Genomic DNA, 50433 nt, shown 5'->3' on the forward strand with positions numbered 1-50433 from the left:
GAGGACGCCCTCGCGTTCGCGATCCTCGTGCAGGCCGTGTGGTACGTCCCGACGACCGTCGTCGGCGGCGCGTTCGTCGTGATGCGGTTCTTCGGACGGACGCGGGTCGTGGGCGCCGCCCGCGCCCGCAGTCAGTCGTCGTCCGCGTAGAGCGGGCTCTCGACGAAGCCGAGCTGGAACGCCTTCCGCAATGCCTCGGCGCGGTTCCTCACGCCGAGCTTCCGGTAGACGTTCGTGAGGTGGAACTTCACGGTCTGCTGCGTGACCCAGAGCTCCTTCGCGATCTGGTCGTTGGAGAGCCCCCGGGAGAGCGCGCCGAGGATCTCGACCTCGCGGTCGGTGAGCCCGGCGGCCTTCGCGCCGGGCGCGGCCGTCTCGGTGGTGCCGACCGCGCTGATCACCGTGCCGGCCGCCGCCTGCCGGAGCGTCGCCGGCAGGTCGGTGGGGTCGATCGACTTGATCACGTAGGCGCTCGCGCCGCGGCGGAGCGCCGTGTCCACGAGGTCCTGGCTCGTCGACGCCGACAGCATCACGACCTTCACGTCCGGGAAGCGGCCCTTGATCTCGTCGAGGCAGGCGAGGCCGTCCATCTGCGGCATCCGCACGTCGAGGACGACGAGATCGGGCTTCGTCTCGGAGACGAGCGAGATCACCTCGGTCCCCGTCTGCGTCTGGCCGACGACCTCGAAGCCCCCGTCGTCCTCCAGGGCGCGGCGGAGGCCGTCGAGGATCAGCTTGTGGTCGTCTGCGATCACAACGCGCATTGCCTCTGAGTCTTCCACGGGAGCCGCCCCTGCTCCTTCCCCCGGACGGGTCAGGCGGGCCGCCGGGGCGCTACGATCGTGCGCGATGGCGCGAACCGAGGACCGTGGGCTCGCGGCCGCGCTCGACCGCTGGCGTGAGCGGTACGCGGCCTCGCCGGAGCGTGAGGGGGAGCTCTTCTCGACGATCTCCGGGATCGACGTCGAGCCGCTCTACACGGCGGAGTCGGTCGAGATCGAGTCGGAGCGCGACCTCGGTGTCCCCGGGTCGTTCCCGTTCACGCGGGGCGTCTACCCGTCGATGTACCGGGGCCGGCTGTGGACGATGCGCCAGTTCGCGGGGTTCGGGACGGCGGAGGAGACGAACGCGCGGTTCCGCTACCTGCTGGAGCACGGGCAGACGGGGCTCTCCACCGCGTTCGACATGCCGACGCTGATGGGCTACGACTCCGACCATCCACGCTCGCTCGGCGAGGTGGGGCGGGAGGGCGTGGCGATCGACTCGCTCGCCGACATGGAGACGCTGTTCGCGGGGATCCCCCTCGGCGACGTGTCGACGTCGATGACGATCAACGCCCCGGCCGCGATCCTGCTCGCGTACTACGTCGTCGTGGGCGAGCAGCAGGGTGTCGGGCGCGACCTCCTGCGGGGGACGATCCAGACCGACATCCTCAAGGAGTACATCGCGCAGAAGGAGTACATCTTCCCGCCGGCGCCGTCGATGCGGCTCGTGACGGACATGATCGAGTTCTGTGCGAACGAGATGCCGCTCTGGCATCCGATCTCGATCTCCGGGTACCACATCCGCGAGGCCGGCTCGACCGCGGCCCAGGAGCTCGCCTTCACCCTCCAGGACGGCTTCACCTACGTCGAGTGGGCGCTCGAGCGCGGCCTGGACGTCGACGCGTTCGCGCCCCGGCTCAGCTTCTTCTTCAACGCCCACCTCGACTTCTTCGAGGAGATCGCCAAGTACCGGGCAGCGCGCCGCATCTGGGCGCGCGAGCTGCGCGACCGGTACGGCGCCCGGGACGAGCGGAGCCTCCTGATGCGGTTCCACGCCCAGACGGCCGGGGTGTCGCTGACCGCGCAGCAGCCGGAGGTGAACATCGTGCGGACGGCGATCGAGGCGCTCGCGGCGGTGCTCGGGGGGACGCAGTCGCTGCACACGAACTCGTTCGACGAGGCACTCGCGCTCCCGACGGAGGACGCCGTGCGGCTCGCGCTGCGCACGCAGCAGGTGATCGCCCACGAGACCGGCGTCGTCAACACGATCGACCCGCTCGGCGGCGCCTACTACGTCGAGCACCTCACGAACGAGCTCGAGCGCCAGGCGTACGCCTACTTCGACCGCATCGCGGCGCTCGGGGGGATGGTCGCCGCGATCGAGCAGAACTTCCCGCAGCGCGAGATCGCCGAGGCGAGCTTCCGCTACCAGCAGGAGGTGGAGGCGGCCCAGCGCGTCGTCGTCGGGGTCAACCGCTACCAGGTCGCCGACGAGCAGCCGCCGCCGATCCTCCGGATCGACCCGTCGCTCGAGCGCAAGCAGGTGGAGCGCGTCCAGGCGCTGCGCGCGCGCCGGGACGCCGCGTCCGTGGAGCGGCGCCTGGGGGCGATCCGGGACGGGGCCGCCAGACCCGACGTGAACCTGATGCCGCTCCTCGTCGACGCCGCACGCGACTACGTGACGATGGGCGAGATCTGCGACGCGCTCCGCGATGCCTGGGGCACGTGGCGCGAGCAGCCGGTCTTCTGAGGCCGCTCCGCCTCAGACGATGTCGAAGGTGTCGCCGTCCGTGACCTGCTGGAGGCCGGGCGGCAGCGTGAGCTCCACCGGCCGGTGCGTCAGCAGCAGCCGGCGGGCGCCGGACGCCCGGAATGCCTCCACCGCCTCCTCCGCGGAGAGGTGGCCGCGGATCGTGCCGTCGGCGGACGGGGCGACGAGCGTTGCCTCGCAGAGGAACACGTCCGCATTCCGGGCGAGCTCGACGAGCTCGTCGGAGGGCCCGGAGTCGCCCGAGTAGGCGAGCGTCGCACCGTTCCCGGTGACGCGGAAGCCGTACGTCTCGAGCGTGTAGTGCGGCAGTCGATGCGGCTCGATGGTGAAGCCGGCGGCCTCGAACGGGCCGTCGTACTCGTGGACCGTGAACACCCGGTCGAACATGTCCGCGAATCCGAAGCGCTCGCCGAAGTCCTCGAGGATCTCGCGGCCTCCCTTGTGCACCCACAGGTACGGCAGTCGCTGGGCGGAGCCGAACAGGTACATGCTCCCCCACACCCACGGCACGAGGTCGCCCCAGTGGTCGAGGTGGAAGTGCGTGATCGCGATCGCGTCCACGGTCGGCCAGGGCTCGCGCTCGCGTAGCCTGCCGAGCACCCCGGGCCCGCAGTCGAGGAGCAGCCGCCCTTCGCTGTGCTCGAGCAGGTAACCGGACTGGGCGCTGCCGGGGTCGGGCCACGCCGGGGAGGAGCCGATGACGTTGAGACGCACCTTCCTATACTGCCCAGGTGGTGCGGAAGTTGCGTGTCGTCATCGCCAAGCCCGGCCTCGACGGGCACGATCGGGGCGCGAAGATCATCGCGCGGGCGCTCCGTGACGCGGGCATGGAGGTGATCTATACCGGACTGCACCAGACGCCGGAGCAGATCGTCGAGACGGCGATCCAGGAGGACGCCGATGCGATCGGCATCTCCATCCTCTCGGGCGCGCACATGACGCTCGTCCCGCGCATCGTCGCCCTGCTGCGCGAGGCGGACGCCGACGACGTGCTCGTCGTCGTCGGCGGCACGATCCCCGACGAGGACGCCGACGAGCTCAAGCGGGACGGCGTCGCCGAGGTCTTCGGCCCCGGTGCCTCGACCGGGGACATCGTGGAGTTCCTGCGGGGCTCGCTCGCCACGGCGTAGGGCAGCGCGGGACGGTCGCCGGCGCCCGGGGGCTCAGAACGGGCGCCCGCCCTCGGGGAGCCAGTCGGGCGGCTCCCACGCGGCCCCGTCGTCGTCCTGCGACTCGTCGAGGCTCTCGTCCGGTGGCGGGAGGTCGTCGGGGTCGAGCGAGACGAGCGCGCCGTCCGCCGTCCTGAGGCGCGCCGCGGTCAGCGCCCCTGCATCGCCGCGGAGCGCGTCGTCGGTCACCTTCGCCACCGACGTGAAGACGGTCACGCCTTCCTTCGCCTTCCTGCTCTGTGCGGCCCGTGCCCCTGCTGCGACGAGCTCGGTGAGCCGGCTCGCCGCGGCGGCCTCGGGGTCGACGGCGAGCGTGACCGTCCGCTCGAGCGGCGTCCAGCGGCCCCCGGGCCACCAGCGCACGGCCGTCGTGTCGATCGTGAGCCGCTTCGCGGTCGCCGCGACGAGCGCGCCGCGCAGGCCGAGCGAGAAGCGGGTGCCGAGGCGCCCGGGGAAGAGGAGGCGGACGCCCTTCTTCAGGTAGGGGAGCGGGTTCACGTCGCCGCCGCCGTTCGGATGCACCTCGAAGTGCAGGTGCGGGTTCCCGTCCGCATCGCCCGAGTCGCCGTTGAACCCGATCATCTGGCCGGCGGTGACCTTCGCGCCGTCCTGCACCGTGTAGGCGGTGCCGAGGCTGCAGGTGCCGCGGTTGTCGTTCTTCGCGGTGCGGTCGTTGTTGAGGTGGATGTAGAGGTACGTGGTTCCCGAGGCGCCGTCGAGGTAGAGCATGCAGCCCGCCCGCCACGACGTCGTGTGCCAGCGCACGCGTCCGGCCTCGGCGGCGAGCACGGGCGTCCGTCGGGTCGCGCCCTCGATGTCGATCCCCGCATGGCTGCCGTTCGCACGGGCGTCGCCGTAGTTGTCGAACACGGGGACGTCGGAGAGGAGCGGGAACACGATGCGCGGCACCTTGCCCGCCCGCGCGCCGGTCGCGGCGACGGCACACGCCAGGAGGGCGGCGGCGAGGGAGAAGAGGAGGAGTGCTCCTCGGGCTGTCGTCCGGTGGCCGATCACTGCTCCGGTTCGCGCTCGAAGGACCCGACCCTACCAGAGCGAGGGGCGCCGGCCGGGCGCCTCCCGCCGGCACCGGGAGGGAAGTGCGCCGTGGTGCAGCGGGTGGTCGTTAGAGTCCAGCCCGTGAAGATCGCCGTGTGTGTGAAGCAGGTGCCGGACGCCACCGCCGCGAAGCGGATCGACCCCGCGACGCACCGGCTCGACCGCAGCGGCGAGGGTGCGCTGAACGCCACCGACGTCAACGCGATCGAGGAGGCGCTCCGCGTGAAGGAGGCCCAGGGCGGCGAGGTCGTCGTCGTCTCGCTCGGCCCCGAGAAGGCGATGGAGTCGCTGCGCAAGGCGCTCGCGATGGGCGCCGACCGTGCGGTGCTCGTGTCCGACGCCGCCGCCGCGGGATCCGATCTCGTCGCCACGTCGAGCGTGCTCGCGACGGCCCTCGAGCGCGAGGAGGCCGACCTCGTCTTCTTCGGCCAGCAGTCGGGCGACGCCGACGGTGCGGTGCTCTGGTCGGCGGTCGCGGAGCGGCTCCGCCGTCCGGTGATGTCGCAGGTCGCCGAGCTGACCGTCGACGGCGGCTCCGTGACGGGCAAGCGCCAGACGGAGTTCGGGTACGACGTGATCCGGGCGCCCCTGCCGGCCGTGGTCGCCGTCTCCGACGCGATCAACGAGCCGCGCTACCCGAGCCTCAAGGGGATCATGGGGGCGAAGTCGAAGCCGCAGGAGACGGTGAGCCTCGCCGACCTCGGCGTCGATCCCTCGACCGCGGGCGAGGCCGGCTCGCGGACGACCGTGCGCGCGCTCGCCCCGCCGCCGGGGAAGAGCGACCAGGTGAAGATCGAGGACGACGGGAGCGCAGCCGAGAAGATCGTCGAGTACCTCGTCGAGAAGAGGCTGATCTGATGAAGAGCCTCGTCTTCCTCGAGCACGCCGGCGACGAGATCACGAAGGGCTCGCTCGGCGTCCTCGGCAAGGCCGCATCGCTCGGCGAGGCCGCGGGCGTGGTGCTCGGCTCGGGTGTCGCCGACGTCGCGGCGACGGCGGGTCGCTACGGGGCGTCGACGGTGTACGTCGTCGACGACGCCGCCCTGGCCGCGGCGCTCCCGCAGCCACGCGTCGACGCGCTCGAGGCGGTCGTGCGCCACGCGGGAGCCGACAACGTCCTCTTCGCGTCGTCCGTGCTCGCCGCCGACGTCGCCGCCGGTCTCGCGGCGCGGCTCGACGCGGGCCTGAACTGGGACGTCACCGACCTCGCGGTCGACGGCGCCGAGCTCGTCGCCAAGCGCGCGGCGCTCGGCGACACCGTGCTGGTCGACACGGGGTGGACGACCACTCCGCGGCTCGCCCTCGTGCGCTCGGGGACGTTCGACCCGGTCGAGGGCGGCGGCAGCGCCGCGGTCGAGCAGGTCGCGGTCGAGTTCCAGGACTTCTCGACCCGGGCGGAGCTCGTCGAGCAGCTCCAGGAGGAGGCGACCGGGCCGTCGATCGAGGACGCCGAGACGATCGTCGCCGGCGGACGCGGCCTCGGCGCGCCCGAGGGCTTCGGCCTCTGCGAGGAGCTCGCCGAGGCGCTCGGCGGGGCGGTCGCCGCGACGCGCGCGGTCGTCGACGCCGGGTGGTACCCGTACTCGACCCAGGTCGGACAGACCGGGAAGACCGTCGCCCCGAAGCTCTACGTCGCCCTCGGCATCTCCGGCGCGATCCAGCACAAGGTCGGGATGCAGGGCTCGGGCGTGATCGTGGCGGTCAACAAGGACCCGAACGCGCCGATCTTCGACTTCGCGGACCTCGGCGTCGTCGGCGACCTGCACGCGATCGTGCCGAAGCTCACCGAGCTCGTCCGCGCCCGCAAGGGGTGACGGTGGCTCCGGTCCGGCCGGCCGACTACCCGCCGCCGTTCTCGACCGCCGAGGCGATCGCCGCTCCGACCGATCCGGTCGACGAGCGCATCGAGGTCGGCATCCTCGTCGTCGGCGCCGGGCCGGGCGGGCTCGCGTGCGCCGTCCGCCTCGGCCAGCTCCTCGAGGAGCACCCGGAGATGCGGGAACGACTCGGCGAGGTCCCCGTCGCGGTGCTCGAGAAGGGCAAGCAGGCGGGCTCGCACCTCCTGTCGGGCGCCGTCGTGAACCCGCGGGCGCTCCGGCGGCTCTTCCAGGGCCGGCCGGAGCTCGAGGCGATCCCCACCTTCGGCACCGTCGAGGGCGAGGCGGTCTACGTCCTCACCGAGGGGCACGCCGCGCGCATCCCGCCCCCGCCGACGATGCGGAACCACGGGAACTGGATCCTCTCCGTGGCGCAGCTCGGCCGCTTCCTCGCCGAGCAGGCCGAGGCGGGCGGGGCGATGCTCCTTCCGGAGACGGTCGGCGATGCGCTCCTCGTCGACCACGGGCGCGTGGTCGGCGTCCGCACCGGCGACAAGGGCCGGGGCCGCGAGGGGGAGCCGCTCGGGAACTTCGAGCCCGGGGTCGACATCGCCGCCAAGGTGACGGTGCTCGCGGAGGGGACGGCCGGCCACCTGACGGGTGCGGCGATCGACCGGTTCGGGCTGCACGGGCGCAACCCCCAGATCTGGGCCCTCGGCGTCAAGGAGGTGTGGAAGGTCGCTCGCCCGCTCCGCCGGATCGTGCACACGATGGGCTGGCCGCTCCGCAAGCGCGCCCGGTACGGGGAGTTCGGCGGCTCCTGGATCTACCCGATGGGGGACGACCACGTCTCGATCGGCTTCGTCGTCGGCCTCGAGTACCGCGACGTCGAGCTGTCGGCGCACGACCTGCTGCAGCAGTTCAAGACGCATCCGCTGGTGCGGAAGATTCTCGAGGGCGGCGAGCGGGTCGCCTGGGGGGCGAAGACGATCACCGAGGGCGGGCAGCTGTCGATGCCGTCGCGGCTCAACGCGCCGGGCCTGCTCCTCGTCGGGGAGAGCGCCGGGCTCGTCAACGTGCCGCGGCTCAAGGGCGTCCACTACGCGATCGAGTCCGGGAAGCTCGCGGCGGAGGCGGCGTTCCGTGCGCTGCAGGGCGGCGAGTCGCACGGGCGCGTGGGGGCGCTCGACGCGTACGACCAGTCGATCCGGGACAGCTACCTGTGGCCCGACCTGACCGAGGTGCGGAACATGCGGCAGGCCTTCGACAAGGGCTTCTTCGTGGGCGGCGCGCTCGCCAGCGCGATGACGGTGTCGAAGGGGAAGATCCCGCCGAAGGACTACGCGACGGAGCCCAACGCCGCCCACGAGTTGATCCGCACGGGCCGGTCGGAGGAGTATCCGGCGCCGGACGGGCAGCTGACGTTCGACAAGCTCTCGTCGGTCTTCGCCTCCGGGAACCGCACGCGGGACGACCAGCCGAACCACGTCCGTGTGGAGCGCCGGGTGCCGCGCGACGTCGCCGAGATGTGGGCCTGGATGTGCCCGGCGCAGGTGTACGAGGTCGGCGAGGAGGACGGCGACGGCACGGTGACCGTCATGCTCACCCCGTCCAACTGCGTGCAGTGCGGCGCGATCACCGCGAAGGGCGGGCGGCTGACGCCGCCCGAGGGCGGCTCGGGGCCGGAGTACACGCTCACCTGACGGCCCCCCCGCGGGCCCGCGGCGCGCGACGATCCGCGGCGACCGGGGGTGCGTCGTCGACACGGCGCCGCATGCTCTACTCGCCCCATGCGCATCGTCGTCGTCGGCGGAGGGATCCTCGGGCTCGCAACCGCGCGCGAGCTCGGTGCACGCCGTCCTGCGGCGTCGGTCACCGTGCTCGAGAAGGAGCCCGCGGTCGGCCTCCACCAGACGGGGCGCTCGAGCGGCGTCGTCCACCGCGGCGTCTACTACGCGCCCGGCTCGCTGAAGGCCCGCCTCTGCGTCGAGGGCGCCGCGGAGCTCCTGCGCTACTGCGACGAGCGGGAGATCGCCGTCCTCCGCTGCGGGAAGCTCGTGGTCGCGACGACGCCCGCGGAGATCTCCCGGCTCGACGAGCTCCACGCCCGGAGCGTGGCCAACGGCGTCCCCGGCGTCGAGCGCGTCGGGCCGGAGCGGATCCGCGAGCTCGAGCCGCACGCCGCCGGGATCGCAGCCCTCCACTCGCCCGAGACGTCGGTCGTCGACTTCCGCCTCGTCGCCGAGGCGCTCGCGGCCGACGTGATGGCTGCCGGCGGCGAGGTGCTGACCGGCCGCGAGGTGACGGCGTTCGAGCGGCGGCCGCGCTCGCTCGCCGTGCACACGACCGGGGGGCCGGTCGAGGCGGCGCACGTCGTCGTCTGCGGGGGCGTGCAGGCCGATCGGCTCGCCGCGCTGTCCGGCGGGCCCCGCGAGCCGCGGATCGTCCCGTTCCGCGGCGACTACCTCGTCCTGCGCCCGGAGGCCCGCCACCTCGTCCGCGGCCTCGTCTACCCGGTGCCGGATCCCGCGTTCCCGTTCCTCGGCGTGCACACGACGGTGCGCCCGGACGGCGCGGTCTGGCTCGGGCCGAACGCGGTGCTCGCACTCGCCCGCGAGCGCTACGGCCGCTGGAGCGTCCGCCCGCGCGACGCGTGGGACGCCCTCGCGGCGCCGGGGCTCCGCCGACTCGCGCGGAGCCACTGGCGCACCGGGCTGGCCGAGGTCGCACGAGACCACAGCGTGCGGCTGCTGGTCGCGGAGGCGCGGAAGCTCCTGCCCGGGCTGGAGGCCGCCCACGTCGAGCGCGGCCCGTCGGGGATCCGGGCGCAGGCGCTCGGGCCCGACGGCGGCCTCGTCGACGACTTCGTGTTCGACGGCGACGACCGCCTGCTCCACGTGCGGAACGCCCCGTCCCCGGGCGCGACGTCGGCGCTCGCGATCGCGCGTGAGATCGTCGACCGCGCCGAGCAGGCCTGGCGCTGACAGCCGCGGCGCGCCCGGGCGCCCGTCCCGCCGCGGCTACCGCGACCGCGCCCGGGCGAAGGCGTCGGCCATCGCGACGCGCTGGGCGAGCGTCGGATGGGACTCGAGCACGATGTACGCCCAGGTCGGCGGGTCGGGGTCGCCGAGGCCCGTCTCGGCGAACCCGACGAACAGGTCGCGCGCCCCGATCGGGCTCGACGTCGACTGCAGCGCCTTCCAGTCGGCCTCGGCCTCCATCCGTCGGCTCACCCAGGCCTGCGCCGGCGCCAGCGCGAGCTGGTAGACGGCGACGACCAGCAGCGCCAGGGGCACCGCCTCGGGGCGCCCGATGCCGCCACGGGCGCGGGTCGTGCGCATCACGAGCCAGGCTCCCGGGACCGCGAAGAGCGCGAACCAGCCGAGCGCCTTGGGCAGGTGGTCGCTCGAGTGATGGGCGAGCTCGTGCGCGACGACGACCCGCTCGGCGGCGTCGGAGAACCGCCCGTCGAGGAGCGTGTCCCACAGCACGACGACCCGTGTCGGCCCGAGACCCGCCGCGTAGGCGTTCGCCTGGCTCGTCGACCCGCTGACCGCCTCGACGCGGAGCGGGATCTCGGGGAGCCCCTGCTCGCGCTCGTAGTCGCGTGCGGCCGCGGCCAGTGGCGGGTCGTCGAGGGCCTCGGTCGAGCTCAGGTGCGGGCTGACGAGCATGAAGAGGACGGCGATGCCGACGAACACCGCCGCGCCCGGTAGCCACCAGTGCTCGCCGAGCCATCCGGCGAGCGCCATCACGACGAGCAGCGCCAGGCAGACGGAGAGGAACGTCGCCCCGAGCTCGAGCCAGTCCCCGACCGCCCAGTCGAGGTAGCCGACCTCCGTCGTCCCGTAGCGCCGACCCCACCAGACCGCGGCGAGCCCGAACGGGAGCTGGACGAGCCACACGATCCCGAGGCCGAGCATGCCGAGCAGCATCCCCGTGCCGATGCGGCCCGCGGCCGACTCCCGTGCGAAGGCCGCCCCGCGGCGCGCGTAGAGGACGAGCGCCACGAGCAGCGCGACCTGGGCGAGCGCCCAGTCGGCGAGCAGGAACCGCTCGTAGCGCTCGGCCCGGTCGACGAGGTCGGCGCCGAAGACGGCGTCGACGTCCACGGGCGGGAGCCGGAGGCCGTCGGGGACGGCGTCGTCGACGAGCCATGCGGCACAGCCGAGCCAGGCGGCGACTCCGACTGCCCAGGCGGCCGCGCGCAGCGTGCTCAGGTCGCGGCCTCGTCGGCGGTCGGCCCGGACAGCGCCGGTGCCGAGTAGGGGTAGCGGTCGGTGACGAGCACGAGGTACGCGGACACCTGCGCGGAGTAGCGGACGGCGGCGGCGCCGAGGTTGCGGAGCCCCTCGGGCATGCGGCCCGTGACGAGCGCCGCGAACCAGCCGAGAACGGCGACGGCGAGGAGCACGGCCGCGTAGCCGGCCCCGACGACCAGCGCCGGGACCGCGAGCACGGCGCGGAAGGCGATCGGCAGCCGTCGCTGCCGTCCGGCGGGCTCGATCGTGACGTCGACGGGGTACGACGCCCCGCTGAACCCCGGGAACGGCCCTCCGACGAGGTAGAGGAAGGCGGTCACGTGGGCGGCGTACCGCACGTACGCGGCGAAGAACCGACCCAGGGCGCCGGGGAGCCGACCGATGACGAGCGCGGCGAGCCAGGCGGGGGGGAGGACGATCACGACGACGAGCGACCAGAGCGTGACCCAGACGACGTGGGGGAGCGCGAGCAGGAGCCGGAAGAAGACCGTCAGCCGCGATCGTCCGAGCGGGTCGTTCACAGCGAGGCGCACGGGATGGGGCGGGAGCGCGGTCCGCGGCGCGACGAGCGCGGGGTCCGCGCTCGGGTAGCGCCCGGTGACGAGCAGCAGGTAGCCGGCGGTGTGGGCCGCGTACCCGACCGCGTACGCGGCGAGGTCGCGGAGCCCACGCGGCATGCGCCCGGTCACGAGCGCGGCGAACCAGGCGAGGATCGCGACGGACGCGGCGACCCCCGCGTACGTCCATCCGCCGCCGCCGATCAGGGCGCTCGTGAGGAGCAGCGCGGGGAGGGCGAGGACGAGGCGGAACGCGACGCTCCACCGCCCCTGCGCGGCGGGCGGGTCGATCTCGACGTCGACGTCGTACCCCGGACGGCCCGTGAACCCGGGGAACGGGTTGGCGGCGAGGAAGACGTACGCCGCGACGTGGACGCCGTAGCGGACGTACGCGGCGAGGAAGTCGTGGAACACGCGCGGGAGGCGGCCGTCGAACAGCGCGACCAGCCAGGCCGGGAAGGCCACGAGCCAGACCGCCATCGTCCACAGCGTCAGCCACACGGCGTGCGGGAGCGCGAGGAGGAAACGGAAGAAGACCGTCAGCCGCGAGCGCCCGAGGTCGTCGCCGACGACGAGCCTGATCGGTCGCCGGGACGGCGCTCCCGCATCCGTGGTCGCACCGGTCTCGTCCACGTCGCCATTGTGCCCGGGGCCGGACGGGCGACGGCCGCCCGTGTCCCGACCGACCGTCTAGGCTCCCGCCGTGGCCGAGCTGCCCGTCACCCCGGACGACGTCGAGCGTGCGGCGGCGCTCGTTCGCGGCCGCCTCCACCGCACGCCCGTCTTCTCGGCACGGTCGCTCCGCGACGGCCTCAGCCTGAAGGCCGAGCTCTTCCAGCGCACGGGCTCGTTCAAGCCGCGCGGGGTGCTCACGAACCTCGCCGCGCTCTCGGCTGCGGAGCGGCGCCGCGGCGTGATCTCGGTCTCGGCCGGGAACCACGCGCAGGCACTCGCGTGGGGCGCGCGGGAGGAGGGCATCGACGCCCTCCTCGTGATGTGGCAGAGCGCGAGCGCCGCGAAGGTCGCCGCGACCCGGGCGTACGGCGCCGTCGTCGACCTCGAGGCGGCCGACCCGACGGAGGCGTTCGCGCGGCTCGACGAGCTGATCGACGCGACGGGCCGCGTCTTCGTCCACCCGTTCGACGCGCCGGGGACGATCGCAGGCCAGGGGACCGTCGGGCTCGAGATCCTCGACGACGTCGACGGCGTGGACACGATCGTCGTCCCGTGCGGGGGCGGCGGGCTCGTCTCCGGGATCGCCGTCGCCTGCGTCCCCGCGGGCGTGCGCGTGATCGCCGTCGAGCCCGAGGGGTCGGCGGCGCTCGCCGAGGGGCTGGCCGCGGGCGCGCCGGTCCCGGTGACGCCACGGTCGGTGGCGGACGCGCTCGCCGCGCCGTTCGCCGGGCGGCTCGCCGTAGAGCTCTGCGGGGCGCTCGGCGTCCCGGTGGTGACGGTGTCCGACGACGAGATCCGGGAGGCGTTCCGTGTCCTCTACGCGCGGGCGAAGCTCGCCGTCGAGCCCGGCGCTGCGGCGTCGCTCGCCGCCGTCGCGCGTGGGAAGGTCGACGGTGAGCGGATCGTGGTCGTCGTCTCCGGGGGCAACGTCGCCGCCGAGACCGCCTCTGATATCCTGGCCGGTCGATGAAGGCAGAGATCCATCCCGAGTACGTCGCCGCGCACGTCACCTGCTCGTGCGGCAACGAGTTCTGGACCCGCTCGACGAAGCCGGAGCTCCGCGTCGAGATCTGCTCGGCCTGCCATCCGTTCTACACCGGCAAGCAAAAGCTCGTCGACTCGGGCGGACGGGTCGAGCGCTTCCAGCGGCGGCTCGAGAAGGCCGCTCCTCGCCGCGGCTAGCCGCACAGGTCACCGCGTGACGAGGCAGCGCCCATCCCGCCCCTCTGCTGCGCGGGGCCACGGAGCAGCGGCATGAGCACGACGTACGGAGGCCAGGCGGTGCTCGAGGGCGTGATGATGCGCGGGCCCTCGTGCTGGGCCGTCGCCATCCGCACCCAGTCGGGCGAGATCGAGGAGGTCGTGCGCACCGTGCGGTCGCCGATGGAGCGACACCGGATCTGGCGCCTTCCCGTGATCCGCGGCGTGATCGCGCTCGGTGAGTCGCTCGCGATCGGGTTCCGGGCGCTCGCGATCTCGGCGAACTACGCCGCCCAGACGGAGGACGAGCACGGCGAGGTCAAGACGGAGATCACGCGCGGCCAGATCATCTTCTCGTTCGCGATCGCGATCGGCTTCGCGCTCATGCTCTTCAAGGTCGGGCCGGCGCTGCTCACGACCTGGCTCCCCGTGGAGGACACCGCCTGGTTCGTCGTCGTCGAGGGGCTGATCCGCGTCGCCGTCTTCATCGCCTACATCGCCCTGATCGGCCTGATCCCCGACCTCAAGCGCGTCTTCCAGTACCACGCGGCCGAGCACAAGGCGATCAACGCCCTCGAGGCGGACGCCGAGCTCACGCCTGTGAACGTGCAGAGATTCAGTTTGATCCATCCCCGTTGCGGAACAGCTTTTTTGCTATGGGTTATGGTGATCGGCATCTTCGTGTTCGCGTTCGTCGGCCGCCCGTCCTGGCCGTGGCTGATCGCGAGCCGTGTGCTGCTCCTCCCGGTGATCGCCGGGCTCGCCTACGAGCTGATCCGGTTCGCCGGCAAGCACCAGTCGAACCGCATCCTGATGGTGCTGCTCGCCCCCGGCCTGTGGCTCCAGCGGCTGACGACGCGTCAGCCGTCGCTCGACCAGATCGAGGTCTCGATTCGCGCACTCACCGAGGTCCGCCGCCTCGAAGCGGAGGAGTCCGCCGAGCGCAAGCGGCTCGAGCGCCGCGTCGAGGTGATGGCGTGACGGCGGCGGGGGAGGGCGCCTGAGATGCCCAGGATCACGCGTGAGGCGGAAGCGACGTGGGAAGGGTCGGTCGCCCGCGGGGCCGGGACGCTCACCGCCGAGAGCTCGGGGGCGTTCGGGCGGCTGCCGGTGACGCTGGCGTCGCGGATCGCCGAGCCCGAGGGGAAGACGAGCCCCGAGGAGCTGCTCGCCGCAGCGCACGCGGGGTGCTTCATCACCTCGCTCGGCAGCGAGCTGGCACGGGTCGGCGCCCCGCCGGGGCGCATGACGGTGCGATGCGTGATCACGATGGACGAGGTCGAGGGACAGGGGCACCAGATCGTCGGCTCCGCGATCGAGGCGGCCGTGCTCGTCGAGGAGGCCGATCCGGCCGCGTTCGACGGGGCCGTCGTCGCCGCCGACGAGGGATGCCCCTTCTCGAGCCTGCTCAAGCGGGCGGGCGCCGAGGTGACCGTGAACGTACGACGCGAGGGAGGGTGAACCGGTGGCAACCGATCGGTCAGCACAGGTGACGTGGCAGGGCGACCTACTGAACGGCGTGGGGACGGTGCACGTGGTCGGCAGCGGGGCGTTCGGCCCGCTCGACGTGACGTGGCCCTCCCGCGCGGAGGAGCCCGACGGGCGGACGAGCCCGGAGGAGCTGATCGCGGCTGCCTGGGCGTCCTGCTTCTCGATGGCGCTCTCCCACGGGCTCTCGCAGGCCGGCACGCCGCCCGTGCGGCTCGACACGTCGGTGACCGTCACGTTCCAGCCCGGCGAGGGGATCATCCGCGGGGCGATCTCGGTCCGCGGCGAGGTGCCGGGCATCGACGCGGCGGCGTTCGCCGAGGCGGCAATCGCGGCGAAGGACGGGTGCCCCGTGTCGAAGGCGCTCGCGGGGGTGCCCGACGTGAGCGTGGAGGCGGCGCTCGCCGAGTAGCCCGCCCCGGGAGGCGCGGCCGGCGCCGGGCGCCGTCGCCGCGTGGCCCCGCCCTACAATCGACGCGTGACCACGATCGACATCCTCGTCGACGAGCTCGAGCGCTCGTACGGCGAGCTCCAGGAGCGCATGGCCGACCCGGCCGTGTACGCCGACCACCGGGAGGCGGCCGAGCTCGGGCGGCGCCTGAAGGAGCTCGAGCAGGCGCACCGGCTCGCCCAGGAGTGGCGCATGGTCTCCGAGGACGTGGACGCGGCGCGAGCCGACCCCGACCTGCGGGAGCTCCTCCCCGAGGCCGAGGAGCGGCTCGAGCACCTGGAGGACGAGCTGCGGCTCGCGCTCGTCGAGCGCGACCCCGCCGACGCCAAGGACGTGATCGTCGAGGTCCGTCAGGGCGTGGGGGGCGACGAGGCCGCGCTGTGGGCCGCCGACGTCGCGCGCATGCTGACGCGCTACGCGGAGCGCCGCGGCTTCCGGACGGAGACGCTCTCGGCGAGCGAGAGCGACGGCGGCGGGGTGAAGGAGCTCGTGTTCGCGGTCAAGGGCGACGGCGCGTACTCCGTCTTCAAGTGGGAGGGCGGCACGCACCGCGTGCAGCGCGTGCCGGAGACCGAGTCCCAAGGGCGCATCCACACCTCGACCGCAACGGTCGCCGTGATGCCCGAGGTCGAGGACGTCGAGATCGAGATCGAGGAGAAGGACCTCAAGGTCGACGTGTACCGCTCGACGGGCCCGGGCGGGCAGAGCGTCAACACGACCGACTCGGCGGTCCGGATCACGCACCTGCCGACGGGCATCGTCGTGTCGATGCAGGACGAGAAGTCACAGCTGCAGAACCGCCAGAAGGCGATGCGCGTGCTGCGCGCGCGCCTCTACGAGGCCGAGCGGGAGCGGCAGCAGGCGGAGGTGGCGGCGGCGCGTCGCGCGCAGGTCGGCACCGGCGAGCGGGCGGAGAAGATCCGCACCTACAACTTCCCCGAGAACCGCCTCACCGACCACCGCATCAAGCTCACGGCGCACCGGCTCGACCAGATCCTCGAGGGCGACCTCGACGACTTCACCGCGGCGCTCCAGGCCGAGGAGCGCCGGCGTGCCCTCGAGGCAGCCGCGCTCTCGTGACGGTCGGCGAGGTGCTCCGCCGCTCGACCGCGTTCCTCGCCGGGCGGGGGAGCGAGACGCCGCGTCTCGATGCCGAGCTGCTCCTCGGAAAGGCGCTCGAGGTGGAACGCATCGACCTCTACCTCGACCACGACCGCCCCTTGACCCCGGGCGAGCTCGACGCGGCCCGCGCGCTCGTCGTCCGCCGCGGGCGCCGCGAGCCCGTCCAGCACGTGCTCGGGGAGTGGCAGTTCCGACGGCTCGTGCTCACGGTCGACCGACGCGCCCTGATCCCTCGGCCGGAGACCGAGATCCTGGTCGAGCGCTGCCTCGCGCTGATCGCGAAGAGGGATGCGCCCCGTGTGCTCGACGTCGGCGTCGGATCGGGGGCGATCGCGCTCGCGATCGCCGACGAGCACGCGGGTGCCCACGTGACCGGCGTCGATGTCTCCCCGGACGCTCTCGCCCTCGCCCGCGAGAACGCCGCGCGCACGGGCATCGACCTCGAGGTGCTCGAGCATGACCTGTTCAACGGGCTCCCGGCCGGCCCGTGGGACCTCGTCGTGTCGAACCCGCCGTACGTCCACGCCGCCGAGCTGCCGGGACTGGCGCCCGAGGTGGCCGACTGGGAGCCGCGTCTCGCGCTCGTGGCCGACGGGCACACGGAGTCGATCGCGAGGAGCGCGGTGTCGGTCCTCCAGCCCGGCGGGGCCCTCGTGCTCGAGGCGCACGGCGAGGGGGCGGGCGACGTCGCGGAGCTCCTCGTGGCGCACGGCTTCGTCGACGTCCACGTCACCCCCGACCTGGCCGGGCGCGACCGGGTCGTCGAGGGGCGCCTCTCCGGGGCCGGGCGACCGGGATGACCGAGATCACGTCCGGCAGGCGCCACGCGACGCTGCGGGGCCGCGCGCTCTCCGGGTCGTGAGCTCCGTCGACCGTGCGGTCGCCGCGATCCGGGAGGGTCGGCTCGTGGTGATCCCGACCGACACCGTCTACGGCCTCGCCTGCGCCGCGTCGACGGAGGAGGCGGCCCGCAGGCTGTACGCGCTCAAGGGCCGTCCGGCGATCCAGCCGACAGCCCTCGTGGCCGCGAGCGTGGACGTGCTCGTCGAGCACGTGCCCGAGCTCCGCGGGCGGTCGGAGGCGATCGCCCGCGCCCTGCTCCCGGGCCCGTACACGCTCGTGCTCCCGAACCCGTCCCGCCGCTACGCGTGGCTCAACGCCGACCGGCCGACCGCGATCGGGGTGCGCGTGCCCGCCGTCGCGGGGCCCGCGCGCGCCGTCCTCGACGCCGCCGGCATCGTGGTCGCGACGAGCGCCAACCTCGCAGGGGGGCCGGACCCGTGCCGCGTCGCGGACGTCCCCGACGCGATCCTGTCGGGCGTCGCCGCGATCGTCGACGGCGGCGAGCTCCCGGGCCTGCCCTCGACGGTGATCGACCTCACCGGTGAGCGGCCGGAGATCCTCCGCGAGGGCGCGGTTTCCGGGGTGGAGGCGCTGGCACGCGTGCGCGAGGCGAGCGAGGGGTACGCCCGCGCCGTCACAGATTCCTAATGTGCGTGGCGTAGCCTGAGGGCATGCGCGCGCTTCGTGGGGCGATCGGCCTCGCGGCACTGGCGATGCTGGCAGGATCGGCACTCGCCGCGTCGCTGGCGGAGCCTGTTGCGATCACGGGGCCGGTCACGTCCGTCGATGCGACGTCGGCGACCCTGAACGGCACCGTGAACCCGAACGGCAAGCAGACGACGTGGGCGTTCGAGTACGGAACGAGCACGTCCTACGGGTCGAAGTCCCCACTGCGGAGCGCCGGCAACGGCACTGCGAACATCGACGTGACGACATCGATCACCGGGCTCGCGCCGGGCACGCGGTACCACTATCGGCTCGTCGCCGAGAACGAGGACGGCGCGGCCAGCGGCTCCGACGGCGTGTTCACGACCACCGGCGGAGAGCCCACGGTGACGACGGGGCGTGCCACCGAGATCGGTCCCCGGAAAGCCGTGCTCACGGGCACGGTGAACCCGCGAGGGCAGACGACGACGATCTACTTCGAGTACGGTCGGACGGCTGCCTACGGGAAGCGGACGACGAGCGTCGACGCCGGATCCGGGACAGAAGCGAAGAGCGTCAAGGCGCTCGTCGCCGGCCTCGAGCCCGGAACGGAGTACCACTTCCGGCTCGTCGCCCGGAACGCGTCCGGGACGAGCGTCGGTCGTGACGAGCGGTTCAGGACCGACGTAGGGCCCTCGGCGACGACCGAGGAGGCGACCGAGGTGACCTCGGCCTCGGCGGTGCTGCGCGGCAGGGTGGACGCGAACGGGCGCGGCACCTCCTTCTACTTCGAGTACGGCCGGACGACCGCCTACGGCTCGCGCACGCGGGCGGCGAGTGCCGGTGGGAGCAACGACCCGGTCGCCGTCTCCCAGCGCGTCACGGGCCTCCGCGCCGGGCGGACCTACCACTTCCGGATCGTCGCGGTGAACGACGCCGGGACGGCGAAGGGCGAGGATCGGCGCTTCCAGACGACGACGGGGCCTTCGGTCGAGACCGGAGCCGTGGGCGACGTGTCGCCGACGACCGCCGCGGTGACCGCGATCGTCATCCCGGGCGGGCGCTCGACGTCGGTCTGGATCGAGTACGGGACGAGCACGCGGTACGGCTCCCGGACGCCCTCGCGGAGCGCGGGATCGGGCTACGAGCGCGTCACCGTCGGCTTCACGCTCACGGGGCTGCGGCCCGGGGTCACCTACCACTACCGCGCGCGCGGCTCGAACTCCGCGGGCCGTACGGACGGGCGCGACGCCACCTTCCGCACGCCGGGGGGCCTGCCGCAGGCCGTGACGTCGAAGGTCACGAGCGTCGGGCCGTTCTCGGCCTGGATCACCGGCAGCGTCAACCCGGGCGGGCTGTCGACGACCGCCTACTTCGAGTACGGGCGGTCGCGGTCCCTGGGCCGACGCACGCAGCCGGTCCGCGTCGACGGCGACAGGGCGCGCCCGCTCTCAGCGAGGCTGGACGGCCTGCAGCCGGGTCGGCGCTACTACTACCGCCTCGTGGCGGTGAACGCCGCGGGCTCGTCGGTCGGCCGGACTGCGTCGTTCGGAACGCCACCCCTCCCGCGTGACGCGCGGGGACGTGTTGTCCGGTGCACGATCGTCGGCACGCAGTGGCCCGACGTCCTCCGCGGCACGAACCGCCGCGACGTGATCTGCGGGTTCGGGGGGAACGACCGGATCATCGGGCTCGGCGGCAACGACGTCGTGTACGCAGGCCCCGGCGACGACCGCGTCGACGCCGGCAGCGGCAACGACGTCGTCGTTGCCGGCCGGGGGCGGGACGAGGTGGTCGGCGGCCCGGGGAACGACCGACTCGACGGCGGCGACGGCCGCGACCGCCTCTTCGGCAACGCCGGCAACGATCGGCTGAGCGGAGGGAGAGGCAGGGACTCGCTCGTCGGCGGCACCGGACGGGACACGCTCCTCGGCGGCCCCGACGCCGACACCATCTTCGCGCGTGACGGGAGGCGGGACGTCGTCAACGGAGGAGCCGGGCGGGACACCGCGACCCTCGATCGTCGCCTCGATCGGGTCGCCTCGGTCGAGCGTCGCCGCTTCTAGCCCGCGTGCGCTCGTCGTGGACGGCTGCGCACCGGCCGCTGCTCGCAGGTCGTCCCGGTCTCCGGCCCCCGCACGTTCCAGTAGCATCGCCCGCGTGACCACGGTCGACCTACGGACGGTCGAGGAGCTCCGGACGGTCGGGCTCGCCGGCGTGGACCCCGAGATCGCGACCCTGCTCGGCCGTGAGCTCGAGCGCCAGCGCAACCACATCGAGCTGATCGCGTCGGAGAACTTCACGTGGCCCGCGGTGCTCGAGGCGGGTGGCAGCGTGCCCACGAACAAGTACGCCGAGGGCTATCCGGGCCGCCGCTACTACGGCGGGTGCGAGGTCGTCGACGAGATCGAGCAGCTGGCGATCGACCGGGCCAAGGAGCTGTTCGGAGCCGATCACGCGAACGTCCAGCCCCATGCAGGCTCCCAGGCGAACGTCGCCGTGTACCTCGCACTCCTCCAGCCGGGCGACACGATGCTCTCGCTGCGCCTCGACCACGGAGGCCACCTGAGCCACGGCCTCGCGGTCAACTTCTCCGGGCGCCTCTACACGATCCAGCACTACGGGGTGTCGCCGGAGACGAACCTCGTCGACTACGACGAGGTGCTCGAGCTCGCGAAGAAGCACCGCCCGCGGCTGATCGTCTGCGGCGGCTCGGCGTATCCCCGCACCGTGGAGACGTGGGAGTTCCGGCGGATCGCGGACGAGGTGGAGGCGTTCCTGATGTGCGACATGGCGCACTTCGCCGGGCTCGTCGCCGCCGGTCTCCATCCGAACCCGGTCGAGCACTGCGACGTCGTGACGTCGACCACGCACAAGACGCTCGCCGGGCCGCGCGCCGGATTCATCCTCTGCCGCGACGAGCACGCGCGGGCGATCGACCGCGCCGTCTTCCCGGGCTCGCAGGGCGGGCCGCTCGAGCACACGATCGCCGCCAAGGCGACGTGCTTCCGCATCGCGCAGACGGACGCCTTCCGCGACTACCTGCAGGCCGTGCGCACGAACGCCGACGTGCTCGCCGACGAGCTCGTCTCCGGCGGGCTCGCGGTGCTCACGGGCGGCACCGACACGCACCTCCTCCAGCTCGACCTGCGGGGGACCGGCTGGACCGGAAAGGACGCGGAGGAGCGTCTCGACGAGGTCGGCGTGACCGTCAACCGCAACACCGTCCCGTTCGACGAGCGGCCGCCGACGATCGCGTCCGGTGTGAGGATCGGGACGCCGGCGGTGACGATGCGCGGCTTCGACGCGGACGACGTCCGCGAGGTCGGCCGGATCATCTGCGCGGCGCTCGGCGACGACGCCGACATCTCGGCGCTCCGGGAGCGGAGCAGGGCCCTCTGCGAGCGCCGTCCGCTCTATCCTGGGTTCCGCGGCTACACGACGTACGTCGGCTCCGGCTAGGAGGCTCGCCATGACAGAGACGTCGCCCGCACCGGCGGCAACGGGCACCGTGATCGAGGTCGGGCACCCGCTCGTGCGCCACAAGCTCGCGCTCCTGCGCGACGTGACGACGACGACGCAGATGTTCCGCCAGCTCGTCAACGAGCTGACGCTGCTGATCACGTACGAAGCGACCAAGGACCTCGCGACCGAGACCGTCGACATCGAGACGCCGCTCGAGTGGACGAGCGCGCAGCGCATCTCGGGAAAGAAGGTCGCGGTGTGCCCGATCCTGCGCGCCGGGATGGGGATGCTCGACGGCGTCCTCTCGCTGATCCCCGGCGCGCGCGTCGGCTTCATCGGGCTCTACCGCAACGAGGAGACGCTGCAGCCGGTCGAGTACTACGTGAAGCTCCCCGACGACCTCGCCGACCGGGACGTGATCCTGCTCGACCCGATGCTCGCGACCGGCAACTCGACGGCCGCCGCGGTCGCCACGGTGAAGGCCGCCGGCGCGACGTCGATCCGGCTGATCGCCCTGATCGCCGCCCCCGAGGGGATCTCGAGGATCCATCGCGACCACCCGGACGTCGCGATCGTCGTCGCCGCGGTCGACCGCGCGCTCAACGAGAAGGGGTACATCGTGCCCGGGCTCGGCGACGCAGGCGACCGGCTCTACGGGACGAAGTAGCCGGGATGCGAGGACCGACGGCCCTCCGGCCCCCGCCGCAGCGCGCCCCGTCCGACGGCGAGCCGCCCGCGGGCGGGCCCGTCGCTCTGCCCGTCCCCGCCCGCCGACCGCCCGCCACGCCGTGATCGACGACCTGCGCGCGACCCCGGAGGTCCTGTACGGGGCGTTGATCGCGTTCGGCATCGTCGTCCTGCTCACGCCCGCGGTGGGAGGGATGGCGCGGCTGCTCGGCGTCGTCGACGCCCCCGACACCCGCCGCGTTCACCGACGCCCGATCCCGCGCCTCGGGGGGCTCGCGATCTTCCTCGGCATCATCGTCCCGGCGCTCGCGTTCCTCGAGCTCTCGGGCGAGATGCGCGGGATCCTCCTCGGCGTCGCCGTCGCCTGCGTGATCGGGGCGATCGACGACTTCCGCGGCCTCGCCCCGCTCCCCAAGCTCCTCGGGCAGGTGTTGGCCGCCGTCATCCCCGTCTCGTTCGGCGTCTGGGTCGACCACTTCACGTTCCCGTTCGTCGGCGTCGTCGACCTGCCGGCGTGGCTCGGGGTGAGCCTGACGATCGTGTGGATCGTCGCGGTGATGAACATGGTCAACTTCCTCGACGGGATGGACGGGCTCGCCTCGGGCGTCTGTGCGATCGCCGGCCTCACCTTCGCGGTCATCGCGCTCTCGCTCGGGAAGACCGACGCCGCGATCCTGTCGGCGGTCGTCGCGGGAGCGTGCGTCGGGTTCCTCCGGCACAACTTCTTCCCCGCCCGCGTCTTCATGGGGGACTCGGGGGCGCTCGTGCTCGGCTTCACGCTCGCCACGATCTCCGTCGCCGGCCTGCTCAAGACCGCGTCGACGGTCGTCCTGTTCCTCCCGCTCGTCGTTCTCGCCGTGCCGATCATCGACACGTCGTTCGTCGTCGCCAAGCGCCTCAAGTACAAGCAGCCGATCAGCTCGGCCGACCGCTCGCACCTCCACCATCGGTTCCTCAACATCGGCTTCTCACAGCGCCGCGCCGCGCTCGTGATGTGGGGCTGGACGGCGACCCTGGGGGCGGCGGCGCTCGCGACGCGCTTCATCCCGTTCCGCGAGGGCGGCGAGTGGCATCTCTGGGAGACCGTCGCCGTCGCCGCGATCGCGCTCGCGGCGCTCGCGTACTCCGTCTACGTCGTCTACCTCCTCGAGATCGTGAAGCTCGCGAACCCGAGGATCCGGCGGCGCCTGCGCGAGGCGCCGCCGGCGCCCGCGCCCGAGGACGTCCACCGGCAGGCGTCGTCGGGCTGACGGCGACGACGCAGCGCCGACGACCCGGAGTCAGCTGCGCGGAGGGCCCGCCCGGCGCACGGCGCGCTCGACGAACGCCGCGAGCGCCTCGCCGAACCCCGGGTGGCGATGCGGGCTGTGGCCGTACCCGGGGAGGACGAGGCGCTCCGCGCCGAGCGCGTCCTCGAGGGCGTCGCAGATGGCGTCGAAGGCCGCGTGGTGGGCGCCCGAGACGACGAGGCTCGGAAACGGGGCGGCCGACAGCTCGGCCACCGGGATGCGGGCCTTCCACGGGTGACGCTCCCGGATCAGCGCCCGGGCTCCCTGTTCCAGCTCGGGAGGCAGCGGCGAGGGTGGGTCGTACCCCGACCCGACGTAGGCGAGGAACCGCCGCAGGAAGCGCTCGGGGTCGTCGAGCGGCCCCTCACGCCAGAGCTCCTCGCCCTCGCGGATCCACGCCTCGACCGCCGGGTCGCCCCGAGCGACGTCCCCGGCTGGCGGCTCGATCACCGTCAGGGACGCGAGCGCGGTCGGCGCCAGTGAGGCCGCGAGCAGGCAGACCACCCCGCCGTAGGAGTGCCCGACGAGATGGTCGCCGCTGCGCAGGCGCTCGCCGACCCAGCGGGCGTGCTCGTCGAAGTCGATGTGCTCGACGGGCGGCCCCGGGGGGAACCCGGGCCGGTCGAGCACGACGAGCTCGTGGCGGTCACGGAGGGCGCGCCGCACCGCAGTCCAGGTCGCCCGCCCCGCCGTGACGCTGCCGTGGACGAGGACGAGGCGCTGCACCCGTCCATCCTACGTCGTGTGACGAACTCTGCCGATTTCGGCTCTCAGAATGGGAATCGGCTGTTACAAGCCCCCTGGTATGCTGCCGCCACGATGGCGTCGAGCCCTCCTGGCAGCCCGCACTCGCTCGCGACCGCGTCCGGCCTCCTGCTCGGCACCACGGGCGCCGCGATGATCGTCGGCGCCCTGATCGGCTGGGCACTGGGAAGCTGGGGCCTCGGCCTGCTCGTCGGTGCGATCGCCGGGATCCCGCTCGCGGTGCTCGTCGTCTACCGCGTCTACACCGCGCCCCGATGAGCGACGACGACGACGAGCCCGGGATCATGGTGCGTCTCGCCTCGACGCCCCGTGACGTTCCGGGGCGCCTCGGGCCGGCGCTCGCAGGCACGGCGGTGATCGTGCTCGCCCTCCCCGTGTTCGCCGTCGCCGGCTGGCCGCTCGCCGGCTGGGTGCTCGCCGCCGTCCTCTGGGTCGCGGCGCAGGTGCTGGCGCTGCTACTGACGCGTCTCGCGCCCGACACCGGTAACCTCGCCGCCGCAGGCATGCGGGGCATCGGCACGAGCTTCCGGGCGATCGCAGTGGGCATTCCACTCGTCGCCGTCACGATCGCGGATCAATCCGTGGGGATCGCCGCTGCCCTGCTCTACGCCCTCGCGTTCACGCTCGAGCTCGCGGTCGGCCTCGTCGGCTACTTCGGCACGGAGGCGAAGGCGTGAAGCGCCTGCTCGCACTCGCCCTCGCGCTCTACGTCGCCCTCCCGGCGGCCGTGGCGCTCGCGTCCGAGAGCACGGGCGAGGAGGAGACGAAGTTCGATCCCTCGCACGAGTGGGACCTCAAGACCTGGGGCCCGGAGCTCAAGATCGGCCCGCTCGACATGTCGATCAACAAGGCGGTCGCGTACCTCCTGCTCGGCATGATCGTGACGTGCGTGATCGGGATCGTCTTCATGCGCGTCAAGGTGGGGCGAGGCCCCGACCGCCGGCAGGCGCTCGGAGAGCAGATCTACGAGATCGCCCAGGTACAGGTCGCCGAGCAGGGGCTGCCGACGAAGGCGATCGGGCGCTGGTTCCCGTACGTCGCGACGCTGATGCTCTTCATCTGGGTCGTCAACATGCTCGGCTTCATCCCGCTTCCCCTCTCCGACGAGCGGTGGGAGATCGGCGGCGTCGAGGTCCCGACGCTCGCGATCTTCGCCGCGACGTCGACGCTCTCGGTCACCCTCGCCCTCGCGCTGATGACGTTCGTGTTCACGCACGTCGAGGGGATCAGGGCCAACGGCGCGGTCGCGTACTTCAAGAGCTGGATCCCCGAGGTGCCGAAGGCGATGCTGCCGCTGATCATCCCGCTCGAGATCCTCGGGCAGTTCATGCGGCTGATCAGCCTGTCCGTCCGTCTCTACGCGAACATGCTCGCCGGGCACATGCTGATCCTCACGTTCATCGGGCTGATCTTCGTGCTCGAGAACGTCGTCCTCGCCGTGATCGCCGTCCCGGCGGCAACCGCCTTCTACCTGTTCGAGGTCGTGATCGTCGTGTCGATCCAGGCCTATATCTTCGCTGCTCTGTCCGCTATCTACATCGGCTCGGCGATCGAGCCGGAGCACTAGTCAAGGAGGAGACTCGTCCATGCTCTCGTCGTTCTTCGTCCTCGCCGAGACCACCGGTGACGTCGCGGATGCCGGCAAGGCGATCGCGCTCGCGCTCGGCATCGGGCTCGGCTCGCTCGGCGCCGGCATCGGCATCGGCACCATCTTCGGCTCGATGATCCAGGCGGTGGCCCGCCAGCCCGAGCTCCGTGGCGAGCTCCAGGGCATCCAGTGGCTCGGCTTCGCCCTCACCGAGGCCGTCGTGTTCTACGGCCTGATCGGCGGCCTGCTCGCCTACGTCCTCATCTGACCGATGCTCCACCTGCTGGCAGCCGAGGAGAGCTCCGGGAGCCTGATCGACGTCGTCCCGGGGCTGATGGTCTGGACGCTGATCGCCTTCGCGATCACGTTCTACGTCCTCAAGCGCTTCGCGTTCGGCCCGATCCAGAAGACGATCGACGACCGTCGCGACCGGATCCGCGAGGCGATCGACGAGGCGGACCGCGCACGGAAGGAGGCGCGTGAGCTGCTCGAGCAGAACCGTGCGATCCTCGCCGAGGCGCGGAACGAGTCCGCGGGGATCCTCGCCGAGGCACGCAAGGTGTCCGACGCGCAGATCCAGCGCGCGAAGGACGAGGCGGAAGCCGAGCGGCTCCGCCGGCTCGAGGACACGCGCAAGCAGATCGACGCGGAGACGACCCGCGCGATCGACCAGATCCGCTCGGAGGTCGCCGACCTCACCGTCGAGGCGACACAGCGTGTCGTCGGCAAGGTGCTCGACGCCGAGGACCAGCGCCGCCTGATCGAGGAGGCGATCGACGGCCTCGACTTCTCCGCGCTGGAGCGCGGCCGGAGCTAGGGGCGGGGCACGATGGCCGTCGCGCAACGCATGTACGCCCGGGCGCTCTTCGAGGCCGCCCGCGATGCCGGGCGCGTCGACGTCGTGCGCGGCGAGCTGCGCCAGCTCGCCGATGCCCTCGAGGCCTCCCGCGAGCTGGAGGGGTTCCTCGCGAACCCGCAGCTCGATCCCACGGCGAAGGCCGACGTCCTCGCGGAGCTGTCGGAAGGCGCCGACGACCTGACGCGCAACTTCCTGCGCCTCGTCGCCTCGAAGGGGCGCGCCGGCGAGCTGCGCGCGATCGCCGAGGAGCTCGACGCGATCGTCGATCGAGAGCAGGGACGGCTACAGGTCGAGCTGACGACCGCGCACGAGCTCACGGACGCCGAGGCGGACGCGATCGTGCGCCGCATCGAGCAGGCGTCCGGCAGTCGCGTGGAAGCCGCCCGGTCGGTCGACCCCTCCCTCGTGGGCGGGATGATCCTGCAGGCAGGATCGTTGCGCGTCGACGCCAGCGTCCGCGGGAGGCTCGAGCGCCTGCGCCGCGACCTCGTGACCAGGAACTGAACCGAAGAGACCGACGAAGGAGACCGTTTCCGTGAAGCTCCGCCCAGAGGAAATCACGTCGATCCTGAAGCAGCGGATCGAGCAGTACGACGTCGAGACCGACCTCAGCGAGGTCGGCACCGTCCTCCAGGTCGGTGACGGCATCGCCCGCGTCCACGGGCTCGAGAACTGCATCGCGCTCGAGCGCCTCGAGTTCGAGCACGGCGTCGTCGGCATCGCGTTCAACCTCGAGGAGGACAACGTCGGCGTTGCCCTCTTCGGCGAGTGGCAGCACGTGAAGGAGGGCGAGCTCGTCCGCCGGACCGGCGCGGTGATGTCGGTGCCCGTGGGCGAGGCGCTGCTCGGGCGCGTCGTCGACCCGCTCGGGAGCCCGCTCGACGGGCAGGGCGCGATCGCCACCGAGACGACCCGCTCGCTCGAGTTCAAGGCCCCCGGCGTCGTCCAGCGGCAGCCCGTGAAGGAGCCGCTGCAGACCGGTCTCAAGGCGATCGACTCGATGATCCCGATCGGCCGAGGCCAGCGCGAGCTGATCATCGGCGACCGCGGCACCGGCAAGACCGCGGTCGCGATCGACACGATCATCAACCAGCGCGGAGGCGACGTGATCTGCATCTACGTCGCGGTCGGGCAGAAGGCGTCGACGGTCGCCCAGGTGGTGGAGCGGCTCCGCGACGCCGGCGCGATGGACTACACGATCGTCGTCTCCGCGCCTGCGCAGGAGGCCGCGCCGATCAAGTGGATGGCGCCGTTCGCCGGCGCGGCGATGGGCGAGTACTTCCTCTACAACGGCAAGCACGCGCTCGTCATCTACGACGACCTCTCGAAGCACGCCGATGCGTACCGGCAGCTGTCGCTCCTCCTGCGGCGGCCGCCCGGACGCGAGGCCTTCCCCGGTGACGTCTTCTACCTCCACTCGCGCCTCCTCGAGCGCGCGTGCAAGCTCTCGGACAAGCTCGACGGCGGCTCCCTGACCGCCCTGCCGGTGATCGAGACGCAGGCAGGAGACGTCTCGGCGTACATCCCCACGAACGTGATCTCGATCACGGACGGGCAGATCTTCCTCGAGTCCGACCTCTTCTACTCGGGCGTGCGCCCCGCGATCAACGTCGGCATCTCCGTCTCCCGCGTCGGCGGGAACGCGCAGACGAAGGCGATGAAGAAGGTCGCCGGACGCCTCCGGCTCGACCTCGCCCAGTACCGCGAGCTCGAGGCCTTCGCGCAGTTCGGGTCCGAGCTCGACGCCGCCACGCAGCAGTCGCTCGCTCGCGGTGAGCGCATGGTCGCGACGCTCAACCAGCCCCAGTACCAGCCGTGGCCGATGGAGGAGCAGGTCGTCGCGATCTACGCCGGCATCCACGGCTGGCTCGACCGGGTTCCCGTGGGCCAGGTGCCGCGCTTCCAGGAGGAGCTGCGCGAGACGCTCCGCGCCGACGGAGGGCTCTACGAGAACATCCGCGCGACGGGCGACCTCTCCGACGAGACGGCGGCGAAGCTCGACGAGGCGCTGCAACGGTTCGTCGACGGGTTCGCGGTACAGGAGGAGAGGGGGCTCGCCGGGTAGGCGCCCCGCCGCCCGAGGAGCCGAGCACCGAGATGGCATCCGTCCAGGACTACAAGCGCCGCATCCGCTCCGTCCGCAACACGCGGAAGATCACGCGCGCGATGGAGCTCGTCGCGGCGGCGAAGCTGCGGCGGGCGCAGACGCGCATCGAGGCGATGCGGCCGTACGCCGACACGATGCGCGAGCTGATCGCGGGGGTCGGACGCGCCGCCGGCTCGGTGCGCGGGCTGCCGCTGCTCGAGCGGCGCGAGACCGTGGAGACGGTCGCCCTCGTCCCGCTGACCGGCGATCGTGGGCTCGCGGGGGCCTTCAACGCCCAGGTGATGAGGCGGGCGTTCGCGGTCGAGCGACAGCTCCAGAGCGAGGGCCTGAAGGTGCGCTGGGTGGCGGTCGGCAAGAAGGGCCGCTCGACGCTGACGTTCCGCCGGCGCGAGCTCGACGGCGCGCACGTCGGCTTCACCGATCGACCCGGCTACGCCGACGCGCAGGCGATCGCCCATGGGCTCGGAGAGCTCTTCACCTCGGGCGAGGTCGACCGCGTCGTGCTCGTCTACAACACGTTCGTCTCCGCGCTCACCCAGCACGTGACGGAGCAGGACGTGCTGCCGATCTCCGCCGACATCCTGGAGACGAGCGAGGACGAGCGCCGCGACGACGTGCTCCGGGGCGACTTCATCTTCGAGCCGGAGCCCGAGCAGATCCTCGAGCGGCTGCTCCCCGTCTACGTCGAGACGCAGGTCTACCGCGCCCTTCTCGAGTCGTCCGCGTCCGAGCAGGGCGCCCGGATGACGGCGATGCGGAACGCCTCCAAGAACGCGGGCGATCTGATCGACCGGCTCACGCTGCAGATGAACCGGGCCCGCCAGGCGGAGATCACGCAGGAGATCCTCGAGGTCGTCGCCGGCGCCGACGCGCTCGAGTAGCACATCGACGCGCCGCCGCGGCGGGAACAGGCCGGGGCGACCGGGTCACGAAGGGCGCGCTCGCCCGCCCCGTCGCCCTCGTCCCACAGGCTCCCGTCGGCAAACAACGCGCGGCCGACGGTCGTCTCACACGCCAGGGAGTCGGCTATGCTCCCGTACCTCGATGACGACCTCCACGCAGCCACCCCGCGAAGGCGGGAACACCGGTCGCGCCGGCAAGGTGATCGTCGACCTCGAGACGACCGAGTCCGAGCAGCTCGGCGAGATCCAGGCCCGCGGCTACTGGGAGCAGGTGTGGCGCCGCTTCAAGCGCGACCGGGTCGCTGTCGCGAGCATCTTCTTCCTCGTCTTCCTCGTGATCGTCGTCTACCCCGGCGCCTGGGTCGCCGAGCACTTCATCGGGCACGGGCCGAACCAGATCTTCCCGGACGGGATCGACGAGGGGTTCCTCCCCGTCGGCCCCGGGAGCTACGTGACCGACTTCGAGACCGGCGAGAAGCAGCTCCTCGTCCTCGGCGCCGACGGGTCGCTCGGGCGCGACGAGTTCCTGCGCCTGCTCTACGGCGGGCGTGTCTCCCTGCAGGTAGCGGTGCTCTCGACGTTGGGCGTGATGCTGATCGGCGTCGTGCTCGGCGCGCTCGCCGGGTACTACCGCGGGTACACCGACACCATCGTCTCGCGGCTGACCGAGATCACGATGGCGTTCCCCGCGCTGCTCTTCGTGATCGCCCTCGCGAGCACCGTGGGGAGCCGGCTCGACGGGATCACCTTCGGAGGCGTGCTCGCTCCCGGTGTCATGACGCTCTTCCTCGTGTTCACCGTGTTCGGCTGGTTCTACCCGGCGCGGATCATCCGCGCGAAGGTGCTCTCGCTCCGGGAGAAGGAGTTCGTCGAGGCCGCGCTGATGACCGGCGCCAGCGACCTTCGCATCATCCGGTCGCACCTGCTGCCGCACCTCGTCGCCCCGATCATCGTCTACTCGACCCTGGTCGTCGCCGGCTACGTGATCGGCGAGGCGGCGCTGTCGTTCCTCGGTGTCGGCATCAAGCTGCCCACCGCGAGCTGGGGCAACATGATCGCCGACGCGGTCAACTACTACACGACCGTCCCCTTGCTGATGGTCTGGCCGGGCCTCGCGATCGTGCTCACGACGCTCGCGTTCAACCTGCTCGGCGACGGTCTTCGCGACGCGTTCGACCCGCGCTCGCGCCTCTAGCCGGCGTCACCGCAACGGGCCGCCCGGACGATTCCCTTAACCGGCGGCCAACAAATCGGCGATCGGGGCGTCTAATCGGCGATGGGTGAAACGTGCCCTATCGGCACTGGTTGGTAGCAGTCGAAAGGAGTGAGATGAAGGGACGTATCTGGACCTCGATCGCGATGGCCGCGGTCGGGACGTCGCTGCTGGCGGCCGCGATGGTGGCCGGTCCGGCGGCCGGCGGTACCCAGGCGTCGGCGGTGAAGGCCGGCGGTTCGATCACGATCACGAGCCGCAGCGACTTCGACTACGCCGACACGGGCCTGGCGTACTTCAGCCACTCGTGGAACATGATGGCCGCGACGAACATCACGCTCATGTACTACCCGCACGCAGAAGGCGCTGCTGGCGGCCGCCTCACCCCACTGGGGGCGAAGGGCATGCCGAAGGTGTCCAACAACGGGCGGGTGTACACGTTCACGATCGAGAAGGGCTTCAAGTTCTCGAACGGCCAGAACATCACGGCCGCGAACTACAAGCGCGCGTTCGACCGGGCCCTCAACAAGGAGATGCAGTCGCCCGGGTCGTCGTTCCTCGATGACGTCGTGAGCTACCGGGCGCCGAACGCCACCACGTTCGTCGTCACGCTCAACAAGAACGCCCCCGACTTCCTCGCACGGATGTCGATGATGTTCTTCGCGCCGGTGCCGGCGAACACGCCGTTCACCGCCGAGGGCGTGACCAAGCCGGTCGGCAGCGGCCCGTACTACCTCAAGGAGTGGAACCAGAAGACCTCCGCTCTCGCGGTCCGCAACCCGTTCTGGAAGAACAACCAGGCGCCGTTCAACAAGGCCGGGTACAAGAACTACCTGAACGAGATCCGGTGGATCGTCGGCGCCGATCCCGCGACGCAGCAGCTGCAGTGCGAGAAGGGCGAGGCCGACCTCTGTGGTGCCCCGCCCGCCAACTGGCGCCAGCTGGCGGAGAAGTACGGCATCAACAAGGGCCGGCTCTTCGTCAAGTCGCAGACGGTGCTCTGGTACCTCGCCATGAACACCTCGCGGCCGCTGTTCACGGGGAACGTGAAGCTCCGGCAGGCGATCTCGAACGTGATCGACCGCCGCTTCATGACCGCACAGCACGGCTACCTCGCGGGGAAGGCGACGGACAACTTCCTGCCCTTCTCGATGCCCGGCTTCAAGAACTGGAGCATCTATCCCGTGAAGGCGCCGAACTACAACAAGGCCAAGACGCTCGCGGAGGGCAACACGCGTGACGGCAAGGCCGTGATGTACACGTTCAACGTGGCCCAGGGCCCGCCGATCGCACAGTCGGTGCAGTTCAACCTCAAGCAGATCGGCGTCGACGTCGAGATCAAGCTGCTCGACCGCGTCGTCCAGCACGAGAAGGCTGCGACCCGTGGCGAGCCGTTCGAGCTCACGCTCGAGGGCTGGGGCATGGACTATCCGGACCCGTCGAACTTCATCAACGTGCTGCTCGACGGCCGCCGGATCCAGGCCGACAACAACGTGAACGCGTCGTACTTCAACAACGCCGCCATCAACCGGCAGATGGACCGGGCCTACGGGCTCGCCGGCCAGGCGCGGCTCAATGCCTATGGCATCCTCGACCGGGACATCATCAAGAACCACGCTCCGGTCGCTCCGTACATCTCGACCAACGCGCGCATCCTCGTGAGCGCCAAGGTCGGATGCTACGGGTACTCGTCCATCCAGGGCTCGCTCCTGACCCAGCTCTGCGTCAAGTAGGGACGGAGGGGCTCAGCACGACGTACGACCAGGGGGCGCCGCCGCAAGGCGGCGCCCCCACGACGTCTCGGCAAGCGGTTTCCCACCCTCCGATCGAGTAGAGTTCCACAGCCCGTGTTCCGCTACCTCGTCAGACGGCTTCTGTGGGCGGTCGTGTTGTTTTTGGCCGTGTCGTTTGTGACGTACGTGATTTTCTTCTTGGTGCCGGCGAATCCGGCGCGGTTGGCGGCGGGGCAGTCGGCGACGCCGGAGAAGGTGCAGGAGGTGAAGGAGTTCCTGGGTCTCGATGACCCGGTGTATGTGCAGTACGGCCGGTTTTTGAAGCGGTTGGTGATCGAGGGGTCGTTGGGGCAGTCGTTCTTGACGCGGCAGTCGGTGAACGAGGAGATCAAGCGGGCGGCGCCGATCACTGCGTCGTTGGTGTTCGGGGGGATGATCCTGGTGTTGTTGATGGCGATCCCGATCGGGATCCTGTCGGCGCTGCGGCCGCGGTCGTTGTTGGATCGGGCGGCGATGGTGTACGTGTTGATCGGGATCTCGTTGCCGTCGTTTTGGATCGGGTTGATGTTGTCGTACCTGGTCGGGTACAGGCTGGGGTTGACGCCGATCGCGGGGTATTGCGAGGTGTTCTCGGTGCCGGAGGCGTCGGAGTGCGGTGGTGTGCTCGATTGGGCGTACCACATGGTGTTGCCGTGGACGACGTTGGCGTTGGTGATCGCGGGCACCTATGTGCGGTTCGTGCGGGCCGAGGTGATGGAGACGATGACGCAGGACTACGTGCGCACGGCGCGCGCGAAGGGCGCGCCCGAGAACGTCGTGATGCGCAGCCACGTCCTCCGCAACGCGATGCTGCCGGTGGTGACGATGGTCGGGATGGACATCGGGCTGCTGCTCGGCGGCGCGATCTTCATCGAGGCGGTGTTCGGGCTCAACGGCCTCGGCGGCACCGCGATCGAGTCGATCAGCCGCTTCGACCTCCCCGTCCTCCAAGGCGTCGTCCTCTTCGGCGCGATCGCGATCATCGTCTTCACCCTCTTCGTCGACCTCATCTACGCCTGGATCGACCCGAGGATCCGCCTCACCTAGGAGCGGTCAGGCAGCGGTGTCGCGGCGGCGCACCCGCTCCCGTCGAGCTGCCTCGATGTCGGCGTGCAGCTGGCGCCGCCGGTCCGACAGGTCACGCTCGCGCTCCTGCAGACGTGTGAGCTCGGGTGCGACGTCGACATGGGCGTATCCGCCCGAATGCAGGAAGTCGATCCGCGCATGGAGGTGAGCCCGCCGGCGTGACACGGCCTGCTCCTCGTCCCCCAGGATCTCCAGGACCTCGTCGACCTCGTCGATCGTGCTCACACCCTCACGATGCGCCCGAAATACAGGATTGTCCAGAGCGCGCCGACTCCGTGTCAGTTGGCGAGGCCCTCGCCGCGGAGCATCGTTCCGACCGTCCGGCGGAGGATGCGGAGGTCGTAGCGCACGAGACGCCACGAGCTCGCGCCCTCGACGAGGGCGACGTAGTCGAGGTCGAGGTCCGCGTAGCGAACCGGGTCACCACCCTTCGAGACCTGTGCCGGCCCGGTCCAGCCGGCGGGGACGCGCAAGCGGTAGTCCTTCCCCTGGGCGAGCTGCCGCTCGACGAGCTCGGGCGGCCACGGTCGCGGCCCGACGAGGCTCATGTCGCCGCGCACGACGTTCAGCAGCTGTGGGAGCTCGTCGAGGTACCACGGCTTGAGGACGCGGCGCCCTGCCCATGTGAGGTTCGCCTCGTCCGCCTCGAAGGGCCTGACGTGGCCCGCGGCCCGGTCGAGCACGCTCGTCCGGAGCGTGCGGAACTTCAGCAGGTCGAACTCGCGACCTGCCGAGATGCGCACCTCCCGGTAGAGCGCCGGGCCGTGATCGCGACGACACACGAGCGCGTCGAGCGTCACGAGCGCCCAGACGACCACGATCACGGGAGCGAGGACGAGGAGCAGCAGGCCCGACACGGCCACGTCCAGAGTGCGTTTCGCCCGGGGGCCACGGGGAGAGACGCGCGCGTCGCCGCTCACCGGCGGAACCTACACCAGGACGCGACGGTCGCTAGGACCGTGTCACTGCGCGCGCCGCCCGGACGGCGGCGAGAGGCCGGATCGTGCGGAACAGCACCATCGTCGCCACGACTCCCACGAGCGTGTTCACCACCGTCACCCCCACCTGCATGCCGACGGAGAACGAGACGGCCCCGGCGATCGAGGTCGCCCCCTGCAACGCGTACGCAGCCAGCACCTGCTGCGTGCCGGCTCCACCGGGCACCGGGACTGCGGTCGACGCGCCGCTGAGGACGAGCACGAGCACGGCCGTCATCGGGCCCACGTCGATGCGGAACGCCTGCAGGACGAGGAAGACGACGCCGACGCGACACGCCCACGCGGCGAGCTGGAACGGCACGACGGTCCCGAGGTAGCGCCGCGGAGAGCGCAGCACGGCGAGCCCGAGCGCCGCCCTCCGGAGGACACCCCGGATCACGTCCGGGCGCACGAGGAGCGCGATGCCAACGGCCGTGACGAGTGCCACCGCCCCGACCAGCGGGACGAGGCCGATCGACGGTGGGCCGGGAAGCCCGGGGAGGGCACCGACCGCGAAGAGCATCCCCATCAACGCCATCCCGAGCACGACGTCGAACGCGAAGACGACGGTCAGCGAGCCGGCGATCGTCGTCACGCTCGAGCCCGGGATGCGGGTACGGGCGAGCAGGACCTTCAGTGCCTCGCCACCGCGGGCCGGCATGAACGCATTGAGGGCGACCCCGGCTGCGTACGCGCAGGCGATCGAGCCGACACGGATCCGCTGCTCCGGATACGCCGCGGCCAGGATGTTCCGCCAGGCGACGGCCCGGAAGCCGAGCGTCGCCAGCTGGAGGGCGAGCGCCGGGAGCAGGAAGCGCCCGTCGAGCCCACCGACACGCGCCACGGCGTCCTGGGCCGCGGCGGCAAGCTGGTCGAACGCGGTCACGCGCGTCCGTCGGCGGCCAGGGCCGGGGCGATCGCATCGACGGAGTCCGAGATCAGCCCCTGCACGCCGATCGCGACGAGCTCCCGCGCCCGCTCGGGGGTGTTCACCGGCCAGGTCATCACCGTGCGCGCGACGGCCCGCAGCTGTCGGACGACCCCCTCGTCGAGGAGCCCGGCGTGGATCGAGACGCCGTCGAGCGGCTCCCCGTGAGCCCGTTCGAGCAGGCGGGCGAGCTGCCGCCGCGTTCCGACCGAGTGGACGCGCCGCACCGGAAGGCCCGTGAACGGCTCGAGGAGACGCGGCCAGCGCGCGCACACGGTCACCCTCCGGTGCCCGAGGTACGGCTGCAGCGCCGCGGCGACGAGCTCTCCGAGCCGTCGCCTCGGCCCCTTGAGATCGAGCATCAGCTCCGTCTCCTCGTCCGCGGCGGCGAGGAGCTCGCCGAGAACCGGACGCGAGTACCAGGGAGCGGCGACCTCCCAGCGGTCCCAGAAGATCGGGATCGGCCCCGCGGACTTCAGGTGCCGCAGCTCGAGACGTCTGCGATACAGGCGGACGTCGGCCTCGACCAGCTCGGCACCGGCCTGTACGGCAGCATGAAGATCAGCGAGGTGGTTGCCCGCACGATGGGCCACAATGAACGGCGGGCCCGGTGAGCGGACGACCTCCCCGGTCGTCGCAATCGACCCCATCGGCGACGATTGTAGCTGCAGACCGGCGCCGCTCGATCCCGTACGCGGCGGCCAGGCCGAGCAGGACGACGACGAGGCCTCCGGCCACGTCGAGCACGAAGTGATTCGCCGTGGCGACGACCGCAAACCCCATCGTGAGCGGCATGACGACGGCGAACGTCCGCACGACGAGGTGCGTCGTCGCCAGGAACAGCACGATCCCGACGAGGATGTTCCACCCGACGTGCAGGCTCGGGAAGGCCGCGTACTGGTTGGTGAGGCCCGGCGGCTGGAGGGCACGGTACGCGTGCGACTGCTCGGTCACCGTGTCGATCAGCCCGAGCCCCACGAGCCGAGGCGGCGCGAGCGGGAGCAGCGCGAACAGGGCGAACCCGATCGCCCCCGACACGAACGCCGCGTTGCGCAGGAGCAGGTAGTGACGGCGACGAGTGAGGTACAGCACGATCGCCACGGTGAGGATCACCGGCCAGTGCCCCCAGATGTAGACCCAGTTGGTGAGCATGACGAGCATGTCGCTGCCGCTCACCAGGCCCTGGATCGAAGCCTCCCAGGCGGCACCGACCGCCTCCTCGATCGCGAACAGGCGCTCGGCATTGACGAACGCCCTGTCCGCGGCCCCGGCCGTCAGGTTGCGGATACCGAAGTACGCGACCATCGCGGCAGCCACGAGCAGCACCTCCCGCGCGAAGCCGCTGCGGAGGCTGTGGCGGATCGTCGCCCTGGCCCCCGTCCACGCAGGCGGGCGCCGAGGAAGGTGTAGACGATGACCGGGTGACCCGTACATCGGTCTCCTCTCAGTCTTCCTCCCCCGACGCGACCATGCATCCGCGTGACCGCTGATCGAGGGAGGAAGAAATGCGTAGCCGGAGGACGGCGGGCAGATCCGCCGAAGCAGCCGCTTCCAGCGGGCCTACGACACGCTCGACGGCGGCTCCCTCTCGATCGCTACCGGTACTCCGGGTTCGGGAAGTCGAAGCGGCAACCGGCGTCCCACAACGCCCGCTGGTTCCCGTGCACCGGGAAGCCTCCGGCGTCCTTGAGCAACCGCGCGGCGTGCATGAGGTTCCACGTCATGAACGTCGTGTTGCGGTTCGTGAAGTCGTTCTCGGGCCCGCCGGAGTCGGGATCGAGGTACGAGGGCCCCGGGCCGGCCTCGCCGATCCAGCCGGCATCGGCCTGCGGCGGGACGACGTACCCGAGGTGCTGGAGGGCGTACAGCACACTCATCGAGCAGTGCTTGACCCCGTCCTCGTTCCCGGTCACGACGCAGCCGCCGACCTTGCCGTAGTAGGCGTACTGCCCGTGCTCGTTCAGCTCCGCCGAGTTCCCGTAGAGGCGCTCGATCAGACGGGTGCAGACGGACGACTTCTCGCCCAGCCAGATCGGCGTGCCGACGACGAGGATGTTCGCCGCCTGCACGCGCGCGTACAGCTCCGGCCACTCGTCGGTGACGGCCCCGTGCTCGCGCATGTCCGGGTACACGCCCGGGCGGACGTCGTGATCGACGAGCCGGAGGCGGTCGACCTCGACCCCGGCCGCCTCCATGATCGCGATCGAGACGTCCATCAGCCCCTGCGTGTGCGACAGGGCCGGCGACGGCTTGAGGGTGCAGTTCACGTACAGCGCACGAAGATCGCCGAGGTCCCAGCGACTCGTGGTGGAGAGCTCCTGCTGGCGGGCGGTGAGCGTCATCGCGCCTCCTTCGGGACGGGTCCACGACGGTACCGCCTGGAGGACGGCGATCGCGCTGGTCGAGCTACGCGTCCGGGTGACGGATCGTCGCGTCCACGCCGGGGAAGAAGATCGACTCGTGGCCGTCCTCCCAGCGAACGCGGAAATGCTCACGGCCCGGCTCGCCGATCACCTCGAGGATCTCGGCAGTTCGTGGCGCGTCGCCCACGGAGTGGCCCGTGATCTCGATCAGGTCGCCGATCTCCGCCGGCTTCCCTTCCACCGTCTTTGGCATCGAGCCTCCTTTCGCGTGCCACCATGCTCGCAGGGGGCGCAGGGCTCGCCATCGGGGATTGCACGGATCGGCCTCGGTGGAGCGCCGCGCGCCTCACACGCGCGCGTGCCGGCCGATTCGGGCACAGTGACCACGTGACCACGCTCCGCGCCGAGGTGCTGGCCGCCCTCGAAGCCGCCGTCGGCGGCGACGCCGCTCGCGTCTCCACGGGGACCTCCGATCGGGACCTCCACGCGGAGGACATGACCTTTCACCGTGCCGTCCGACCGGGTGCCGTCGTCTACCCGACGTCCACCGACGAGGTCTCACGGGTCCTCGAGCTGGCCGATCGCGAGCGCGTCCCCGTGACGCCGTTCGGCGCGGGCTCGAGCCTCGAGGGGCACGTGATCCCCGTCGACGGCGGGATCAGCCTCGACCTCACCCGGATGGACGCGATCCTCTCCCTCGAGCCGGGGAACCTCCTCGCCGTCGTGCAGGCGGGGGTCACACGCGGGGCGCTCAACCGCGCCGCGGGCGAGCACGGGCTGCAGTTCCCCGTCGATCCCGGCGCCGACGCCACGCTCGGGGGAATGGCCGCGACGAACGCGTCGGGAACGACCACCGTGCGCTACGGCAAGATGCGCGCCAACGTGCTCGCGCTCGAGGCGGTCCTGCCCGGCGGCCGCGTCGTCCGCACCGGGAGCCGGGCCCCCAAGACCTCGGCCGGGTACGACGTCACCGGCCTGCTCGTCGGCTCCGAGGGCACGCTGGGCGTGATCACCGAGCTCACCCTCCGCCTCCACGGGATCCCGGAGCACGCGGTCGCCGCCCGGATCGCGTTCCCCACCGTGGAGGCGGCCGTGCAGGCGGCCGTCGCGATCGTCTCCACCGGCACCGGAGTGACACGGATCGAGCTGGTCGACACGCTCAACATGCGCGCGATCAACCTCTACAGCGGGACGTCGTACCCCGAGGTGCCGTGCCTCCTCGTCGAGGCGTCGGGCACCGCATCCTCGGTCGAGGGCGACCTCGAGCTCGTCCTCGCCCTCGCCGAGGCCGAGGGCGCCGTCGACGTCGTCCACGAGCGCCTCCCCGAGGCCCGATCGCGTCTGTGGTCCGCCCGGCACGACGCCGCGTACTCCTGGTCGCAGCTCTGGCCCGGGCTCCGTCACTGCTCGACCGACACGTGCGTCCCGCTCTCGGAGCTCGCCGCCGCGGTCGGCGTCGCGCAGGAGGAGCTCGCGCGGCTACGGCTCCGGGGAGGGATCCTCGGGCACGTGGGCGACGGCAACTTCCACGTCGGCGTCACCCTCGACCCGGACGATGCAGACGAGGTGGCCCGGTGGCACGAGCTCTCGGACGCCCTCGTGCACGACGCCCTCGCGCGCGGCGGGACGTGCACCGGCGAGCACGGGATCGGCGTCGGCAAGATCGGCGCGCTCGCCCTCGAGCACCCGGACCTCGTCCCGCTCTACCGCGGGCTGAAGGACCTCTTCGACCCGAACGGGATCATGAACCCCGGCAAGGTCGTGCCCATCGAGGCGCGGCCGACGGCGCGCTGACGGAAGACCGTCCGCTCGGGCGCCCCGTCGGCGGGCGGTCGGCCTACGCCGTGACCGCCTGCTCGAGCTCCGCCTCCCACTCGCCGGCGACGGCCCGGGCGTTCATGCGGGCGCGATGGAGGAACGCGGCCTGGGCGGCCTCGACGTTGTCCGCGTCACCGCCCCACGCCTTCAGTGCCGACTGCTGGAGCGCGCGCCCGTAGGAGAACGAGAGCGGCCACGGCCCGCCGAGGCGGTTGATCGCGTCGAGGTTCTCCGTCGCCTGCACCTCGCTCTGCCCGCCGGAGAGGAAGACGATCCCGGGCACGGCCGCCGGGACGTGCCGGAGGAAGCACGCCACGGTGAGCTCCGCGATCTGCGACGCGTCGGCCTGCACGGGGCAGCCCTTCCCGGAGATCACCATGTTCGGCTTGAGGAGCGTCCCCTCGAGGTCGACCCCTGCGCGTGCGAGCTCGTCGTAGACCGCGTGGAGCGTGAGTGCGGTCACCTCGTCGCAGCGCTCGATCGTGTTGTCCGCGTCCATCAGCACCTCGGGCTCGACGATCGGCACCATGCCCGCCTCCTGGACGAGCGCGGCGTAGCGTGCGAGCGCATGCGCGTTCGCGTGCACGCAGTTCGCCGTCGGCAGGCCGTCGCCGATCGTGATCACGGCGCGCCACTTCGCGAAGCGGGCCCCGAGCTCGACGTACTCGGCGAGGCGCTCGCGGAGGCCGTCGAGCCCCTCGGTGACGGTCTCCCCCGGGGAGAGCGCGAGGGCCTTCGCGCCGGTGTCGACCTTGATGCCGGGAACGACGCCCTTGCCGGACAGGACCTCCGCGAACGGCGTGCCGTCGCCGGCCGACTGCCTGAGCGTCTCGTCGTAGAGGATGACGCCGCCGATGTACTCCTCGAACCCCGGTGTCGTGAACAGGAGGTTGCGGTACGCCCGCCGTGTCTCCTCCGTCGACTCGACGCCGATCGAGTCGAGGCGCTTCTTGATCGTGCCCGTCGACTCGTCGGCGGCGAGGATCCCCTTGTTGTCGGCGACGATCGTCCTGGCGATCGCCTGCAGGTCGTGCGCGGCCATCAGCGCTCTCCTTCCTCTCTCAGGCTGCTCAGCTTCCTCGACGGGTGGAACGCCGCGACGCGCCGGACCGTGCCGGATCGCGAGCGCATCACGATCGACTCCGTCTCGGCACCCGCGCCGGTCATTCGCACGCCCCGAAGGAGCGCGCCGCCGGTGACCCCGGTGGCGGCGACGAACACGTCGTCGCCGGTGACGAGGTCGACCTCCGTCAGCACGGCGTCCAGGTCGAACCCGGCTTCGACGAGGCGTCGCCGCTCGTCGTCGTTCCGCGGCCACAGCTTCCCCTGCAGCGCACCACCCACACACTTGATCGCGGCCGCCGAGATCACGCCTTCCGGCGTGCCGCCGATCCCCATCAGGATGTCGACGCCGGTGAAGGGCTGCGCGGCGGCGATCGCAGGAGCGACGTCGCCGTCACGGATCAGGTTCACGCGGGCCCCGGCGCTCCGAAGCTCGGCGATCAGGTCGTCGTGGCGCTCGCGCTCGAGCACGACGACGGTCACGTCGTTCACGTCCATCCCCTTCGCCTCCGCGACACGGTGGACGTTCTCGGTCGGCGACGCCTCGATGTCGATCGCGTCGGCCGCTTCCGGGCCGACGGCGATCTTGTCCATGTACAGCGCCGCGCCCGGGAAGAACATCGTCCCCCGCTCGGCGACCGCGATCACGGCGATCGCGTTCGGCATCCCGAGCGCGGTCAGCCGCGTGCCCTCGAGCGGGTCGACGGCGACGTCGACGGCCGGGCCGAGGCCGTTCCCGACCTCCTCGCCGTTGTAGAGCATCGGCGCCTCGTCCTTCTCTCCCTCCCCGATCACGACCACGCCCTCCATGCTCACGGTCGAGAGCATGAGGCGCATCGCGTCGACGGCCGCCTGGTCGGCGGCGATCTTGTCGCCCCGGCCGATCCACCGCGCGGCGCCCATCGCCGCCGCCTCGGTGACGCGCACCAGCTCGAGCGCGAGGTTGCGGTCCGGCGGTGTGCGCTCGTGGGCACTCACGTCAGCTCTGATCCTACTGCGGCGGCGGCCTCGGTGGCGGGCCGTCCCGCCGGCTCGAGGAGCACGACGGCGATACCCGCGAGGAGCACCAGCACGCCACCGACGACGACCGCCGTCGACAGCGGCTCTCCCACGAGCAACGCGGCCAGGAGCACGGCCGCGACCGGCTCGAGGAACGTCAGCACCCCGGCCGCCTGGGCAGTGACGTGCCGCAGCAGCATCGCGTAGACGAGCGTCGAGAGCCCCGTGAAGACGACGCCGAGCAGGACGACGACCCCCCACTCGCCGGCGCCCGCCGGGAGCACGCGACTGCCGAGCAGGAGCACCGGCGCGACGACCACCGCACCGACGAGGCAGTCCCAGAAGGCGACGGTGAGCGGCGCCGCTGCGCCCAGCAGGAGCCGCTTCGAGAGCACGACGAGGAGCGCGTAGGTGAGGGCGGAGCCGAGCCCGGCGGCGAGGGCGGAGAAGGAGACGCGGCCACCGGCCTGCCCCGCGGAAGCGACGAGCGCGATCCCGACCGCGCCCGGCACGAGCGCACCGAGCGCGACGCGCGACACGCGTTCCCGGAGCGCGAACGGGGCGGCGACCGCGATCAGGACGGGAGCGGCGTAGAACGTGATCACGGCGAGCGCGACCGAGCCGAGCTTGACCGCGAGGAAGAAGAGGAGCCAGTGTGCGCCCTGCGCGGCCCCGAGCGCGGCGAGCGCGAGGAGGCGGCCCCCGGGGTGGAGCAGCCGGGCCGCACGCGCGACGAGCGCGACGAGCGCGAGCGTGAGCGCCGCGAGCGCGAGGCGCGCGAACGCGAGCGCCGGCGCGTCGAGATCGACGGCGGCGACGAGGACGGCGATGAAGCCCCAGGAGGCGGCAAGGGCGGCGAGGGCGAGGTTCCAGCGCATGGCCGCCGTCGTCGTCCTCGACTCGTCGTCGCCGACCGTCGTCCGGAGGCCGCTAGTAGCGGTCGCGCATCATCACCCAGGCCCCGAGCGCGAACGGGAGACAGCCGAGGAACGCCACGAGGCCGAGCAGCGTGTGGTCGGTCGCGAACAGCACGACGCCGACGACGGTACCGAGGGCTGCGAGGGCGGGCATGGGACCTCCTGGGGCCGGATGGTCGGTGTATGCGATCACATGCGCTCTGGCGCGTCCACCCCGACCAGGTCGAGGCACCGCCCGACGACCGACCCGGTTGCCGTGCAGAGCGCGAGACGGAGCTGCTCCTGCTCGGAGCCGAGCACCTTGTGCTGGTGGTAGAAGCGGTGGAAGTCGTCGGCGACACGGATCGCGTACGTCGGGATCCCGTGCGGCGCGCGCCGCTGCGCCGCGGTCGCGGCCACCTCAGGGAACTCGAGCACGCGCTTCATCAGTTCGCGCTCCTCGACCGCGAGAGGACCACGGAGCGTCGTTCCGGGCCGTGCGCTTCCGGCGTTGCGCAGGATCCCGGCGATCCGCGCGTGCGCGTATTGCACGTAGTAGACGGGGTTCTTCTGCGTCTTCTCCGCTGCGAGGTCGACGTCGATCTCGATCGTCTGGTCGTGCCCACGCGAGACGAGGTACCAGCGCGCCGCGTCGACGCCGATCTCGTCCACGAAGTCGTCGAGGAGGACGACGTCGCCTCGCCGCTTCGACATCTTCGTCGCCTCCCCGCCCTTCGTCAGGTGGACGAGCTGGTAGATGAGCACCTCCACGGCGTCGCGCTCGCGACCGAGCATCTCCGCGAGCGCCTGGAGGCGGGCCACGTACCCGTGGTGGTCGGCGCCGAGGACGTAGACGAGCCGGTCGAAGCCTGCCGCGAGCTTGCGGCGGATGTACGCCGCGTCCGCCCCGAAGTAGGTGGGCTCGCCGCTCGACCGCACGAGCACCCGGTCCTTGTCGTCTCCGTGAGCGCTCGTGCGTGCCCAGACGGCGCCGTCTGCCTCGTACGTGTCGAGCAGCGGGAGCGCCTCGTCGATCTCGCGCTCGAACTCGCTCTGCCGCTCCCAGGTGTCGAAGTGGATCCGGAACCGCTCCAGCGTCGCCTCGATGCGCTCGAGCATGTGGGCCACGGGGTCGCCGGGAAGCGCCGCGAGGTTCGAGAGGTAGGCCCCGTGGTAGCCGTCCTCCGGCGGCTCCTCGCCCCGTGCGACCGCGGCGACGGAGGCCCGGAAGCGGTCCATCTGGGCACCGGCGTCGTTGTAGTAGTACTCGCGCTCGACCGCGTGCCCGGCGAACGCGAGCAGCCGCGCGACGGAGTCGCCGTACGCGCCGTTCCTGGCCGAGGCGACGGTGATCGGCCCGGTGGGGTTCGCCGACACCATCTCCACCTGGATGCGCTCGGGGGCAGCGGCCGAGCCGCCCCCGAAGTCGGCGCCCCCCTCGATGACCGTCCCGAGCGCCGCCGCGAGCCAGGCGTCGTCGACGGTGACGTTGAGGAAGCCGGGGCCGGCGACGTCGACGGCGGCGACGCCCGGGAGCCCGCGCACCCCGCGCGCGATCTCGTCGGCGATCTCCCGCGGCGGCCGCCCCTGCTCGCCCGCGAGCTGCAGGGCGACGGTCGTCGCGTAGTCGCCGTGCGCCGCCTCGGCAGGCCGCTCGAGGGCGACCGGCGCCCCTGCGAGCTCGGCGACCGCGCTCGTCAGTCCTGCGACCGGGTCGGCCATCTAGGGCCGCGCGGTCGCGGCGACGTAGCGCAGGACGAGGTCGCGCAACGTGACGATGCCGATGAGGTCGCCCTTCTCGAGGACGAGCGCCCGGGAGACCGAGAAGCGCCCGAGCAGCCGCACGGCGTACTTGATGTCCATCTCGGCGTCGAGCGAGAGGACGGGCTTCGACATCACCTCGTACACGTTCGTCCGGTCGGGCGACCGGTTCTGCCCGATCACCTGCTCTGCGATGTCGCGCACGACGATCAGGCCGTACTCGTCGCCGTGGTGGCGGCGATCGACGACGAGCGACGACACGCGCTCGGTGTGCATGATGTCGATCGCCTCGCGCACGGTCGCGAGCCCGTCGACGACGAAGGGCGCCGCGGTCATCACCTGTCGCACCGTGACGCGCTCGTGCACCGTCAAATCTCGTCCTCGATCTCGCGCTTGATCACCGGGAGCTGCGTCGCGAGCCCGACGGCGTCCTCGACGTCGAGCTGGAAGGCGATCCCCGCGCCGACGTCCTCGTCGAACCGGCCCTCCCGGGCGATCGACTCGAGGATGTGGCGGCTGAGGTGGGCCTCGACGAGGAACATCACGACGTCGCGCTGCCCTTCGAGCTCGAGCCCGAAGAACGTCTTCGGCGGCACGAGCCCCTCGCCGCGGGCGCTCGTGATCACGGTGCAGCCGGTCGCGCCCTCCTTGCGGGCGACGTCGATGATCCGCTCGGTGCTGTCGTCGGTGACGAGCGCCATGAGCACCTTGAACCTCACCGGCGCCTCCTCGAGCGGCGCGCGCGCAGCTGGGAGACCTGGGCGTACCCCATCACCGCGATCATCGGGAACATCACCGCGAGCGCGATCACCCCGAAGCCGTCGCCGAGCTCGCTGCGACCGGGCACGGTCGAGGCGAGCCCGAGCCCGAGGGCGGTGACCACCGGCACCGTTACCGTCGACGTCGTCACTCCTCCGGAATCGTATGCGAGCGGGACGATCGACTTCGGTGCGACCGCTGTCTGGAGCGCGACGACCGCATAGCCGGCGATCACGAAGAGGTACAGCGGAGCCCCGACGACGATCCTCCACATGCTGAGCGCGACGGCGAGCCCGACGCCGATCGCGATCGTCAGCCGGAGCGGCCAGGCGCGAACGGTACCGCCGGAGACGTCCTCGGCCTTCAGGCCGACGGCGATCAGCGCCGGTTCCGCCAGCGTCGTCGAGAAGCTGATCGCGGCGCCGAACAGGAACACCCAGTAGTAGCGCCACCACTCGATGTCCTGCGCGGTCGCCCCGGCACCGAGGAGGAACTCCGGATCCGTGAGCTGTTCCGCCATCGTCCTCCCGATCGGGAAGAGCGCCGTCTCCAGCCCGACGATGAAGAGCGCGAGTCCCAGCACCACCATCACCGAGCCGGCGGCGATCCGCTTCGCGTGCGGAACGGGTCGGCGAAGGACGGCGAACTGGAAGACGGCGAGGACGACGAAGATCGGCAGGACGTCTCGGACGGTCTCTGCGACGCCTGCCGTGAGCGATGTCGAGACGAGCCACATGACTCAGCCGACGACCATCCCGAACACGAGCACGAAGAGGATCGGGAAGAGGCTTGCGAGCGCGATCAGGCCGAAGCCGTCGAGCATCGGGCTCCGTCCGCGGATCGACCGCGAGAGCCCGATCCCGAGGGCGGTGACGAGCGGGACGGTGATCGTCGAGGTCGTCACACCGCCGGCGTCGTACGCGATCCCGACGGCGTCGTCCGGCGCGAACGGCGTCAGGATGATCGCGATCGCGTACCCGCTGATGATGATCCGGTGGATCGGCCATCCGCGGACGACCCGGATCACCCCCACCGCGATCGCGGCGCCGACTGCGACGGCGACCGTGTAGCGAAGGGCGATCGCGTACGTACCCGCGTCGAGGGCATCGGCGCCCTCCAGCGACCGTGCGCGCCCCGCCTCCTCCGCAACCGCGATCAAGGCCGGCTCGGCGACCGTCGTCCCGAAGCCGAGCGCGAACGCGAAGGCGAGCAGCCAGGGCACACTGCCCTTCCGCGCGAAGCTCGAGGCCATGCTGTCGCCGAGCGGGAACAGGGCGAGTCGAAGGCCCTGTACGAACAGGGTCAGCCCGACGACCACCGCGACGAGCCCGAGCAGCGTCTGCCCGAGGTCCGGGAGCGGCTCGCGGAGGACGAGCAGTTGGAAGATCGCGACGACGGCCGCGATCGGCCCGAGGTCGCGGAGGCTCTCCACGACGAGCCTGCCGACGGCCGCGAGCACCGCATGAGGGAGTTGCACCCGCGATGCATCGAAGCGCGACACGCGACGCGCCTGACCCTACCAGCACACGGGGACGGGCCCGTGTCCGCCGACGCGGGTCGCCGTCCCCGCGATGCGGCCGCGGTCACCTGACGGAGCGCTGTCCACGCGGCGCCATGCACCCGACGTGCGGCGTCCCTCGTTCACGGGACGCCTGCACCCGCAACCCGCTAGCCCGTCGCGGGTGCGGCGGGCCGCGTGGTGGTCGAGACGGAGATCCCTTCGCGCTGGAGCGCGGCCGCGACCTCCTCCCGGGCCTTGTAGATCCGCCACTTCACGGTGGCGAGCGTGATCTCGAGCGCATCGGCGATCTCGGTGTACGAGAGGCCGACGACGTCCCGCAGCAGGAGGGCCATCTTCAGGTCGACGTTGAGAGCGTCGACGGCGCGCCAGACGGCGTCGATCGTCTCCGTCCGCTCGAGCGGCTGGTCGACGACCTCGAGCGGCGCGATCTCGTCGAGGTTCACGACGGCGCGGGGCCGCCGCTCGATCGCCCGCAGCTCGTCGAGCACGCGGTTCTTCGTCACCTGGAAGAGCCAGGTCGTGAACCGCGAGCGCGAGGAGAACTGCGAGAGCCCCTGGTAGACACGCAGGAAGACTTCCTGCGTGAGGTCCTCCGCGAGCGCCCGATCGCCGACGAGCCGCAGGACGTAGTTGTAGACGGGCCGCTCGTAGGCGCGGACGATCGTCGAGAAGGCACGCTCGTCTCCGCGCTGGGCACGTCGAAGCACTCCGGGGTCGGGTTGCGTGAGCGCCACGTTAGGGCCGACTATACCCCGCTTGCAGGAGTTTTCACCAACAGTTTACGAGTCGCTGAAATGTCAGCGATGATCGCTTCCGCGCAGGGGAGTCTCCGCTCGGGCCGGTCGCCCCGGGGCGCTGCGAGACGTCCCCCGCGCACGGCGCGCAGGATCGGGGCGCCATCAATACTGGCTCCGTCTCTGCGGTTCCTGTCTCGAACCCGATGCCCGTCCCGGCGGTTGCGAGCCTCGCTCGCGAAGGCGCACGGGGGCCGATCTCGCACCGGTCGTCTGCCGGTGGGCCTCTCGCACCGGCCGACCGGGCCTTCCGAGTCTTCGGGTCAGGCAGCGGGACTCAGCGGCCCCGCGCAGCGGCGTCGAGCGGTCACCCTCGCTCACCGGCAGCGAGCGGAGCGATGACGCGTGGCCGCGTCCGGGGCACCTCCGGCCACGCGGCGGTCACGTGCAGCGAAGGTCGTCGGGCGAGACTCCGAGGCGCAAGGGCTCGTCGCTGATCGCGGCCGCTCCCCTGTAGGGCGTGTTGAGCTCGACGACGAGCGAGACCGCGAAGCCGACGAAGAGCGCCAGCGCGACGATCGCCGTCGTGTGCGAGACACGATGCCCGGACGCCTGGAAGGCGGCGACGCAGACGAGCGTGCCGGCTGCCACGACGATGAGCACGAGCAACACACCGGGCAGACGAAGCGTCGCGGCGTCCAGTCGGATCCGGCGCTGCGTCGTCGCGGTATTGAGCTGGCGGAGTGCGTGGTTGAAGGACGGCAGAGAGCGCGTGGAGGCGGGAAGACCGGCCAATATCACGTAGATCCGTTCGTGAGCCGCCACGGCGGAGGTCGACGGCCCGCCGCCGCGGGCGAGCTGCGGCAGCTCGTCGCACACGATCGCGCGGTCGTAGTCGATGAGCGCGTCCCGGATGCGCGTGTAGTCCGCGGTCGGGAAGAGGGACGCATTGTACGACACCGTCACGAGCGCGGCCGCCTCCTGGGACATCGCAATCCGCGCGGTGTTCGCGTTGTTCCACTCCTGCACGATCAGGAACCCGAGGAGGAAGGCGTAGAAGCCGGTGATCACGCCGAGGAGCAGCGAGAGGTTCGGCGAACGCCCCCCCTCGCGTTCCGCGTGGGGCAGGCGCCTGCCTACCCACACAGCGACCGCGGCGAGCAGCATCCACGCAGCCAGCTGGACGACAATCGAGACGACCAGCGGAAGCTCGAGCAGCCAGTCGACGACGAACACCGGGCGATCCTATGCGATGAGCGACGCGCCCGTCATCGCCGCGGGCACCGGCACGCCGAGGAGCCCAAGGACGGTCGGCGCGAGGTCCTGCAACTCGCCGCCGGCTCGTAGGCCGACCCGGCGGGACGTGATCACGAGCGGCACCGGGTTCAGCGTGTGCGCGGTGTGGGGGCTGCGCCCGTCCGGCTCCAGCATCATCTCGGCGTTGCCGTGGTCCGCGGTGACCAGGCAGACGCCGTCGAGGGCGCTCGTCGCGTCGACGACGACGCCGAGACACCTGTCGACCGTCTCGACCGCCTCGACGACGGCGGGGATCACCCCGGTGTGCCCGACCATGTCGGGGTTCGCGAAGTTGACGACGGAGAAGCCGTAGCCGCCCCCGACCTCGTCCGCGAACCGCTCTGCGACCTCGGGCGCGGACATCGCCGGACGGTGCTCGTAGCTCGGCACGTCACGCGGCGACGGCACGAGGATGCGCGTCTCCCCCGCCCACTCCGTCTCCTCCCCCCCGTTGAGGAAGTACGTGACGTGGGCGTACTTCTCGGTCTCGGCGACGTGGAGCTGCCTCACGCCCGCGCGCGACAGCGTCTCCGCGAGGGTGTCCTCGACGAGCTGCTCGCCGAACGCGACGGGGCACGGGAGGTCGTCGGCGTACCTCGTCATCGTCACGAGGTCGACGCCGAGCTCGACGAGCCGCTGCGACAGCTGGCGGGCGCGGTCGGGGCGGAAGTTGAAGAAGACCGCGACGTCCCGGGCCGGATCGAGGCGGGGACGCCCGTCGAGCACGACCGGCTCCACGAACTCGTCGGTGACGCCCCGGGCGTAGCTCGCTTCGATCGCCGCCACGGGCTCGTCGGCCTGCTCGCCGACCCCGCCCACGATCGCCTCGAGCGCCCGGTCGATCCGCTCCCAGCGCCGGTCGCGGTCCATCGCGTAGTAGCGGCCGACGACGGTGGCGATCCGGTCGGCTGGGAGCTCCCCCAGGTCGGACGTCGCCGCGTGAGGGGAGACGTCCCGCCCGTCGGTGAAGGCGTCGATCCAGGTGCGGTCGGCCATGCCCTGGCGGCGCGCGAGCTCGAGCAGGGCCCGGAGGTGGTCGATGTGCGAGTGCACACCGCCGTAGGAGACGAGCCCCAGCAGGTGGACGTCACCGCCCCGCTCGCGTGCCCGCTGGAACGCGGCGACGAGCGCCTCGTCGTCGAAGAACGTCGTGTCCTCGATCGCACGGCTCACACGGACGAGGTCCTGGAAGAGGATCCGTCCCGCGCCGATCGTGAGGTGCCCCACCTCCGAGTTCCCCATCTGGCCGTCCGGGAGGCCGACGGCGGCGCCGGACGCGGCCAGCTGCGTCGTCGGGTACTTCGCCACGAGGCCGTCGAACACGGGCGTGTGCGCGAGCTCGACCGCATTGCCCGGGCCAGGCGGCGCGAGCCCCCAGCCGTCGAGGATCACGAGCGTCACGAGAGGCACGTTCACGACCGCCTCCCCGGCGCCGGCGGCGTTCGGCCTCGGAATCGGTGCGACGTGGGCCCCGGAGACGTGCGGAGCACCCCGGCGCAGAGCGGTGCCGTCACGAGTGGCGACGGCACACAGCCCTCACACGAGCGCGGCGACGCAGATCGCCCGGAACGACTCGGGGTCGAGCGAGGCCCCGCCGACGAGCGCCCCGTCGACGTCGGTCTGCGCCATGAGCTCGACGGCGTTGTCGGGCTTCACCGAGCCGCCGTAGAGCACCGGGGCGCGATGGAGCGACTTGATGAGTGCGTGCGCCTCCTGTGCGATCTCGGGCGTCGCGGTGCGGCCGGTGCCGATCGCCCAGACCGGC

The 50433-nt window shown here is 71.8% G+C and carries 56 protein-coding genes; 30 read left to right on the forward strand and 26 right to left on the reverse strand.

Annotated elements, in window-relative coordinates:
* Positions 1–131: 131 nt before the first annotated feature.
* Positions 132–764, reverse strand: a complete 633-nt coding sequence (locus tag AC162C_RS02365; RefSeq protein ID WP_484096145.1) for a response regulator — start codon at positions 762–764, stop codon at positions 132–134.
* Between the two features lie 85 nt (positions 765–849).
* On the opposite strand from AC162C_RS02365, the gene AC162C_RS02370 reads away from it, so the two are divergent.
* Entirely contained in the window at positions 850–2514 is a 1665-nt protein-coding gene (locus AC162C_RS02370; protein WP_484096146.1) for an acyl-CoA mutase large subunit family protein, read from the forward strand.
* Between the two features lie 12 nt (positions 2515–2526).
* On the opposite strand, the gene AC162C_RS02375 is transcribed toward AC162C_RS02370, so the two are convergent.
* Entirely contained in the window at positions 2527–3249 is a 723-nt protein-coding gene (locus tag AC162C_RS02375; RefSeq protein ID WP_484096147.1) for an MBL fold metallo-hydrolase, read from the reverse strand.
* Between the two features lie 17 nt (positions 3250–3266).
* Between AC162C_RS02375 and icmB the strand changes: the two genes are divergently transcribed.
* A complete protein-coding gene (gene icmB, locus AC162C_RS02380; RefSeq protein WP_484096148.1) occupies positions 3267–3665 on the forward strand; it encodes a coenzyme B12-dependent isobutyryl CoA mutase small subunit in 399 nt (132 codons plus the stop codon).
* A 33-nt stretch (positions 3666–3698) separates the two neighbouring features.
* On the opposite strand, the gene AC162C_RS02385 is transcribed toward icmB, so the two are convergent.
* Entirely contained in the window at positions 3699–4718 is a 1020-nt protein-coding gene (locus AC162C_RS02385) for a M23 family metallopeptidase (RefSeq protein WP_484096149.1), read from the reverse strand.
* Positions 4719–4841: 123 nt separating this feature from the next.
* Between AC162C_RS02385 and AC162C_RS02390 the strand changes: the two genes are divergently transcribed.
* From AC162C_RS02390 to lhgO, 4 genes are all read left to right on the forward strand, one after another.
* Positions 4842–5618, forward strand: a complete 777-nt coding sequence (locus AC162C_RS02390) for an electron transfer flavoprotein subunit beta/FixA family protein (RefSeq protein WP_484096150.1) — start codon at positions 4842–4844, stop codon at positions 5616–5618.
* Complete coding sequence (locus AC162C_RS02395) at positions 5618–6574, forward strand: electron transfer flavoprotein subunit alpha/FixB family protein (RefSeq protein WP_484096151.1); 957 nt, start codon at positions 5618–5620, stop codon at positions 6572–6574. Before AC162C_RS02390 ends, AC162C_RS02395 begins: the two co-directional genes overlap by 1 nt.
* Positions 6575–6576: 2 nt before the next feature.
* Positions 6577–8280 (forward strand): electron transfer flavoprotein-ubiquinone oxidoreductase, encoded by a 1704-nt coding sequence (locus AC162C_RS02400; protein WP_484096152.1) that lies wholly within the window; start codon positions 6577–6579, stop codon positions 8278–8280.
* Positions 8281–8367: 87 nt separating this feature from the next.
* Positions 8368–9561 (forward strand): L-2-hydroxyglutarate oxidase, encoded by a 1194-nt coding sequence (gene lhgO, locus AC162C_RS02405; protein WP_484096153.1) that lies wholly within the window; start codon positions 8368–8370, stop codon positions 9559–9561.
* Between the two features lie 36 nt (positions 9562–9597).
* On the opposite strand, the gene AC162C_RS02410 is transcribed toward lhgO, so the two are convergent.
* Together AC162C_RS02410 and AC162C_RS02415 are read right to left on the reverse strand one after the other, a co-directional pair.
* On the reverse strand, positions 9598–10689 hold the full coding sequence (locus AC162C_RS02410) for a M48 family metalloprotease (protein ID WP_484096154.1): 1092 nt from the start codon (positions 10687–10689) through the stop codon (positions 9598–9600).
* A gap of 104 nt (positions 10690–10793) precedes the next feature.
* Positions 10794–12029, reverse strand: a complete 1236-nt coding sequence (locus tag AC162C_RS02415) for a DUF4389 domain-containing protein (protein ID WP_484096155.1) — start codon at positions 12027–12029, stop codon at positions 10794–10796.
* 70 nt (positions 12030–12099) lie between these two features.
* On the opposite strand from AC162C_RS02415, the gene AC162C_RS02420 reads away from it, so the two are divergent.
* The 12 genes from AC162C_RS02420 (at position 12100) to AC162C_RS02475 (ending at position 23222) form a co-directional block, all read left to right on the forward strand.
* Positions 12100–13041, forward strand: a complete 942-nt coding sequence (locus tag AC162C_RS02420; RefSeq protein WP_484096156.1) for a threonine ammonia-lyase — start codon at positions 12100–12102, stop codon at positions 13039–13041.
* Positions 13038–13253, forward strand: a complete 216-nt coding sequence (gene rpmE, locus AC162C_RS02425; protein WP_462974444.1) for a 50S ribosomal protein L31 — start codon at positions 13038–13040, stop codon at positions 13251–13253. Before AC162C_RS02420 ends, rpmE begins: the two co-directional genes overlap by 4 nt.
* Positions 13254–13325: 72 nt before the next feature.
* Entirely contained in the window at positions 13326–14252 is a 927-nt protein-coding gene (locus tag AC162C_RS02430) for a DUF1385 domain-containing protein (RefSeq protein WP_484096157.1), read from the forward strand.
* Positions 14253–14276: 24 nt separating this feature from the next.
* Positions 14277–14732 (forward strand): OsmC family peroxiredoxin, encoded by a 456-nt coding sequence (locus AC162C_RS02435; protein ID WP_484096158.1) that lies wholly within the window; start codon positions 14277–14279, stop codon positions 14730–14732.
* Positions 14733–14736: 4 nt separating this feature from the next.
* Positions 14737–15171, forward strand: a complete 435-nt coding sequence (locus tag AC162C_RS02440; protein WP_484096159.1) for an OsmC family peroxiredoxin — start codon at positions 14737–14739, stop codon at positions 15169–15171.
* A gap of 75 nt (positions 15172–15246) precedes the next feature.
* On the forward strand, positions 15247–16290 hold the full coding sequence (gene prfA, locus AC162C_RS02445; protein WP_484096192.1) for a peptide chain release factor 1: 1044 nt from the start codon (positions 15247–15249) through the stop codon (positions 16288–16290).
* On the forward strand, positions 16287–17132 hold the full coding sequence (gene prmC, locus AC162C_RS02450; protein WP_484096160.1) for a peptide chain release factor N(5)-glutamine methyltransferase: 846 nt from the start codon (positions 16287–16289) through the stop codon (positions 17130–17132). Before prfA ends, prmC begins: the two co-directional genes overlap by 4 nt.
* 58 nt (positions 17133–17190) lie before the next feature.
* Positions 17191–17823 (forward strand): L-threonylcarbamoyladenylate synthase, encoded by a 633-nt coding sequence (locus AC162C_RS02455; RefSeq protein ID WP_484096161.1) that lies wholly within the window; start codon positions 17191–17193, stop codon positions 17821–17823.
* A gap of 23 nt (positions 17824–17846) precedes the next feature.
* On the forward strand, positions 17847–19886 hold the full coding sequence (locus AC162C_RS02460; RefSeq protein ID WP_484096162.1) for a hypothetical protein: 2040 nt from the start codon (positions 17847–17849) through the stop codon (positions 19884–19886).
* Between the two features lie 94 nt (positions 19887–19980).
* Positions 19981–21282, forward strand: a complete 1302-nt coding sequence (locus AC162C_RS02465) for a serine hydroxymethyltransferase (protein WP_484096163.1) — start codon at positions 19981–19983, stop codon at positions 21280–21282.
* A gap of 10 nt (positions 21283–21292) precedes the next feature.
* Positions 21293–21952: a uracil phosphoribosyltransferase gene (upp, locus tag AC162C_RS02470; RefSeq protein WP_484096164.1), complete on the forward strand. Its 660-nt coding sequence runs from the start codon at positions 21293–21295 to the stop codon at positions 21950–21952.
* A gap of 121 nt (positions 21953–22073) precedes the next feature.
* Positions 22074–23222 carry a glycosyltransferase family 4 protein gene (locus AC162C_RS02475; RefSeq protein ID WP_484096165.1) on the forward strand — a complete coding sequence of 383 codons (1149 nt, stop codon included), beginning with the start codon at positions 22074–22076 and terminating at the stop codon, positions 23220–23222.
* A gap of 30 nt (positions 23223–23252) precedes the next feature.
* Here AC162C_RS02475 and AC162C_RS02480 read toward each other — a convergent pair whose 3' ends face one another.
* Positions 23253–23987 (reverse strand): alpha/beta fold hydrolase, encoded by a 735-nt coding sequence (locus AC162C_RS02480; RefSeq protein ID WP_484096166.1) that lies wholly within the window; start codon positions 23985–23987, stop codon positions 23253–23255.
* Positions 23988–24080: 93 nt separating this feature from the next.
* On the opposite strand from AC162C_RS02480, the gene AC162C_RS02485 reads away from it, so the two are divergent.
* The 11 genes from AC162C_RS02485 to AC162C_RS02535 all read left to right on the forward strand — a co-directional run bounded on the left by AC162C_RS02485 (position 24081) and on the right by AC162C_RS02535 (position 33514).
* Positions 24081–24284 (forward strand): hypothetical protein, encoded by a 204-nt coding sequence (locus AC162C_RS02485; protein ID WP_484096167.1) that lies wholly within the window; start codon positions 24081–24083, stop codon positions 24282–24284.
* Positions 24281–24703, forward strand: a complete 423-nt coding sequence (locus AC162C_RS02490) for a hypothetical protein (RefSeq protein WP_484096168.1) — start codon at positions 24281–24283, stop codon at positions 24701–24703. The genes AC162C_RS02485 and AC162C_RS02490 overlap by 4 nt, the downstream gene beginning before the upstream one ends.
* Positions 24700–25593 (forward strand): F0F1 ATP synthase subunit A, encoded by an 894-nt coding sequence (gene atpB, locus AC162C_RS02495; RefSeq protein WP_462974431.1) that lies wholly within the window; start codon positions 24700–24702, stop codon positions 25591–25593. The genes AC162C_RS02490 and atpB overlap by 4 nt, the downstream gene beginning before the upstream one ends.
* Before the next feature lie 19 nt (positions 25594–25612).
* Positions 25613–25882 carry an ATP synthase F0 subunit C gene (locus tag AC162C_RS02500; RefSeq protein ID WP_462974430.1) on the forward strand — a complete coding sequence of 90 codons (270 nt, stop codon included), beginning with the start codon at positions 25613–25615 and terminating at the stop codon, positions 25880–25882.
* 3 nt (positions 25883–25885) lie between these two features.
* Positions 25886–26431, forward strand: coding sequence for a F0F1 ATP synthase subunit B (gene atpF, locus AC162C_RS02505; protein ID WP_484096169.1), 546 nt, complete (start codon positions 25886–25888; stop codon positions 26429–26431).
* Between the two features lie 12 nt (positions 26432–26443).
* Positions 26444–26977 (forward strand): ATP synthase F1 subunit delta, encoded by a 534-nt coding sequence (gene atpH / locus AC162C_RS02510; protein ID WP_484096170.1) that lies wholly within the window; start codon positions 26444–26446, stop codon positions 26975–26977.
* A gap of 31 nt (positions 26978–27008) precedes the next feature.
* Complete coding sequence (gene atpA, locus AC162C_RS02515) at positions 27009–28538, forward strand: F0F1 ATP synthase subunit alpha (protein WP_484096171.1); 1530 nt, start codon at positions 27009–27011, stop codon at positions 28536–28538.
* Between the two features lie 32 nt (positions 28539–28570).
* Positions 28571–29461: an ATP synthase F1 subunit gamma gene (gene atpG, locus AC162C_RS02520; RefSeq protein ID WP_462974426.1), complete on the forward strand. Its 891-nt coding sequence runs from the start codon at positions 28571–28573 to the stop codon at positions 29459–29461.
* Between the two features lie 163 nt (positions 29462–29624).
* Complete coding sequence (locus AC162C_RS02525; RefSeq protein ID WP_462974425.1) at positions 29625–30677, forward strand: ABC transporter permease; 1053 nt, start codon at positions 29625–29627, stop codon at positions 30675–30677.
* Positions 30678–30811: 134 nt separating this feature from the next.
* A complete protein-coding gene (locus AC162C_RS02530; RefSeq protein ID WP_484096172.1) occupies positions 30812–32428 on the forward strand; it encodes an ABC transporter substrate-binding protein in 1617 nt (538 codons plus the stop codon).
* A 114-nt stretch (positions 32429–32542) separates the two neighbouring features.
* Positions 32543–33514: an ABC transporter permease gene (locus AC162C_RS02535; protein WP_484096173.1), complete on the forward strand. Its 972-nt coding sequence runs from the start codon at positions 32543–32545 to the stop codon at positions 33512–33514.
* A 6-nt stretch (positions 33515–33520) separates the two neighbouring features.
* Here AC162C_RS02535 and AC162C_RS02540 read toward each other — a convergent pair whose 3' ends face one another.
* From AC162C_RS02540 to AC162C_RS02570, 7 genes are all read right to left on the reverse strand, one after another.
* Positions 33521–33778: a hypothetical protein gene (locus AC162C_RS02540; protein ID WP_484096174.1), complete on the reverse strand. Its 258-nt coding sequence runs from the start codon at positions 33776–33778 to the stop codon at positions 33521–33523.
* A gap of 53 nt (positions 33779–33831) precedes the next feature.
* Positions 33832–34473, reverse strand: coding sequence for a sugar transferase (locus tag AC162C_RS02545; RefSeq protein WP_484096175.1), 642 nt, complete (start codon positions 34471–34473; stop codon positions 33832–33834).
* Between the two features lie 31 nt (positions 34474–34504).
* A complete protein-coding gene (locus AC162C_RS02550; RefSeq protein ID WP_462974619.1) occupies positions 34505–35416 on the reverse strand; it encodes a lysylphosphatidylglycerol synthase domain-containing protein in 912 nt (303 codons plus the stop codon).
* Complete coding sequence (locus tag AC162C_RS02555; protein ID WP_484096176.1) at positions 35413–36051, reverse strand: glycerophosphodiester phosphodiesterase; 639 nt, start codon at positions 36049–36051, stop codon at positions 35413–35415. The genes AC162C_RS02550 and AC162C_RS02555 overlap by 4 nt, the downstream gene beginning before the upstream one ends.
* A complete protein-coding gene (locus tag AC162C_RS02560) occupies positions 36020–36775 on the reverse strand; it encodes a phosphatase PAP2 family protein (protein WP_484096177.1) in 756 nt (251 codons plus the stop codon). Before AC162C_RS02560 ends, AC162C_RS02555 begins: the two co-directional genes overlap by 32 nt.
* Positions 36776–37053: 278 nt before the next feature.
* Positions 37054–37800, reverse strand: a complete 747-nt coding sequence (locus AC162C_RS02565; RefSeq protein ID WP_484096178.1) for a flavodoxin family protein — start codon at positions 37798–37800, stop codon at positions 37054–37056.
* A 64-nt stretch (positions 37801–37864) separates the two neighbouring features.
* Positions 37865–38074 carry a DUF1918 domain-containing protein gene (locus AC162C_RS02570; protein ID WP_484096179.1) on the reverse strand — a complete coding sequence of 70 codons (210 nt, stop codon included), beginning with the start codon at positions 38072–38074 and terminating at the stop codon, positions 37865–37867.
* A 134-nt stretch (positions 38075–38208) separates the two neighbouring features.
* On the opposite strand from AC162C_RS02570, the gene AC162C_RS02575 reads away from it, so the two are divergent.
* Positions 38209–39615 (forward strand): FAD-binding oxidoreductase, encoded by a 1407-nt coding sequence (locus AC162C_RS02575; protein WP_484096180.1) that lies wholly within the window; start codon positions 38209–38211, stop codon positions 39613–39615.
* Positions 39616–39658: 43 nt separating this feature from the next.
* Here the strand turns inward: AC162C_RS02575 and AC162C_RS02580 are convergent, their stop codons facing one another.
* The 13 genes from AC162C_RS02580 to AC162C_RS02640 all read right to left on the reverse strand — a co-directional run.
* Positions 39659–40681: a class I fructose-bisphosphate aldolase gene (locus tag AC162C_RS02580; protein ID WP_484096181.1), complete on the reverse strand. Its 1023-nt coding sequence runs from the start codon at positions 40679–40681 to the stop codon at positions 39659–39661.
* Entirely contained in the window at positions 40681–41679 is a 999-nt protein-coding gene (gene glpX / locus AC162C_RS02585) for a class II fructose-bisphosphatase (protein ID WP_484096182.1), read from the reverse strand. Before glpX ends, AC162C_RS02580 begins: the two co-directional genes overlap by 1 nt.
* Complete coding sequence (locus AC162C_RS02590; RefSeq protein ID WP_484096183.1) at positions 41676–42578, reverse strand: DMT family transporter; 903 nt, start codon at positions 42576–42578, stop codon at positions 41676–41678. Before AC162C_RS02590 ends, glpX begins: the two co-directional genes overlap by 4 nt.
* Before the next feature lie 52 nt (positions 42579–42630).
* Entirely contained in the window at positions 42631–42771 is a 141-nt protein-coding gene (locus AC162C_RS02595; RefSeq protein ID WP_484096184.1) for a hypothetical protein, read from the reverse strand.
* A gap of 35 nt (positions 42772–42806) precedes the next feature.
* The gene (locus AC162C_RS02600; RefSeq protein WP_484096185.1) at positions 42807–44318 is read right to left on the reverse strand and encodes an arginine--tRNA ligase; all 1512 of its coding nucleotides are present in this window, start codon (positions 44316–44318) and stop codon (positions 42807–42809) included.
* Positions 44319–44723, reverse strand: coding sequence for a CBS domain-containing protein (locus AC162C_RS02605; protein ID WP_462974630.1), 405 nt, complete (start codon positions 44721–44723; stop codon positions 44319–44321).
* Positions 44724–44725: 2 nt separating this feature from the next.
* Complete coding sequence (locus tag AC162C_RS02610; protein WP_484096186.1) at positions 44726–45076, reverse strand: P-II family nitrogen regulator; 351 nt, start codon at positions 45074–45076, stop codon at positions 44726–44728.
* Positions 45073–45852, reverse strand: coding sequence for a DUF1538 domain-containing protein (locus tag AC162C_RS02615; RefSeq protein WP_484096187.1), 780 nt, complete (start codon positions 45850–45852; stop codon positions 45073–45075). Before AC162C_RS02615 ends, AC162C_RS02610 begins: the two co-directional genes overlap by 4 nt.
* 3 nt (positions 45853–45855) lie before the next feature.
* Positions 45856–46575, reverse strand: a complete 720-nt coding sequence (locus AC162C_RS02620; RefSeq protein ID WP_484096193.1) for a DUF1538 family protein — start codon at positions 46573–46575, stop codon at positions 45856–45858.
* Between the two features lie 209 nt (positions 46576–46784).
* Positions 46785–47372, reverse strand: coding sequence for an RNA polymerase sigma factor (locus tag AC162C_RS02625; protein ID WP_484096188.1), 588 nt, complete (start codon positions 47370–47372; stop codon positions 46785–46787).
* A gap of 441 nt (positions 47373–47813) precedes the next feature.
* Positions 47814–48608 (reverse strand): bestrophin-like domain, encoded by a 795-nt coding sequence (locus AC162C_RS02630; protein WP_484096189.1) that lies wholly within the window; start codon positions 48606–48608, stop codon positions 47814–47816.
* A gap of 9 nt (positions 48609–48617) precedes the next feature.
* Positions 48618–50084 carry a 2,3-bisphosphoglycerate-independent phosphoglycerate mutase gene (gpmI, locus tag AC162C_RS02635; RefSeq protein ID WP_484096190.1) on the reverse strand — a complete coding sequence of 489 codons (1467 nt, stop codon included), beginning with the start codon at positions 50082–50084 and terminating at the stop codon, positions 48618–48620.
* 120 nt (positions 50085–50204) lie between these two features.
* Positions 50205–50433, reverse strand: a 229-nt coding sequence (locus tag AC162C_RS02640; protein ID WP_484096191.1) for a triose-phosphate isomerase, incomplete at its 5' end; no start/stop codon positions are given.

It is taken from the genome of Gaiella sp. (assembly GCF_057140465.1).

What these genes read in the sequence shown, in the direction of transcription:
- AC162C_RS02580 (WP_484096181.1), bottom strand. Translation starts at nt 40,681, where the DNA reads ATGGCCGCGCACGACCTGCAGGCGATCGCCAGGACGATCGTCGCCGAC.
- lhgO (WP_484096153.1), top strand. Translation starts at nt 8,368, where the DNA reads ATGCGCATCGTCGTCGTCGGCGGAGGGATCCTCGGGCTCGCAACCGCG.
- AC162C_RS02500 (WP_462974430.1), top strand. Translation starts at nt 25,613, where the DNA reads ATGCTCTCGTCGTTCTTCGTCCTCGCCGAGACCACCGGTGACGTCGCG.
- rpmE (WP_462974444.1), top strand. Translation starts at nt 13,038, where the DNA reads ATGAAGGCAGAGATCCATCCCGAGTACGTCGCCGCGCACGTCACCTGC.
- AC162C_RS02525 (WP_462974425.1), top strand. Translation starts at nt 29,625, where the DNA reads ATGACGACCTCCACGCAGCCACCCCGCGAAGGCGGGAACACCGGTCGC.
- AC162C_RS02565 (WP_484096178.1), bottom strand. Translation starts at nt 37,800, where the DNA reads ATGACGCTCACCGCCCGCCAGCAGGAGCTCTCCACCACGAGTCGCTGG.
- atpF (WP_484096169.1), top strand. Translation starts at nt 25,886, where the DNA reads ATGCTCCACCTGCTGGCAGCCGAGGAGAGCTCCGGGAGCCTGATCGAC.
- AC162C_RS02595 (WP_484096184.1), bottom strand. Translation starts at nt 42,771, where the DNA reads ATGCCCGCCCTCGCAGCCCTCGGTACCGTCGTCGGCGTCGTGCTGTTC.
- atpH (WP_484096170.1), top strand. Translation starts at nt 26,444, where the DNA reads ATGGCCGTCGCGCAACGCATGTACGCCCGGGCGCTCTTCGAGGCCGCC.
- AC162C_RS02365 (WP_484096145.1), bottom strand. Translation starts at nt 764, where the DNA reads ATGCGCGTTGTGATCGCAGACGACCACAAGCTGATCCTCGACGGCCTC.
- AC162C_RS02435 (WP_484096158.1), top strand. Translation starts at nt 14,277, where the DNA reads ATGCCCAGGATCACGCGTGAGGCGGAAGCGACGTGGGAAGGGTCGGTC.
- AC162C_RS02590 (WP_484096183.1), bottom strand. Translation starts at nt 42,578, where the DNA reads ATGCGCTGGAACCTCGCCCTCGCCGCCCTTGCCGCCTCCTGGGGCTTC.
- upp (WP_484096164.1), top strand. Translation starts at nt 21,293, where the DNA reads ATGACAGAGACGTCGCCCGCACCGGCGGCAACGGGCACCGTGATCGAG.
- AC162C_RS02485 (WP_484096167.1), top strand. Translation starts at nt 24,081, where the DNA reads ATGGCGTCGAGCCCTCCTGGCAGCCCGCACTCGCTCGCGACCGCGTCC.
- AC162C_RS02370 (WP_484096146.1), top strand. Translation starts at nt 850, where the DNA reads ATGGCGCGAACCGAGGACCGTGGGCTCGCGGCCGCGCTCGACCGCTGG.
- AC162C_RS02430 (WP_484096157.1), top strand. Translation starts at nt 13,326, where the DNA reads ATGAGCACGACGTACGGAGGCCAGGCGGTGCTCGAGGGCGTGATGATG.
- atpG (WP_462974426.1), top strand. Translation starts at nt 28,571, where the DNA reads ATGGCATCCGTCCAGGACTACAAGCGCCGCATCCGCTCCGTCCGCAAC.
- AC162C_RS02530 (WP_484096172.1), top strand. Translation starts at nt 30,812, where the DNA reads ATGAAGGGACGTATCTGGACCTCGATCGCGATGGCCGCGGTCGGGACG.
- AC162C_RS02490 (WP_484096168.1), top strand. Translation starts at nt 24,281, where the DNA reads ATGAGCGACGACGACGACGAGCCCGGGATCATGGTGCGTCTCGCCTCG.
- AC162C_RS02570 (WP_484096179.1), bottom strand. Translation starts at nt 38,074, where the DNA reads ATGCCAAAGACGGTGGAAGGGAAGCCGGCGGAGATCGGCGACCTGATC.
- AC162C_RS02395 (WP_484096151.1), top strand. Translation starts at nt 5,618, where the DNA reads ATGAAGAGCCTCGTCTTCCTCGAGCACGCCGGCGACGAGATCACGAAG.
- AC162C_RS02615 (WP_484096187.1), bottom strand. Translation starts at nt 45,852, where the DNA reads ATGTGGCTCGTCTCGACATCGCTCACGGCAGGCGTCGCAGAGACCGTC.
- AC162C_RS02600 (WP_484096185.1), bottom strand. Translation starts at nt 44,318, where the DNA reads ATGGCCGACCCGGTCGCAGGACTGACGAGCGCGGTCGCCGAGCTCGCA.
- AC162C_RS02460 (WP_484096162.1), top strand. Translation starts at nt 17,847, where the DNA reads ATGCGCGCGCTTCGTGGGGCGATCGGCCTCGCGGCACTGGCGATGCTG.